Raw genomic sequence first — 55,835 nt, forward strand, 5'->3', positions numbered from 1 at the left:
GCCGGGGTGATCGAGCCGTACCTGCCGACGGCGCACTGGCTGGCGTGGATCGACCTCTACCGCGACCCGATCCTCTGGCCGTCCGTCCGTGAGGGCGCCGCGGTGCAGGCCGGGTACGTGCTGGTGGCGTTCGGGGCGGCGTGGGCGAACTTCGCGACGAAGGACGTCACGAGCTGATCGAGGGCGTCCGCGAGTCCGCGAGTTCGACGGCGCGAGTTCGCGGTTCGAACCTCGACTAAGCTCGGGGTCGTGGACGAGCTGACCGTCGGAGACCTGTCGGCACGCAGCGGCGTCGCGGTCTCGGCCCTGCACTTCTACGAGAAGAAGGGCCTTATCACGAGCCGCCGGACCAGCGGCAACCAGCGCCGCTACCGGCGCGACACGCTGCGGCGGGTGGCGCTGGTGCGCATCGGGCAGCGGGTGGGGATCCCGCTGGCGGAGATCGCCGCGGTGCTCGCGACACTGCCCGACGGCCGCACGCCCAACCGCCACGACTGGCAGGAGCTGTCGGCCCGCTGGCAGGAGCGACTCGACGACCGGATCCGGGATCTCCAGCACCTGCGCGACGACTTCGGCGACTGCATCGGATGCGGCTGCCTGTCGCTCGACCGCTGCCACCTCGCGAACCCGGCCGACGAGATGGGCAGCCAAGGCCCGGGGCCGCGCCGGCTGCTCCCCGCCACGCCCTGACGCCGTCCGTCAGCCCGCCGCGCGCAGCTCCGCGCAGTCGACGCCCGTCACCGCGGCGTCGAGCGGGTCGGGTGACAGGGCCCGCAGGACGACGCCCGTGACCGCGGGGTCGGTCGGGAGCGCGGAGTGCGTCACCCGCGCCCCGGGACACACCGCCTGGACCTGCACCTGCGTCGTCCCGTCCAACGCCGACGCGGCCCCGGGTGGGGTGACCGTCTCGTCGTCGGCCGTCCAGACCGACAGCCACGGCAGCGCCTCGCCGACCCGGTCCCGGGTCAGCTCGGTGATCTCCGCGCTCCCGGGCGCGAGCTGGCGGCAGGCTGCCGGGCACGCGTCCGGGGCGACGACCGTGGCCGTCGCGGCCAGCGACGTCCCGGCCAGCGGGGCTCCGAGGGTGACGACGCGCCGGGCCTTGTTCGCGCCGTCGTCCCGGGCGACCCAGAGCCCGGCCACCACACCCCCGGCCGAGTACCCCACGACGTCCACGGACGGTGCGCCCGTCGCCAACGCCGCGTCGACGGCGGCGTCGAGCACCGCGACCTGCGTGGACAGGTCGCCCGTGCCGTCGCCGACGAGCGTCAGCACGGTGGCGGACCGACCCGTGGCCTCGATCCGCGTCGCGAGCTGCTGCAGGCCGCTGCGCGACCCCCCGTACCCGGGGACGAGCAGCACCGGACCGGGACGGTCCTGCGCGGGGGGCGCGACGGGATCGGTCGCGGGAGCCGGCGCGGACAGGAGCCGCACTCCGACGACCCCCGCGCCGACCAGCAGCAACGCCACGACCACGGCGACCAACAGCCGCCGCCGCGGGCTCACGTCTCACCCCCGGACAACCCGCGAGTCGGCACGTTCGGGCGCGCGAGTCGGCACGTTCGACAGCGCGAGTCGCGCATCAGGCGGGCACCGGGGTGGGGTCTCCGGCGAGGAGCCGGTGCACGACACCGTCGGCAAGCAGGCGCCCGCGTGAGGTGAGGACGGCGCGCCCCTCGGTCAGGGCGACCGGGTCGAGGAGACCGTCCACCGCCGCCTGCTCCGCCGCGGCACGACCCGCGTCGTCGAGCAGCTCCACGGCCAGGCCGGACACCAGGCGGAGCCGCAACATCACCCGCTCCGTCGCCCGGTCGGACTCCGTCAGCTCCTCGCGGCCGGCCTCCGGCGACTCCCCCGCTTCGAGCATGGCCCCGTAGCGCGCCGGGTGCTTGACGTTCCACCAGCGGGCGCCGTCCAGGTGCGAGTGCGCCCCCGGGCCCAGCCCCCACCAGTCGCCGTCGAGCCAGTAGCCGAGGTTGTGCCGACACTGCGCCTCCGGCGACGCGGCCCAGTTCGACACCTCGTACCAGGGCATGCCCGCGGCCGTCAGCCGGTCGTCGATCAGCTCGTAGCGCGCCGCCGCCACGTCGTCGTCCGGAGCCGGCACCTCCCCGCGGGCCACCCGCCGCGCCAGGGCGGTGCCGTCCTCCACGATCAACGAGTAGGCCGAGACGTGGTCCACGCCGGCCGCCAACACGGCGTCCAGCGACGCCCTCAGGTCGTCGTCCGTCTCCCCCGGCGTGCTGTAGATCAGGTCGAGGTTGACGTGTTCGAGGCCCGCGGCTCGGGCCTCCCGCGCCGCCGCCACCGCCCGGCCCGGCGTGTGCCGGCGCTCCAGCAAGCGCAGAACGTGCGGGGCCGCCGACTGCATCCCCAGCGAGACCCGTGTGAAGCCGGACGCGGCCAGGCCCTCGAAGAACGACGGCGACGTCGACTCGGGGTTGCTCTCGGTCGTCACCTCGACGCCGGGCGTCAGCCCGAACGTCGACCGGACCTCGTCGAGCACTGTCGCCAGCCGCTCCGCCCCGAGCAGCGACGGCGTGCCACCGCCGACGAACACGGTGTCGACCGGGCGGGACCCGACGACGGACCGCGCCAGCTCCAGCTCGCGGCGCACCGCGTCCAGCCACCCGTCCGGGGACGCGCCGGAGCCCGCCAGCTCGGACGGCGTGTAGGTGTTGAAGTCGCAGTAGCCGCAGCGCGCAGCGCAGAACGGCACGTGGACATAGATCCCGAATGGGACCCGGTCGGTGGAGGGCGGCACGACATCCAGTGTGCCAACTCCGCGCGCGGGCTACGTGCCCTCGCCCCACAGACGGAAGTGCGCCTCCACACCGTGGAGGACGCGGGCGAGCCCGAACTCGAAACCGGCGTCGTCGTCACCCGGTCCCGGCGGGGGCGCGGCCAGCAGTGCGAGCATCAGCGGCAGTTCGGCCGACGGCCCGAGCGTTCGATCGCGGCGGGGTCGGGGGCGCGATCGGCGACGGGCACCGCGGCACCCCGGACGTAGCCGTTCACCAGCTGCAGGACCCAGCCTCGGTCGGCGGGGGCGATGTCGGCCTCGGCGATCACCCGCAGGGCGGTCTCGCCCCACGCGCATTCCTGCGGGCCCATCCGACGCGCGGTGGTGACCAGCGGGAGTGTCCACGGGTGGCGCCGGAAGAGCGTCCTGACCTGCCGCTGCACTATCCGCTGCTGGTCACCCACATCCTGTTCGGCTCGGTCGCTCTGGTCACCGCGTGCCTGCAGATCTGGCCCTGGCTGCGCCGCACCCATCCGGCCGTCCACCGCTGGTCCGGCCGGGCCTACCTGTTCGGTGGCGTGTTCCCCGGTGGGCTCGCGGTCCTCGCCGTCGCGCCGGTCAGCAGCACCGGCGCGGTCCCGTCCGTCGGCAATACCGCCCTCGCCGTCCTCTGGCTCATCACCGGCGTCGCCGGCTACCGGGCGGCCCGCCCACCGTTACGGGGACCACCGCCGCTGGATGCTCCGCAGCGTCGCGCTGACGTTCTCCATCGTGGTCAACCGGATGTTGCTCGTGGCCTACTTCCTGCTGTTCAGCCCGTTCCTCGGCGACGACCCGGCGGCACTGGTTGCCGCGCGGCGGCCGGGGCCTCGGTCTGGTCGAGCTGGGTCGTGAACCTCCTCGTCGTCGAGTGGTGGGTGCTGCGACCGCAGAGCCGGCGGTGCCACCGGGCCGTGTGAGTCCACTCCCAGGATCCGGTCGCCGATGGATCGCGGGCGTCCGAGGTGGCACTCTGGGGACATGTCTGCGCTGACCCTGCGTCTCGTGGCCCGCCGCCACGTGGACCTGCACCGGGTGAGCAGCGCTCTCTGTCGACACGGCCGCTAGTCCCGCGCCCGTACCCACCACGGCGCCGGGCGCTGCCGGATGCACCGGTTGCAGCGCACGGCCGCGATCCGGAGGCAGGCACATGCCCCCCAGCACGACCACACCCGGCCGAACGGCTGCGCCCAAGCGCAAGCGCGGCGAAGGCCAGTGGAAGCTCGGCCACCGCGAGCCGCTCAACCCGAACGAGCGCACCAAGAAGGACGACGACGGGCTGAACGTCCGCGCCCGGATCGAGAACGTCTACAGCAAGCGCGGGTTCGACTCGATCGACCCCGCCGACCTGCGCGGCCGGATGCGCTGGTGGGGCCTCTACACGCAGCGCCGCCCGGGGATCGACGGTGGACGCACCGCGGCGCTGGAGCCCGAGGAGCTCGACGACAGCTACTTCATGCTGCGTGTCCGGCTCGACGGCGGCGCGCTCACCACGGAGCAGCTTCGCGCCCTCGGTGAGATCAGCCAGACCTACGCGCGCGACACCGCGGACGTCACGGACCGGCAGAACATCCAGTACCACTGGATCGAGATCGAGAGCATGCCGGCGATCTGGCAGCGCCTCGAGAGCCTCGGGATGATCACCACGGAGGCGTGCGGCGACACGCCCCGCGTGATCCTCGGCTCTCCTGTGGCCGGGATCGCCGCGAACGAGGAGATCGATCCGCAGCCGGCGATCGACACGATCCTCGAGCGCTACATCGGCGACAAGGCGTTCTCGAACCTGCCCCGGAAGTTCAAGACGGCGATCTCGTGGCAGCAGGACGTCGCCCACGAGGTCAACGACATCTCCTTCATCGGCGCCGTGCACCCCGAGCACGGTCCGGGCTTCGACCTCTGGGTCGGCGGCGGGCTCTCGACGAACCCGAAGATCGCCCAGCGGCTCGGTGTCTGGGTGCCGCTCGACGAGGTCCCCGACGTCTGGGAAGGCGTCATCTCGATCTTCCGGGACTACGGCTACCGCCGGCTGCGGCACCGCGCGCGGATCAAGTTCCTCGTCGCGGACTGGGGGGTCGAGAAGTTCCGTCAGGTGCTGGAAGACGAGTACCTGCACCGCAAGCTGGTCGACGGGCCCGCCCCGGCGACCCCGGAGCGCCCGATCGACCACGTGGGCGTGCACAAGCAGCGCGACGGGCTCAACTACGTCGGCCTGGCCCCGGCGTCGGGCCGTGTCTCGGGCACCACCCTCGTCGCGCTGGCCGACGCCGTGGAGCGTGCCGGTTCCGGTCGGGTCCGGCTCACCCCGCAGCAGAAGATCGTCGTGCTCGACGTGCCGGACGGCAAGGTCGACGCGCTCAAGGCCGAGCTCAACACGATCGGCCTGCAGGCCGAACCGTCGGTGTGGCGGCGCTCGACCATGGCGTGCACGGGCATCGAGTTCTGCAAGCTCGCGATCGTCGAGACCAAGGAGCGCGCGATCCGGCTGGTCGAGGAGCTGGAGAAGCGCCTGGCCGACGTGCACCCCGACGTGCCGATCTCCATCCACCTCAACGGCTGCCCCAACGCCTGCGCCCGGACCCAGGTCGCGGACATCGGCCTCAAGGGCATGATCGTCACCGACGCCGAGGGCAACCAGGTCGAGGGCTTCCAGGTCCACCTGGGCGGCGGGCTGGGGCTCGACGCCGGTTTCGGCCGCAAGCTGCGCGGGCTCAAGGTCACCAGCGCCGAGCTGGGCGACTACGTCGACCGCCTCGTGCGGCGGTTCGTCGAGCAGCGGGAGCCGGACGAGCGGTTCGCGCAGTGGGTCGTCCGGGCCGCCGAAGACGATCTCAAATGATGGACCGCAGGGATCGGGCCGGGAATGTCTGAGCGCGCGGTGCCCTTCTACTGCCCGTACTGCGGCGAAGAGGATCTTCGGCCCGCGGAACAGACAGAACGGGTCCCGCACGGGGCCTGGTACTGCGCGTCCTGCCTGCGGACCTTCGCCGTGAAGATGATCGGGATCGGGATACCGGAGGTGAGCCGATGACTGGGTCGACCATGACTGACCTGCGTGCTGTGGCAGCGCAGGGAGCGGCGGACCTGGGCCCCGACGCCTCGGCCGAGCAGGTGCTCGCCTGGGGCGCCGAGACGTTCGGGCACCGGATGATCGTGGCGTCGAACATGCAGGACGCCGTGCTGGTCGACCTCGCGGCGAAGTCCCTGCCGGGTGTCGAGGTGCTGTTCCTGGAGACCGGCTACCACTTCCCCGAGACCATCGGGACGCGCGACGCGGTCGCCGCCATGTACGACATCAAGATTGTCAACGCGCTGCCGGAGCACACCGTCGCCGAGCAGGACACCCTGCTGGGCCGTGACCTGTTCGCGCGCGAACCGGACCGCTGCTGCTTCCTGCGCAAGGTCGTCCCGCTGCGGAACACGCTGGCGGGCTACGACGCGTGGGTCACCGGCGTCCGGCGGGTCGAGGCGCCCACCCGCGCGAACACCCCGCTGGTCACGTACGACGAGAAGCACGAGCTCGTCAAGCTCAACCCGCTCGCCGCGTGGAGCGACGAGGAGATGGACGCCTACATCGCCGAGCACCACGTGCTGGTGAACCCGCTGGTCGACGAGGGCTACCCGTCGATCGGCTGCCGCACCTGCACCGTCAAGCCGTTGCCAGGAGCAGACCCGCGCTCCGGCCGCTGGGCCGGGATCGCCAAGACAGAATGCGGCCTTCACGCATGACGCGCACGATCACGCCTCCGTCCCTCGACGCGCTCGACGTCCTGGAGAGCGAGTCGATCCACATCTTTCGCGAGGTCGCCGGCGAGTTCGACCGACCGGTGATCCTCTTCTCCGGCGGCAAGGACTCGACTCTGCTGGTGCACCTGGCCGTCAAGGCGTTCGCGCCGGCGCCGGTGCCCTTCCCGCTGCTGCACGTCGACACCGGGCACAACTACCAGGAGGTCATCGACTTCCGCGACCGGCTCGTCGAGCGCCTGGGCCTGCGGCTGGAGGTCGCGCACGTCCAGGAATGGATCGACGACGGCCGGCTGACCGAGCGCCCCGACGGCACCCGCAACCCGCTGCAGACCGTCCCACTGCTCGACTCGATCAACGAGCACCGGTTCGACGCGGTGTTCGGCGGCGGGCGGCGCGACGAGGAGCGCGCCCGGGCCAAGGAGCGGATCATCAGCCTGCGCGACGCGTTCGGTCGGTGGGACCCGCGCAAGCAGCGCCCGGAGCTGTGGAACCTCTACAACGGCCGGCACGCCCCGGGTGAGCACGTCCGCGTGTTCCCGATCTCCAACTGGACCGAGCTGGACGTCTGGCGCTACATCCAGCGCGAGAACATCGAACTGCCGTCGATCTACTACTCCCACGAGCGGCCGGTGTTCCGCCGCGACGGCATGTGGCTGGCCGAGGGTCCCTGGGGCGGCCCGCGGGGCGCCGAGCGGCTCGAGACGAAGACCGTGCGCTACCGGACCGTCGGCGACGGCTCCTGCACCGGCGCCGTCGAGTCGTCGGCGACGACCCTGGACGAGATCATCGCCGAGGTCACGGCGTCGCGGCTCACCGAGCGCGGGGCCACCCGCGCGGACGACCGGATGAGCGAGGCCGCGATGGAAGACCGCAAGCGGGAGGGCTACTTCTGATGAGCCCTGAGAGGATTTCTATGGCTACCACGGCCGCCGACGCGATCACCCCGCACGCCGACCCCGTCGCCGCCGAGCCGCGCCACGTGAAGGACCTCCTGCGCTTCGCCACGGCAGGCTCCGTGGACGACGGCAAGTCGACGCTGGTCGGGCGCCTGCTCTACGACACCAAGTCCGTGCTGGCCGACCAGATCGAGGCCGTGCAGCGGGCGTCGGTCGACAAGGGCCTGACGACCCCGGACCTGTCGCTGCTGGTCGACGGCCTGCGCGCCGAGCGCGAACAGGGCATCACGATCGACGTCGCCTACCGGTACTTCTCGACGCCGAAGCGCGAGTTCGTGCTGGCCGACACCCCGGGCCACGTGCAGTACACGCGCAACACCGTCACCGGCGCGTCGACCGCGGAGCTCGCCGTGCTGCTCGTCGACGCCCGCAACGGCATCGTCGAGCAGACCCGCCGGCACGCGGCCGTGCTCGCGTTGCTGCGCGTGCCGCGGCTGGTGCTCGCGATCAACAAGATCGACCTCGTCGGCTACGACGAGGAGACGCTGACCGCGATCGCGAAGGACTTCGCGGGACTGGCGCGGTCGCTGGGCTTCCCGGACGACGCCGTGGTCACGATTCCGGTATCGGCCCTGGTGGGCGACAACGTCGTCGACCGCAGCGAGCACACGCCCTGGTACGACGGCCCGACGCTGCTCGGACACCTGGAGTCGGTGCCCGTGGTCGTGCCGGAGGTGAACGCACCGTTCCGGATGCCCGTGCAGTACGTGATCCGGCCGCGCAGGAATTCGGCAGGGACGGACGAGCTCCACGACTACCGCGGCTACGCGGGTCAGGTCGCATCGGGCACCGTGTCGGCGGGCGACGAGGTGGTGGTCCTGCCGCAGGGCCTGCGGACCACGGTGGCGTCGGTCGAGACCGCGGACGGCCCGCTGGACGTGGCCGGCGCGGGCCGGAGCGTGACCGTCCTTCTCGCCGACGACATCGACATCTCCCGCGGGGACCTGCTGGCCGCGGCCGATGCCCCGTCACGGGTGACGGACGAGCTCGAGACGACCTTGTGCTGGCTGGCCGAGAAGCCGCTGCGCCCCGGCGCCCGGTTGCTGCTCAAGCACGGCACCCGGACCACACAGGTGATCGTCGGGGCGATCACGGAACGACTCGACCCCGACACCCTCACCTTCGTCGAGCCGCCGGCGCAGCTGCAGATCAACGACATCGCGCACGTCGGCGTGCGGACCGCGGACGCGCTACCCGTCGACGAGTACGCCGACGTCCGTGCGACGGGCAGCTTCCTGCTCATCGACCCGCCGACGGGCAACACGCTCGCCGCCGGGTTGATCGGCTACCCGCTGGCCGACGCCCTGGGATAACCCGCGAGTCGGCACGTTCAGCAGGCCGAGTTCGGACTTCGGACAGCCCGGAACGGGCCGGCCGAGTGCGGACTCGCGCTGACGAACGTGCCGACTCGCGGGCTCAGCGCAGCCAGTCGGCCAGATCCCAGCCCGTCAGCTCCGCCACCCGCGGCACGTCGTCGGCGAACCGCGGCAGCGCGGCCGCCCGTTCCGCCGCCGTCGCGCCGGACGTCCGCCCGTGCACGTCCGGCCGCACGTTGTGCCGCGGCACCTCGCTGATCAGGCCCGTCTCCACGCCGAGGAACCGGCACACCCGGTCCGCGGTCTCCCCCGGCGCGTCGCGCAGCTCGCGGTAGCGGATCACCAGCACCTGCTCACGCGGGAACAGCCCGTAGAGGTCGTCGAGCTGCTCGCCGTAGCGGCCCTGCGCGGCGTAGTGCCAGAAGTGCGCCCAGCCAGCCGCGATCCGGTCGGGCTCGCGGTCCAGGGCCGTCGCGAAGTCCGCCTCCGGCTCCAGGCCCGCACCGCGCAGGTGCGCCCAGTTCGAGTGCGCGCGTTCGGCGGGGTCGCGCAGCACCGCGATCAGCCGGGCGTCCGGCAGGAGCTTGCGGATCCGCGCCTGCGCGTCGCGGTCGTAGAGGTAGAACACCGTCGACTCGCCGCACAACGCCCCGGGCGGGGCCGCGGCGAACAGCGCCTCGTAGTCGTCGCGGTTCCAGACGTGCTCGCCCCAAGTCGGGAGGTCCCCCGGCCCGCCGCCCGACGAGGGCGGGGGTCCGTCGGTCAGGAAGAACTTCGGCTCCTTGGGCTCGGAGAGGAACAGTCCGGGGTGGCGGGCCAGCGCGGCGTGCAGTGCGGAGGTGCCGCACTTCGGGGCGCCCAGCAGGAGGAAGTCGGGCAGCCGACCCATCTACGACACCGCCACCGGGCGGCCGGCGAGCCCCTGCGCGGTGAGGAACTCGAGTAGCAGCGTCACCGACTCGTCGACGGGGTGCTCGTGCGCGGCGATGACGAGCTCGGGCTTCAGCGGTTCCTCGTACGGGTCGTCGACGCCGGTCAGGCCCGAGATCTCCCCGACGCGCTGGCGGGCGTAGAGGCCCTTGACGTCGCGCTCGGAGGCCACCTCGACCGGCGTGCTGACGTGCACCTCCAGATAGGCGGTGCCGTTGGCCTCGTGTGCGGCCCGGACCTGGCCACGCACGTCGCGGAACGGCGCGATCGCCGAGACGAGGACGAGGACGCCGTTGCGGGCCAGCAGCTCCGCGACCCAGCCGATCCGCCGGATGTTGATCGCCCGGTCGTCGCGGGAGTAGCCGCGGGCGGCGGCGAGGTGCGGCCGGACCGCGTCGCCGTCGAGCACCTCGACCCGCAGTCCGCGGGCGCGCAACTCGGGCTCGCAGCCGTGGGCGATCGTCGACTTGCCCGCGCTGGGCAGCCCGGTGAGCCAGACCGTCGCGCCGCGCTGGGTGGGCAAGAAAGCAGGATTCTCGTCGGACACCGGGACTCCCGGAGGGGTGTGGAGACGGGTGAGCAGGCCGGAGGGCGACCGCGCAGGCGGGACGTCGGCCCGTCCCGGACGCGGCCTAGCGACAGAACTGGTCGTAGGCGTGAGCGCGACGGCCCGGCCAGAACGGCTCGAGCAGCGTCCGGAACACGGAGGAATCCTCACCCGGTGTGGTGCGCCCACGCAATCGCACCGGGAACTGCGCGGGAGACCTGTGTCACCTGGGTGTTCACCCGGCCGAGACAGCGCTGGTGAGCAGGGGAGATACGGACGTCCGTACATTTCCCGTGGCCTCTCGCATCACGGACATCGTGTTGTCGCGCGTGTGCGACGCACCGCACGATGGTGCCGTGCATACGACGCTGCCTGCTGCAGCGCTCACCCCCACGGGTGAGCGTCGGCGCGCGTCGACCCGCAACGCGGCCGTCGACCTCGAGCGGTTCTGGCCGTCGCGTCGCGGACACGCGTTCGACGAGTTCTGTCGCTGACGTACCGCCCCGGCGGTGACGCGCTGACGCGTGCCCGCCGGACGGCGGCCAGGGACCTCCGCTCGCCCTCCCGAACACCCAAGGAACCACCATGCACCGCCCCTCCCTGCCCCGCCTCCGCTCGGCACTGGTCCTCGCGTTCGTCGCCGTGCTGGCGCTGTCGGCCTGCTCCCGGCGGGAAGACGCTCCCACGGCTCCTTCGGCGGGTGCGGGTGCCTCCGCCGCGGGCTCCCCCGCCGCAGAGCTGCGCCTCGGCTACTTCCCGAACATCACCCACGCTCCGGCGCTGATCGGGGTGACGAACGGCTACTTCCAGCAGGAGCTGGGCTCCACCAAGCTCACCACCCAGACCTTCAACGCCGGGCCCGAGGAGGTCTCGGCACTGCTGGGCGGTTCGCTGGACGCCGGCTTCATCGGATCCGGTCCGGCGATCAACGCCTTCGCCAAGAGCAACGGCGAAGCGGTCCGGCTGATCGCCGGGTCGACCTCCGGCGGCGCGCAGCTCGTGGTCGCTCCCGACATCACCTCTCCCGAACAGCTCAAGGGGAAGATCGTCGCGACGCCGCAGGCCGGCAACACGCAGGACATCGCGTTCAAGAAGTGGCTCACGGCGAACAACCTCACGAACGGCACTGGCCCCGATGCGGTGACCGTCCAGAACATCGACAACCCCCGCACGCTGGACCTGTTCAAGTCCGGCGAGGTCGCGGGGGGCTGGCTGCCCGAGCCCTGGAGCTCGCGGCTGGTCGACGCCGGCGCGAAGGTCCTCGTCGACGAGAAGTCCCTGTGGCCGGACGGCCAGTTCCCGACCACCGTGCTGATCGTCCGCACGGCGTTCCTCCAGGAGCACCCACAGACCGTCGAGGCACTGCTGCGTGCCGAGCAGAAGTCGATCGACTTCGCCTCCGGCCAGCCCGACCAGGCGAAGACCGTTACCAACGACGCGATCAAGCAGCTCACGAACTCCTCGCTGGCACCCGCGGTGCTCGACAGGGCCTTCACGGAGCTGTCATTCGGGAGCGACCCGCTCGCGGCGACCTTCCCCCAGCTGGCCAAGGACAGCGTCACGGCCGGGATCTCGGAGAAGGAGACGAACCTGGCCGGGTTCGTCGACGTGGCTCCGCTGAACAACGTGCTGACCGCCGCGGGCAAGCCGACGGTGGACGCCGCCGGACTCGACAAGGCTCAGGGATGACCCGATGACCTCGACCATCGAACGGACCGACGCCAACCGGACCGGGGCTCCCGCACTCACCCTGCGCGGCGTCGGCAAGACCTTCGGCGCCGGCTCGGGAGCCGTCACCGCCCTGCGCAACATCGACCTGCAGGTGCAGCCGGGCGAGTTCGTCTGCCTGCTGGGGGCCTCGGGCTGCGGCAAGTCGACCCTGCTCAACCTCGTGGCGGACCTGGACGCGCCCACCGTCGGCGAGCTGCAGGTCGGCACCGCACGTCCGTCCTTCATGTTCCAGGAGGCCGCGCTGCTTCCCTGGCTCACCGCGCGCCGCAACATCGAGCTGGCTCTGCAGCTCGCGGGGCAGGGCCGCCGCGAGCGCCGGATCCGCGCGGACGAGCTGCTCGCGCTCGTGCGGCTTGAGGGACAGGGCGACAAGCGGCCGCACGAGCTGTCGGGCGGCATGCGCCAGCGCGTGTCGCTGGCCCGGGCTCTCGCCGCCACGACAGCCGTCGGGGAGGCCGAGGGCCGTCCCGGGATGCTGCTCATGGACGAACCGTTCGCGGCTCTTGACGCCATCACCCGCGACGTCCTGCAGACCGAGCTGCTGCGGGTGTGGCAGGCCACCGGTACCACCATCCTGTTCGTCACCCACGACGTCCGGGAGGCGATCCGGCTGGCCCAGCGGGTGGTGCTGCTGTCGTCGCGGCCGGGCACGGTCGTCCGCGAGTGGCGGGTCGGAGACGGCCCGATGGAGCTGCACACCGACCTTCACACAGAGATCACCGGACGACTCCGACAGGTCATCACCAGCCATGCCGCCTGAGCCGACACCTCTGCACACCGGACGAGGCACCGACGAGAACCTCCTGACGAGCCCGGCCGCGACGGCAGTGCTGGAGGACGCCGCAGCGGCCGTGGCCGGTCTGGACGCGCTCGACACCCCGACGACGACCACCCGTCCCTGGTGGAGGCGGGCCGTTTCGACCGGCTTGCCGCCGCTGGTCGCACTGGTCGTGTTCCTGCTGGCGTGGCAGGCCGTCTGGGCATCGGCGATCACCGACGAGTACAAGTTGCCGGCTCCGATCGACGTGTGGCACGCCTTCGCCAAGACCGTGGCGGACGGGAGCGTCTGGTCGATCCTCTGGACCTCGGTCAGCCGCGCGTTCATCGGTTTCGCCGTGGCGCTCATCATCGCGACGCCGCTGGGCCTGCTGGTCGCGAAGGTCCGCGTGGTTCGCGCCGCGATCGGGCCGCTGCTGTCCGGCCTGCAGAGCCTGCCGTCCGTGGCCTGGGTCCCGGCCGCGGTGCTGTGGTTCGGCCTGACCGACGCCACGATCTACTTCGTCGTGCTCGCGGGCTCGATCCCGTCGATCGCGAACGGACTGGTTGCCGGTATCGACCAGATCCCGCCGATCCTGCCGCGGGTCGGCCAGGTCCTCGGCGCACGCGGCCTTTCCGCCGCCCGGCACATCCTGTTGCCCGCTGCACTGCCCGGTTACCTCGCGGGCTGTAAGCAGGGCTGGGCGTTCTCGTGGCGTTCACTGATGGCTGCCGAGATCATCGCCGCCGGTCCACTCCTGGGCTTCGGCCTCGGTGCCTTCCTCAAGGAGGGCAGCGACTTCAACGACATGCCGGCGGTGATCGCCGCCATCTTCCTGATCCTGGTCGTCGGCATCGGCATCGAGCTTCTCGTGTTCCGGCCGGTCGAGCGGCGGGTGCTCCGTGCACGCGGGCTGGCGCTCACCACCTGAGCGGGGCCGCGGCCCCGCACAGCCCGGACGGTCCGGACATTCTCCGGGCCGCCCGGCTCGTGGGAGCACCGTTGATTCGGGGCGCCTGAGCGCCCACGATGGAGTCGTGCACCCGACCCCGCTCCGTGACGGCGCCTTCGCCTTCGGTGCTCGTCGGGGTACGCGGTTCGACCTCGAGCAGTTCTGGCCCTCGCGCCGCTTTGACGCCTACGACGAGTTCTGTCGCTGATCCCTGCCGGTCGCCCCGTGCCGTGACGCCCTGAGTGCGTCGTGCGCGGGGGCGGCCCTGCCGTCCCCCGGCCTTCCCCGTCCTCGCCCGGACGGGTCTTCAGCGAACGGAACACATCGCCATGAGCGAACCGACCCCCGTTTCCCCCTCCCCGGCCGACCCGCCGGACTCCGCCGTCACCGCCGCTCGCCGTCTTGCGCTCAACGAGGACTGGGCGGCGACAGTCGTCGGCCTGCTCCTGCTGGCGCTCGTCCTGACGGGCCTGCTGCCCGGCTGGCTGGTGCCGTGATGAGCGAGGACATCGACACCCGACACACCGAGACCCGGTCGCCTGCCCGCCTCGCCCTGGCAGGCGTGGCCGTCGTCGTGGCTCTCGCCGTGAAGACGACCCAGAACGCGCTGCTCGGCGTCGTCGCGGTCGCGCTGACGGCCTACTTCGCGGTCCGCGTCGAGCGCTCGGCGACGTCGCCCCGGCCGTCGGCGAAGCTGCTCTGGGAGCGGTTCCCGAAGTTCGTGCTGGGCTTCCTCGTCACGTCGGTCGTGGGCACCCTCTACGTGACGGCGGTGGGCGCCGCTGCGGCGAAGCCCGTGATCGCGACCGTGAACGACCTGCGGACGTTGTTCCTCATCCTGGCTTTCGTCTCGATCGGGCTGGAGTTCCGCGTCGCGCCGCTGTGCGAGGCGGGCTCGCGGCCGGTCGGGGTGTTCGCCGGAGCGACGGTCGTCAACCTGCTCGTCGGCCTCCTGCTGGCGACGCTGCTGTTCAGCGGCTTCCCTGCTGCCTGAGAACCAGGCGGAGCGGTCCACCCCCGCTCCGTCCGGCACCGCCACCGGTGATCGATGTCGGGCGGCCGCGATCCGGCCGTCCCGATCCCACCCGAAGAGGAGCACACCATGACCCGTCCGCTTCCCGCCCCCACCCGCGACAACCTCCGCCGCTCGATCGCCGACGAGCTGCTCGAGGCACTCGACAAGCTCGTCATGCGGCACCGCGCGCTGGCGCTGCACGACGAGCACATCGAGCTGCACGCGGAGTTGATCGCCGCGGAGGTCGCCCACCAGCTGGCGATGGCGCGCAGCGCGCTGCACCGGCACCCGTCACTGCGCCGCGCAGGCTAGGACACGAGCCCCTCCCCCCGGGCCCGGATCGCCTGGCCAACCCGGCCGCGGTCCGGGCCCGCTCTCGTCGTCGGACGGGGAACGCTTTGATCACGAGATCACCCGGCCCGGTCCGAGGATGAGAGGCTCCGCCGTCGACGGACGGCCGTGCGTGCCGCCATGGGGAGTGACCGTGCGTACCGCTGTTCTGATCGCTGCAGCCACTCTCGTCCTCGGTGTCACCGGATGCGGCAGCTCCCCGGCCGCGGTCCAGCCCGCCGCTCCCCCGCCCGCACCCACCGCCTCGGGGGCGGAGCCCGACGAGAGCGGCTGCCCGCTCAGCGCCGAAGCCCTCTCCTCCGCTACCGGGATGACCTGGGCGCTGCGCACGACCGAACCCGACCACGAGCTGGAGACCCTGCCCGGCGTCAAGGCCGACGTGTGCGTCCTCACCAGCGACGACCGACCGCAGCAAGGCGGCGACCCGCTGGTCCTGCGCGTGGACACAGCGGAGGGTGCCGACGCGGAGAAGGTGCGGACCGAGTTCGAGGCGTCGTGCAGCCGCAACGGGGGCACGGCGACCGACTCCTCCGTGGCGACGGGCGCGCGCGTCTGCACGAGCCAGTTCCTGCCCGAAGCACTCCTCGGCGACAACGACCGGGTGGTGGAGGTGTACTACGTCGCCGCCGACCAAGAGACCGCGAAGGAGTTGGAAGGATCGTTCGACAAGGTCCTGGCGGCGGTGCAGTAGCCGGTCAGGCGGCCGACGAGGCCCGCGCCGCGACGGGCAGGCTGCGCAGCACGGCCCGCGCCACGGCGTCGTTGTAGCGCAGGCTCTGCGCGTTCGTCCCCGGCCGGGTGAACGCCCCTGCCACGCGCACGTTGGTGTGCGGACCGATCGCGAACCGCCTCGCGTGCACCCGGCCGGCCGCGTCGACGAGCGCGCCGTCCGCCGGGCGGACGCGGATCTCCCCCGTGTTGCGCACGACGGTGCCGTCGTCGTCGACGAGGACCTCCTCCGACGCCGCACCGCTGCACATCAAGCCGGCGAGCAACGGGTCCGTCGTCCGCGAGGCACTGGGTGCCTGCAGCCGGGCGTCGACCATGACCGTCGCCGTCACGGACTCACCGGGCACCGCAGCGCTCCCCGCCCGGAACCGGTCGCCGTCGACCTCGGTCCACATCCCGGGCCCCAGGAACTGCACGAACCCGGCACGGGACAGCGCCAGCAGCTGCCGAACCCGGAACCCCGGCGGCCCGCTCGCGACCGCGTTGAAGAATCCCTGCCACCACCCGATGTCGCGGGCTTTGGAGCGGGCGGTCAGCGCACCGTCGGTGACCAGTGGCGTGACCTGGGCGTACACCGACAGCATCGCGACGAACGCGCCGAGGTGCGGGGTGTGCGCCGGGTCGACGTGCTGGCGCAGGTCCTCCTCGATGTGCGCCCGCACCAGTGGCTGCAACGCCTCGAGCGAGCCGGCGCCCACGCCGGCGAGCGGGCGGTCCAGCGCGGCGAAGTCGATGTGGTCACGCGGGTCGGGCACCGCTTCGTCCAGCAGCGCCGCAAGCTCGGGCGAGCCCCAGTCGGCGGCCGCGTACCGCGCGGTGAAGGTGTCGGCGTCGAGGACGACGCGATCGGGGTGTCCGTGCAGCAGCTCGTGGTACCAGCCCCAGGCGATCTCCTTCGCCATCAACGGCCACACCTCGGCGCGCAGGTCCACTCCGCCCCGCTGCACCAGGGGATCGACGGCCTCCGGACCGAGGAAACGAGGGAGCTGCGGGCGGCCGCCGCGCAGCGCGTACTCGGTCTTGGCGTGGTAGAGCGAACCCCGCGGCGACCCCACGTGCAGAACCGGCTCCCGGCCGGACGGCACGTACCGCAGCTCGCGCCCACCCCGCTCGGGGTCCAGCTCGAACCGGCCGCCACGGCCCTCGAACAGCAGCACGACCAGGTCGACGAACGCCAGTCCGGTCCCGCGCACGATCACCGGCTCGCCGGGCTCGATGACCGACAGGTCGCTGTCGGTGGTCTGCTCCGGCGGGAGGTAGCGCAGCCCGGCCGCCGCTGCCTGTGCGGCGAGGTCGAGCTCGGCGTCGGTCGGGGTGGCGTCGAGGTGTCCGGAGGCGAGGACGACGGCATCCACCCGCAGCGTGGTATCACCGTCGAGGTGGACGAGCTGGGCGCGGCCGTCGTCCGAGAGCCCCGTGGCGCGGCACTCGTGAACCTGCACGCGGACCCCGTCCGGCAGCTCCGCCTGCACGTGGCGCAGCACCCAGCCCAGGTAGGCGCTCTGCAGGCGCCGGCTGGGGAACGTCCCCGCGGTGAGGGCGTCCAGCTCGGCTGCGAGCTCGGGCCCGAGGTCGTCGGCACTCTCCCCGGCGAGGCGGCCCTCGCGGAGGTCCTGGGCCCAGTCCCACATCGACGGCCCGGTGACGATCGGTCCGTCGCAGCGCACCGACTCGTCGGTGAACATCGTGACGTCCGCGGCCATCGAGTTCATCGCGAGCAGTGGCGACTGGGCGTGCCGCCAGATGCGCCCGGCGCCCGCCGGGTAGGGATCGATGAGGTGAACGTCGAGCGCGGCACCGAAGCCGACCTGCGGCAACAGCTCGGGCACGCTCGCGGCGATCCGTTCCAGCAGCCCGGCCCCACGCGGGCCCGCGCCGACGATGGCGATCGCGGCGCGGTCGACGGTCATGACTCCCTCTCGGCCCTCCGGCGTGTCTCCAGTGGGTAACGCCGGCTCGGACGGCTGGATTCCGCTCCGCCGGCCTCGTGTGGCATCCGAGGCAGCCGTCACAGCGCGGCGCGACCGGCTCCGGCCGAGGGTCGTCGGCCGAGGTCAAACGCCCCGGGCCGCGAAAAGGTGCGCTACATGTGCCCGGCAAATCGGCTGAAGTCGACGTCCTGTTTGTCGCTGTCGCCGTCGGTGATGTCCGGTTCGTGACCGTGCCGTGATCACTCTCCGATTACGCCGCTGATCCGAGAGAGTGACCCACTGCGCTGTCGGAATGAAGCAACGAAAACCGTGAAACGAATCGGCGCCGTGAGCGAAATACAAGGCATGCGACACCAAAGCCGGTGCCGCACAACGACAAGCGGAGGATGACCATGGCCCGCTGCAAGACCGAGAAGCGCCGCGAGAACTGCCACGAGCCGCGCAAGTCGAAGTGCGACCGCCGTCGCGAGCATCACGGCGAGGACAAGGGCAAGAAGTGCCGTTCGAAGGGACCCTGGCGCGGCCACGGTGGCGGCGGCGGCCACCACCACCACCACCAGCCCTGAGCTAGTTCGCGAGAAGCCCCGCCCGTCACGCACGGGCGGGGCTTCTCGCAGGTAGAGAGGCAACACAAGCATGAACGCGATCACGGGTACCTCTCGGGACGCTCCGGAGTACGACGGGAGCGACGAGGACGAGAACCTCGTGGAGCTCGCGCCAACCGTGCCGCTTCGCGCCATCTTCCGTCGCTTCTGGCCCCACACCCGCGATTTCCGCGGGCGCATGGTATTGAGCCTGCTGCTCACGGGCGCCGTTCCGGCCATCAGTACGGCAAGCATCTATTTGTACAAAGTCCTCGTCGACGACGTGCTGACTCCGCACGATTTCCGACTGTTCCCGATGATCGCCGCGCTCTATCTCGCCCTCACCCTCGCCGAGGGCGTGGTGAGCTGGATCGATGAGTTCCTCACCGCATGGGTCGGTGAGCGTTTCGTACTCAATTTGCGGGTCGAGCTGTTCGCCCACCTGCAACGACTCTCGCTCGGCTTCTTCGAACGCCGCCAGCTCGGCGACATCATGTCCCGCCTCGGCGGCGACGTGAGCGAGATCGAGACGCTGGTCCTGACCGGCGTCAACATGGCCCTGACCTACGCCTTCCAGATCCTGCTGTTCACCGGGATGCTGTTCTACCTGGACTGGCGGCTGGCGCTCGCCGCGTTCGTCGCAGCCCCTGGATTCCTGCTCATCGCGCGCGTGCTGTCGCGACGCATCCAGACGTCCGCCCGCGAACTGCGGCGCCGCTCCGGCTCGATCAGTGCTGTCGCCGAGGAGAGCCTGAGCAACCTGGCGCTCGTCCAGGCCTACGACCGCCAGACCGACGAGACCGCCCGGTACCGGCGCGAGAACCAGGGCGCCTTCTCGGCGCAGATGATCGCCACCCGGCTGGAGGCGCTGTTCGGACCACTCAGCAACGTCGTCGAGGTCGTCGGCGTGCTCCTGGTGATGGGTCTGGCCGTATGGGAGCTGGCCAATGGCCGCGTCACCCTCGGCGAACTCCTGGTCTTCGTCGCCTACCTCAGTCAGCTGTACGGGCCGGTCGCCGGGTTCGGCGGCCTGTGGAACGAGATGTCGTCGGCGAAGGCCGGCGCCGAGCGGATCATCGAAATGCTCGACCAGGAACCGGCCGTCGTCGACCGCGCCGACCCCACGCCGCTGCACCGTGCTGCCGGCACACTCGCCCTGCAGCAGGTCACGTTCACCTACCCCGAGACCGAGCGGCCCGCGCTGAGCGGGATCGACCTGCGGATCACCCCCGGCGAGAAGATCGCCGTGGTCGGGGCCAGCGGGGCGGGCAAGACGACGCTCACCAAGCTGCTGCTGCGCTTCTACGACCCCGACCAGGGGCGCATCACCCTCGACGGACACGACATCCGCGACGTCAGCCTGTCCGATCTCCGTCGCAACGTCGCCGCCGTGCTGCAGGAGACCCTCGTCTTCGACGGCACGATCGCCGACAACATCCGCTGGGGACGGCCCGAGGCCACGGACCACGAGATCGAGCAGGCCGCCCGCGCCGCGGACGTCCACCGGTTCGTCCAGGACCTCCCCGACGGGTACGCCACACGGGTCGGGCAGCGGGGTCGCCTGCTGTCGGGCGGCCAGCGGCAGCGGCTGGCGATCGCGCGGGCGATGATCCGCGACGCCCCGGTGCTGCTCCTGGACGAGCCGACCACGGGCCTCGACGCCGAGTCGAGTGAACGCGTCCTCGCCCCGCTGCGCCGGCTGATGGACGGCCGGACGACGTTGATGATCTCTCACAACCTGCTGACGGTGACCGACGCCGACCGGATCGTCTTCCTCGAGGACGGCCGGATCACCGCCGTCGGCACCCATGACGAGCTGCTGGCCCGCAGCACCGGCTACGCTCGGCTCTACCGGCTGCACCATCCCGACGCTGCGGCGCCGCAGACGGACACCACCGGCCCGCGCTCCATGGGCCGTCATCACGGGCCCGTCCTCGCGGCGCCCGATCCCCGGCCTTCTCCGGCGCCGAGATCCGAAGCCATGCCGCGGCACCGGGCGGACACACCGCAACCCGCGGCGCCCGTCGCTCATCCCGCCCACGCGGCCGCCGCCCCGGCCACCGCGCCCGAGACGTCCGCCAACTGGTTCGATCCGGACCCGCCGACCCTCCGGATCCGCCTGCCCCTCGTCGGCCCCGGACCGCGGAAAGGGCCACGGCGCCACTCCGCGACACCGCACCCGTTCCCGGTGCAGGCCACCCGTTCCGCCGAGTCGGGACGGCACGCGGCGGTGGCCCGCGACGTCGCCGACGACGCCGTGCCGCAGCCGGTGTTCCGGCCGTGATCGCCGCGACCGTCGCCCGGCGGCTGTACCGACGACCCTGCGGCGACGATCGCGGCGATCACCTGCCCGGAGCAGCGCGAACGCGGTTCGACCGGGCGCGGCATCGCCGAGGCGCCCGTAGGCTGGATGCGTGGTGCTCTCGCCCGTGCGGCCCGGGGTGGACGCGATCGACGCCGCCCTCGACGTCCTCGCCGACCGTCCGCTCGTCGCCCTGACCGGCGCCGGCCTGTCGACCGACTCCGGCATCCCGGACTACCGGGGGCCGTCGTCGCCCCCGCGCAAGCCGATGACCTACACCGAGTTCGTCTCCGGGCCGGCCGCACAACGCCGCTACTGGGCGCGCAGCCACGTCGGCTGGGCCCGCATGGCCCGCGCCCTGCCCAACCGTGGCCACCGGGCGCTCGCCTCCCTGGAGGCCGCCGAGGTGCTGCGCGGCGTGATCACACAGAACGTCGACGGTCTGCACCGCGCCGCCGGCAGCGACGCCGTGATCGACCTGCACGGCCGCATCGCGGACGTCGTCTGCCTCGGCTGCCGCCGGATCAGCGCCCGCGACGAGCTGCAACAGCGGCTGAGCGAGCTCAACCCCGGCTTCATCGAGGCCGCCGGTGCCCAGGTGGAGACGGCACCGGACGGCGACGCCGTGCTCACCGAGGTCGCGAACTTCCGGCTCGCGGAGTGCACGGGTTGTGGCGGTGTGCTGAAGCCGGACGTCGTGTTCTTCGGGGAGAACGTGCCGCGCGACCGCGTGGCTCAGGCGTTCGCGCTGGTCGACTCGCTCGCGGACGACGACGGCGCACTGCTCGTCGCCGGTAGCTCGCTCACCGTGCTCTCCGGGCTGCGGTTCGTCCGGCACGCGCACCGGCTCGGTGTCCCCGTCGTCATCGTCAACCGGGGCACGACGCGCGGCGACGACCTCGCGGCGGCGCTGGTCGACGCCGGCTGTTCGGAGACTCTCGCCGCGTTGGCGAACACCGTGGCGTGACGTCGGCCGAACCCGACACGATGGACGACGTGGACACGTCGCCGTCCGGGCAGCCCCCCGAGAAGCGAATCGGCGATCGCGAGCGCCGAGAGGTGGATGCCCACCTGCGGCAGGCCCACGACGACGGCGTGCTGACTTTCGGCGAGTACGACGAGCGGGTGGCGGCGTGCTGGGCGGCGCGGACGCGCAGCGAACTGGACGCGCTCACGCGCGATCTGCCCGACCCCCGTCCCGAGGGCGAGCCGGCGCCGCCCGCGGTGCGCGAGTCGCGCACCTCGGGGCGGAAGAGCTCCGTGGGCCGTGCGGTAGGCGTGACCCTGGTCGCCGTCGCGCTGCTCACCGGCGGCCGGGTGGTCGCCGCCGACGACGCCACCGCGATCTTCAGCAGCCGGGTGGTGCAGGCGACGCCGCAGAACCCGGACATCGAGGTGGGCGTGGCCTTCGGCAGCGTCGAGGTCGTGGTGCCCGACGACGCGCGGGTCACGACCGACGGCACGCTGCTGTTCGGGAGCACGGACTGCGATGCAGCCTGCGACGGTACCGGCACGCGCGACGTCGTCGTGGACGCGCGGGGCGCGTTCGGCAGCGTCGACATCGTCCGGCAGAGCGAGCGCAACCAGGACCGCGACAGTGGTCGCGACGGGGACGACGACGACTGACCCGAGCCGCCCGTCCGGTCAGGGTCGATGGGCGCGGGAGCGGTGCCGGGACGGGCGGCGCCGCGCGCCCAGCAGGACGACGGCGTCGACGGCGCGGTCGAGCAACCCCGCCACCCCCCAGCACAGCGGCAACACGACCAGCACCGCGAGCACGACCTGGAACGGGAACGCCAGCTGCGTCACCCACAGCTCGACGGCGTCCCAGCTGTTCGCGACCTCCCGCAGCACGAGTCACATCGTAGAGCCGTCGTGGTGCGGCGAGGTTCGCTGCATGTTCGCCGTCTACGCCGCCGAGCCGAACCCCGACGCCCCCTGGACGCCCTCGTCGTCGGGGAGCGTCCCGATCCCGAGGTGCCCGACGGCTCGGTCGCCGTCCGCGTCGAGGCCGCCAGCCTGAACATGCACGACCTGTGGACGTTGCGCGGGGTCGGCATCAAGCGCGAGCAGTTCCCGATGATCCTGGGCTGCGACGGGGCGCCCGACAGGGCTCACCGCCGCCCAGGCCGCGGTGATGGGCACCGCGTGGCTGACGGCCTACCGCATGCTCTTCGTCAAGTACGGTCTGCGGCCGGGGCAGACCATGTTCGTCCAGGGTGCGTCAGGCGGCGTGTCGACCGCGCTGATCCAGCTCGGGCGCGCCGCCGGCCTGCAGGTGTGGGTGACAGGACGCACAGAGGAGAAGCGGGCGCTCGCGAGCAAGCTCGGTGCGCACGCCACCTATCCCAGCGGGGAGCGGCTGCCGGAGCGCGTGGACGCTGTGTTCGAAACCGTGGGCGACGCGACGTGGGCGCACTCGATGCGCGCGTTGAAGCCGGGCGGCGTGATCGTCGTCTCGGGCGCCACGAGCGGGCCTGACCCCGGTGCCGACCTGCAGCGACTGTTCTTCCTCCAGCTGCAGGTCATCGGCGCGACGATGGGCACGCGGGCCGAGCTGACCAACCTCCTGACCTTCGTCACGAACGCCGGGATCGCCCCGCAGATCGGGCTGGAACTGCCCCTCGAACAGGCCGAGGAAGGTTTCCGGGCCCTCGCGGCGGGAGAAACCGGCGGAAAGATAGTGTTCACGCACTGAGACCATCACCACCCGTTCGCTCACCCACCCCACATTCGGGTGCGGCGTTTCAGGGCATCAGCAAGTACAGTCGGTCACCGTGTCTGAGCCATCTAGTCGAACGGCGTCGGGGTCGGTCTACGTCCCGACGCCGAGAGTGACGGGCCTGGTCGAGCTTCTCGACCGGGTGGACCGTGCAGTGGCCGCCGCGTTGGTACCGGTGACGGCCGCTGAAGGTGTCAGCCGAGATGGCTGGCGCGTACTGCTGATGCTCGCCAGAGGCGGCGGACGCAGCATGGGCGAGATCGCCTCGCACACCGCGCTACCGGCGCCGACCGCCACGCGGGTCGTCGACAAGCTCGTCGATTCGGGCTTCGCATCGCGCCGGACCGACCCGGTGGACCGGCGTCGCGTACTCGTACACCTGGCCGCGAATGGCCGGGCCGTGATCGAGCGCGTGTGCGGGCGGGTCGAGCGCAAGATCGGCGCCGCCCTCGGCTCCGCGCACACCCCCGAGCGGGCCCAGCTCGCCGAACTCCTCGAGGCGTTGGCCCGGCGCCCCTCCGGCTCCGCCTGATCTCCCCCTCCCCCGAGACTCCCCGAGCTCCCCGGCTCCCGACCTCAGCCTTCGACCTCTCCGTGTGTCGACCCCTCAGCGGCCCGCTGCTGCCAGCACCGTGTCGAGCCACTCGCGTCCCCGCGGACCGAGGTGCTCCCGTGCCTGTGCGATCCGGGGCACCAGCTCGCGATGTCCGGCGGTCGCGGCCAGAAGATCCGCCACCGTGACCCCGTGCTCCGGGCGGTCCAGCACCGTCACCGGGTCGCCGGCCGACACCGCGGCCGGCTGCTCCACGGCGAGGTAGGCCCCGGGCCGTCCGGCGGCGAAGAACCGCTTGATCAGGTCCGGCACGTCGAGGAAGCCCGAGAACACCCGGCACGGTGTCCGCGGTCCCGTCACCCGCAGCACCGCGTCGCCGACCTGCCACCGCTCGCCGACCACGGCGTGCGAACAGTCGATCCCGGCCAGCGTGAGGTTCTCCCCCAGGTTGCCCGGCTTGATCCGGCGCGGGGCGGCCGCCTCGTGCGGAGCGCGGGGTGGACGCGTCGTGGCCGGATCGGTCTCTGTCCGCTGGAGCTCCGCGGTCCAGAAGTCGAGGTCCTCGACGGCGTAGGCGTAGACAGCCTGCTCCGGGCCGCCGTGGTTCTTCGTGTCGCAGATCGTGTCGCCGTCGACGCCGCCGATCTCCAGGCGCACCGGGTGGTAGGCGGGCCGCTTGTCGATGCCGGAGCGGCCGCTCTTGACGCGAGTGAAGGGGTCGGTGCGGACCACCGCCAGGTTGACCGACACGACCCTGCCCGACTCCATGGGCCCATGCTGCCCGTCAGCACCCGCCGGGCGCACGCGGGTTCAGCCCGGTCTCAGCCCGTCGAGTAGGCGGGCCGGGACGATCGTGACCTGGAACGGACTGGTGGCGACGAACTCTTCGTCGCCCTCCACGTGCGCGATCTGCCGGTAGCAGCCCTCGTCGTCGAGCTCGAACACGGTGAGCGAGCCCGGCTCCTGCGGGTCGAGGATCCAGTACGACGCGACCCCGATCCGCTCGTAGTGCGCCTTCTTGAGGTTGAGGTCCTTGAGACGTGTGCTGGGCGACAGCACCTCGACGGCAAGCAGTGGAGCGACGGGCAGGTTCTTGCTGCGCCGGTTCAAGTCGGCGAACCGCGCGACGAGCACGTCGGGTTGAACCTCGCTGTCGGTCCCCGTCCGCACCGCGAACGGTGCCGTCAGGACTCGCACGCCCGGCGGGAAGCGCAGGCGCAGTTGGAAGAACAGCTCCGCGCCCATCTCCTGGTGCGGCCAGTCGGGCGCCGGGCTCACCAGCAGCATCCCGTCGATGAGCTCGTACCGGTTGCCGTCATCCGGCATGCCCTCGAGGTCGTCGACCGTGAAGGGGCGCCCGTGCGGGATGACGCTCGTCATGACACTCATGGTCCCTCCTCCGTTGCACGCGGTACAGACGGAGGAGGAGCCGTCGCGGTTCCCTACTTCTTCTTCTCGCCCGACGAGTCGGTGGACAGCGCCGCGACGAAGGCTTCCTGCGGGACCTCGACCCGCCCGATGGTCTTCATCCGCTTCTTGCCCTCCTTCTGCTTCTCCAGCAGCTTGCGCTTGCGCGTGATGTCGCCGCCGTAGCACTTCGCGAGCACGTCCTTGCGGATCGCACGGATGTTCTCGCGCGCGATGATCCGCGACCCGATCGCGGCCTGGATCGGCACCTCGAACTGCTGGCGCGGGATCAGCTCGCGCAGCTTGGTGGCCATCGTCGTGCCGTAGGAGAACGCCGCGTCCTTGTGCCGGATCGCGGAGAACGCGTCGACGGGCTCGCCCTGCAGCAGGATGTCGACCTTCACCAGGTCCGACTCCTGCTCCCCCGCCTCCTCGTAGTCCAGCGACGCGTACCCGCGGGTGCGCGACTTCAGGGCGTCGAAGAAGTCAAAGATGATCTCGGCGAGCGGCATCGTGTAGCGCAGCTCGACACGGGTCTCGGACAGGTAGTCCATGCCGCCGAGCTGCCCGCGGCGGCTCTGGCACAGCTCCATGATCGCGCCGATGAACTCCGACGGCGCCAGGATCGTCACCTTGACGACCGGCTCGAAGATCTGGGCGACCTTGCCCGACGGCCAGTCCGACGGGTTGGTGACGGTCAGCTCCTTCGCCCCATCCTTGTCCTGGCTGTCGAGCACGACCCGGTAGACGACGTTCGGCGCCGTCGAGATGAGGTCGAGCCCCGCCTCCCGCTCGAGGCGGTCGCGGGTGATCTCCAGGTGCAACAGGCCGAGGAAGCCGCAGCGGAACCCGAAGCCGAGCGCAGCGGACGTCTCCGGCTCGTAGGTGAGCGCGGCGTCGTTGAGCTGCAGCTTGTCGAGCGCCTCGCGCAGGTCCGGGTACTCCGAGCCGTCGACGGGATAGAGGCCCGAGTAGACCATCGGCCGCGGCTCCCGGTAGCCGGTGAGCGGCTCGGTGGCGCCGTGGCGCTGGCTCGTGATCGTGTCGCCGACCTTGGACTGGCGGACGTCCTTCACCCCGGTGATGAGGTAGCCGACCTCACCCACCCCCAGGCCCCGCGACGGCTTGGGCTCCGGCGAGACGATGCCCACCTCGAGCAGCTCGTGCGTGGTCCCCGTGGACATCATCTTGATCCGCTCGCGGGGCGTGATCCGCCCGTCGACGACGCGGATGTAGGTGACGACGCCGCGGTAGGTGTCGTAGACCGAGTCGAAGATCATCGCCCGGGCCGGCGCGTCGGCGTCGCCGACGGGAGCCGGGACGCGGAGCACGACCTCGTCGAGCAGCTCCTTGACGCCGACGCCGGTCTTCGCGCTGACCCGCAGCACGTCGCCCGGGTCGCAGCCGATGACGTGCGCGATCTCCGCGGCGTAGCGGTCGGGGTCCGCGGCAGGCAGGTCGATCTTGTTGAGGACCGGGATGATCGTCAGGTCCTTCTCGAGCGCCAGGTAGAGGTTCGCCAGCGTCTGCGCCTCGATGCCCTGCGCGGCGTCGACCAGCAGCACCGCACCCTCGCACGCCTCCAGCGCGCGGCTCACCTCGTAGGTGAAGTCGACGTGCCCGGGGGTGTCGATGAGGTGCAGGACGATCTCCTCGCTGGAGCCGTCCTCCCGGGTGACCTTCCACGGCAGCCGGACGTTCTGCGCCTTGATCGTGATCCCGCGCTCGCGCTCGATGTCCATGCGGTCGAGGTACTGAGCGCGCATGTCGCGCGCCTCGACGACGCCGGTGAGCTGCAGCATGCGGTCGGCCAGCGTCGACTTGCCGTGGTCGATGTGGGCGATGATGCAGAAGTTCCGGATCCGCGCCGGCGGGGTGAAGGTCTTGTCGGCGAACGACGTCACGTAGGTGGTTCCATTCAGGTCGGGACACCTCCATCGTCCCACGACCGCCGCGCCGCTCCGATCACAGCCAGGCGAGCGACCACCTGCCCTCGACGGGGACGGCCGCGTCGATGATCCGTTTCCTCGATCGGTGGATCGGGCACTCGAACGAGGGAGGTGCGGATCACATGACGCAGACGGAGCCGGTCGCCGGCGGCGACGCAGATTCGGCAGGCGGCACGAGCTGGACGGGCCGCACGGTGCGCGGTCGCGACGGCAGCAAGCTGGGCAGGCTGGTCGAGGTGCTCCCGGGCGACGGAGCCTCGCCAGGAGGATGGGGCGTCGTGAAGTCCACGTTCGGCGGGCGACGGATGGTCCCGCTGGACGGCGCCGCCGCCGACGGCGATCGCGGTCTCACTGTGGCCGCCGACAGGGCGAGCGTGCGCACGGCCCCGACCTTGGCCGCGGGCACCGCCGAGCCGGCCGCCACCGGTGCCCTGCAGCAGCACTACACGGGCCGCGGTGTCCTCGCCGACGCCCGCGCGCTGCAGCACGAGCGCTACGGCGGCAGCAAGCTCGGGTCGGCGTTCTTCGGCTGGCTCGTCGCCGTCGGCCTCACCGTTCTGCTCGGCGTGCTCGCCGGAGCCGTGGCCGCGGCGATCGGCGCGGACCCCACCACCGGCACCGTCGTCACGGTGGCAGTCCTGATCGTCGCCTACTACGCGGGCGGGTACGTCGCGGGCCGCCTGGCGCGCTTCGACGGCGCCCGCAACGGCTTCCTCTCGTGGGTCGTCGGTGTGGTCGCCACGATCGTCCTGACCGTGGTCGCCGCGTTCGTGGGCGCGCAGTACGACGTGCTGACCCGCGTCTCGCTGCCGGCCCTGCCTGCGAGTTTCGCGGACGTGACCGTCACCGGGATGATCCTCGTCGCCGTCGCGGTGCTCGGCACGCTGCTGGCCGCGGTGCTCGGCGGCAAGGCCGGCGAGAGCTTCCACCGCCGCGTGGACCGGGCCGCCGCCGACGCCCTCTGACACACTCCCGCCACCGCACGGCCCCGGCCCGACGGCCGGGGCCGTGCGTGTTCTACAGGTCCGCCGGCCCCTCCAACGGAGCCATCCCGAGCTGCCGGGCGACCTCGGCCATGACGTCCTGCACCGCGACGGTGTCCGCGAGCGGCATGGTGGCGCTCTCCGGGCGGCCGGCCCGCACGCACTCGGTGACCTCGATCAACTCGTGGAAGTAGCCACCACCGGTCGCCGGGAGCGTGATCTCCTGCGGGTCGTGGCCATGGCGGTGCAGCACGATCGTGTCCGGGTGGTGGAAGCGCGGGAGCACGTCGATCCAGCCGTCGGTGCCGAAGACGCGGGCCTGCCCGGGGGTCGCACACCGCAGGGTGGCGGTCAGCGCGGCGGTGCGTCCGCCGTCGAAGCCGAGCAGGACGGTCTCCTCGACGTCGATCCCGCGCGGCAGCAGCGTGCCGTACGCGGTGACGGCGGTCGGGTTGCCCAGCACCATCTGCGCGAACGAGATCGGGTAGACGGTCAGGTCGAACAGCGCGCCACCGCCGAGCTCCGGGGCGACGAACCGATCGTCCGGGTCGAGCGGGTTGCGGACCCCGAGGTCGACCTGCAGCGTCCGCACCTCACCGACTGCTCCGTCGGCGATCAGCTCGCGCATCCGCACGATCGCCGGTTGGAAGCGCGTCCACATCGCCTCCATCGCGAACACGCCGTTCTCCGACGCGAGCGCGGCGATCTCGCGGGTCGCCTCTGGCGTCACCGTGAACGCCTTCTCGACCAGCACCGCCTTCCCGGCGCGGAGCGCGGCGAGGGCCACGGCGCGGTGCTGGGGATGCGGCGTCGCGATGTAGAGGACGTCGACGTCCGGGTCGTCGACGATCGCGCGGTAGGAGTCGTGGGTGCGGGGGATGTCGTGGCGGGAGGCGAAGGCCGCGGCGCGGTCCGCCGACCGGGAGGCGACCGCCACCCCGGTCGCGCCCTCGACCAGCGGGAGGTCGCGCACCACCTTGTCCGCGATCCGTCCTGGCCCGACGATCCCCCAGCGCACCGTGTCCATGCGGTGATCCTGGCCGATGACGTCACCCCGCCGCGAGACGGACCGCCAGCGTCACGACCAGTACCGCCACCACCACGAGGAACACCCGCCGGACGAAGGCCGACCCGCGCTCGACGGCCAGCCGGGCGCCGACCACCGCCCCGGCCAGGTTCGCGACGGCCAGCACGGCGCCGAGCCCGAGCAGCACGACGCCGGCGGGCAGGAAGAAGACCAGGGCGCCGAGGTTCGTGGCGGTGTTGACCACCTTCGCCGTCGCCGAAGCCTGCAGGAAGGCGAACCCGACCAGCCCCACCAGCAGGAACACGAGGAACGAGCCCGTGCCCGGGCCCGCCAGGCCGTCGTAGAACCCGATCGCCGCTCCCCCGATGCCCATGACCACGCCCTGCGTGCGGCGCGGGAAGCGCGGGGCGTGCACGGCACCGAGCTCCGGGCGCCGCCACGTGTAGAGCCCGACGCCGACCAACGCGACCAGCACGACGACGGTCAGCACCCGTGACGGCAGTGCCGCGGCGAGCAGCGCCCCACCGATCGCGCCGACGAACGCCGCGACGGCCATGGGCGCGACGTGGCGGCGGTCGATCGGCACCCGGCGGGCGAACGTCACCGCTGCCGACGCCGTGCCGACGACGCTCGCCAGCTTGTTCGTCGCGACGGAGAAGATCGCCTCACCCCCGGGCAGCACGATCAGCAGCGCCGAGAGCTGCACCAACCCGCCCCCGCCGACGATCGCGTCGACCGCGCCCGCGAGCAGCGACGCGACGCAGAGCGCCAGCAGCGCGAGCACGGTGACCCCGCCGAAGCCGGGCCACGTCAGCGGGGTGGTCAAGGTGTCGATCACGTGGGAGCACCCTACGGGCCCTGGTGGTCGAGGAAGACGAGCGCGCGACTCAGGCCAGCCGGGTCATGTCCACCGAGACGTCGAGGGCCGAGGCGGTGCCGCCAGAGTAGACGCCCTTGATCGGCGGGACGTCCGCGTAGTCACGCCCGCTGGCCACCCACACGTGCCGCTGGCCGATCTCGATGAGGTTCGTGGGGTCGTAGCCCCACCAGCCCCCGGTCCAGGCCTCGACCCAGGCGTGGCTCTCCCCCGTCACCGTCTGCCGGACCTCGACATCCTTCCTCGGCAGGAGGTAGCCCGAGACGTACCGCGCCGGAATGCCCGCCTCGCGCAGCAGGAGCAGGGTCAGGTGCACGTAGTCCTGGCACACCCCCTTGCCCGCCTCCCACGCCTCCAGGGCCGAGGTGTGCACGCCGGTGGAGCCGGGCTGGTAGGTGAGGTGGTCGTGCACCCAGCGGCAGGCGGAGTGCACCGCGCTGACGGGCGTCGGTTCCTTGCGGAGCACCCGCGCGACCTTCGTCAGCTCCTTGTCCCGGCGACGTAGCCGGTGAACTCCAGCATCTCGGTGTGCCGGTCGCGCACGTCGTCGCCGCGCAGGTCGTCCCACGTCGCACTCTCCACCGGCGGCTGCGGGTCGCCCGTCTCGATCACCGAGGTCGCGATGACGGCCAGCTCCTTGTGCGGGGCGTGCAGGTCGAACGCGGTGACCGCGGTGCCCCAGTAGTCGGAGTACCGGTAGAGCCGCGTGGCCGGAGTGGTCTCCACGCGGCTGACGATGACGTTCTGCCGGGCGTCGGTGCGGGGGGTCAGCCGGACCTCGTTGTAGGACTGGTGCACCGGGGCGTCGTAGCGGTAGCCCGTCGAGTGCACGACTCGGATGCGCCAGCCCATGTCAGCTCACCTCCGGAGCGGTCCACGCGACCCACGGGGCGGCGTGGAAGTACTGCAGCGACACGGCCTCGCCGACGTCGCGGATGGTCTCCTGCAGGCCCTTGAGCTGGGCAGGCAGGTCGTCGAGCAGCTCGTCGGGGCGCAGGAACTCCAGCTCGCTGCGGGCGCGCCCGAGCAGGCGCAGCGCCTCGGCCTTCGCCCCGATCCGCACCGTCGGCCGGTTGTCCAGCTCGATCAGGCACGTCTCGGCCTGCCGCAGCGCGTGGAACACCGAGCGCGGGAACAGCCGATCCATCAGCAGGAACTGGACGACCCGCGCCGCGTCGAGCGCGCCGCGGTAGGTGCGCAGGTAGGTGTCCTGGGCGCCGGCGGAGCGGAGCACGGTCAGCCAGCCCGGCGACGACATCCGGTCCGACACCCGCGACATGAGCAGCCGCACGATCATGTCGACCCGCTCGACGGAGCGTCCGAGCAGGTAGAACCGCCAGGTGTCGTCGCGGCTCATTGTCGAGGCTGCCATGCCCGAGAACATCGCCGCGCGGTCCTCCACGTAGGAGAAGAACGCGTGCGGGCCCACCCAGCGGGCGTACTGCTGGCGCTCGGGCAGGGCGTTCCACGTGGCGTTGAGGCACTCCCACATCTCGGCGGACACCACCTCGCGGGCGCCGCGGGCGTTCTCCCGCGCTCGCGAGACCGACGACACGATGGAACCCGGCTCGGTCTCGGAGTAACCGACGAGCTCGGTGACCGACCAGGCGTCGAGCGGGCTGTCGGGCACCGCGTCGCAGCCGAGCACGCCGAGCAGCGTGCGGGCCGCGCGGTCCGTGTCAACGGTCGCGTCCTCGAGCAGCTGGTGCACCGAGACGTCGAGGATGCGGGCCGTGTCGTCGGCGCGCTCGACGTAGCGCCCGATCCAGTACAGCGACTCGGCGTTGCGGGCGAGCATCAGATCATCCCTCTCGCAGGTGTGGTCACTGCTGCTGCTGTTGCTGCTGGCTGGTGGTCAGCTCAGGACCCATCTCGGCGGCGGGCGAGTTGGCGGGCGCGACCGCGGCCAGCCCTTTCTCCCCCAGCTCGCGGTCGGCCTCGGGCGCCCGGCCCGCGGCGAGCACCCACGTGTCCTTGCTGCCGCCGCCCTGGCTGGAGTTGACGACCAGGCTCCCCTCGGGCAGCGCGACGCGGGTCAGGCCGCCCGGCAGCACGAAGACGTTGTCGCCGTCGTTGACCGCGAACGGGCGCAGGTCGACGTGCCGCGGCACGAGCCTGTCGTCGACCTTCGTCGGCACCGTCGACAGCTGCACCACCGGCTGGGCGATCCAGCCGCGCGGATCGTCCCTGATCGCCTTGCGCGCCTTCTGCAGCTGGCGCGCGCTGGAGTTCGGCCCGAAGAGGATGCCGTAGCCGCCCGAGCCCTCCACGGGCTTGAGCACCAGCTCCTCGAGCTGGTCCAGCACGTACGTGCGCTCGTCGTCGAGCCAGCACCGGAACGTGTCGACGTTCGGCAGGCTCGGCTTCTCCCCGAGGTAGTAGGCGATCATGTCGGGCACGTAGGTGTAGACGAGCTTGTCGTCGCCGACGCCGTTGCCCACGGCGTTCGCGATCACCACGTTGCCCGCGCGGGCCGCGTTGATCATGCCGGCGACGCCGAGGACCGAGTCGGGGTTGAACTGCAGCGGATCGAGGAACTCGTCGTCGATCCGCCGGTAGATCACGTCCACCCGCTGGTCGCCCTGGGTGGTGCGCATGTAGACGAGGTTGTCGCGGCAGAACAGGTCGCGGCCCTCGACCAGCTCGACGCCCATCTGCCGGGCGAGCAGCGAGTGCTCGAAGTAGGCCGAGTTGAAGACGCCGGGGGTGAGCACGACGACGGTGGGGTCGGCCTCGTTCGGCGCCGCCGCGGCGCGCAGGGCCCGCAGCAGGTGCGTGCCGTAGTCGCCGACCGTCCGCACCCGCTGGCGGGTGAACAGGTCGGGGAAGACGCGCGCCATCGTGCGACGGTTCTCCATCACGTACGACACGCCCGACGGGTTGCGGAGGTTGTCCTCCAGGACCCGGAAGACCCCCTGCTCGTCCCGGACGAGGTCGATCCCCGCGACGTGGATGCGCACGCCGTTGGGCGGGACGAGCCCGGCCGCGGCCCGGTGGAAGTGCTCGCAGCTGGTGATCAGGCGGCGGGGCAGCACGCCGTCGCGGACGATCTCGGCGTCGCCGTAGATGTCGGAGAGAAACATCTCCAGCGCCTGGACGCGCTGCACGATGCCCCGCTGCAGCTTCGACCACTCCGCAGCGCTGATCACCCTGGGCACGATGTCGAGCGGGATCGGCCGTTCCTGGCCCGAGAGCGAGAACGTGATGCCCTGGTCGACGTAGGCGCGGTCCAACGCCTCGGAGCGCACCTTGAGGTCGGCCACCGCCGTGGGCGCGATCGCCTCGTGGAGGGCCCGGTACGGCGCGCGGACGCTGCCGTCGGGGGAGAACATCTCGTCCCAGGCGCCGGCGTGGGGCCGGTCCGGGGCGAGATAGTTGTCGAACAACGGCGGCGTGGCCGCGCCAATCTCCTCCGGCCCGTTCTCCTCCGACTCGGCTGCTCCGGGATCGTCGGCTCGGACGGGGTCCTGCGCGGCGCGGCTCACGGCGGTCATCTTCCCCAGCCGAGCTGAAGGTGACCAGCACTGGAGGCTACATGCGGGTTACACACTCGCCCGGTGCGAGCGCCGCGGCCGCCGCTGATAGCATTGATGGCCGAGAGCCCGGCCGGTCAGCACATCCTGCCGCCGGTGCCTACAGAGACAGATCATCGAGCAGTTCAGCGGCAGGAAGAACTCGAGGCATTCGCGTGGCCAACATCAAGTCCCAGATCAAGCGGGTCAAGACGAACGAGAAGCGCCGGCAGCGCAACAAGTCGGTCCGCTCGTCCGTCCGCACCGCCGTCCGTCGATTCCGCGAGGCCGTCGAGGCCGGCGACACCGAGAAGGCCACCGAGCTGCAGCGCGCCGCCGCCAAGGCCCTCGACAAGGCGGCCGGCAAGGGCGTGATCCACAAGAACCAGGCCGCGAACCGCAAGTCGGCGATGGCCAAGCGGGTCACCACCGCCGCCTGACGCACCGCTCTTCCGACGGCGTCGCTCGCTGCGAGCGGCGCCGTTTCGGCGTGTCCGCCGCGGCCTTCAGCGACGGTCCTCCCGCGCCGCGCACATGCGCAGCACCGCCCGCTCGAGCGCGTAGCCGACGTCCGGCGCCGCGCCCTTGACGTCGGCGTTGACCTGCGAGGCCACCGCGGTCGCCACCGCGATCGCGTCCGGGTGCCAGCCACGGACCTGCGACTGGGCCTTGCGGATCTTCCACGGCGGCATCCCGAGCACGCCGGCGAGCCGGTTCGGGTCGCCGCGTCCGGCGGCCCCGACCTTGGCCAGGGTGCGGACGGCGTCGGCCAGCGCGTCCGCGACCAGCACCGGCGGGACGCCGAGCACGAGTGCCCAACGGAGTGCCTCGAGCGCTCCCAAGCGGTCGCCGGCCACGACCTTGTCCGCCACCGCGAAGCCGGTCGCCTCGGCGCGGCCGCGGTGGTAGCGCCGCACGGCGTCCGCGTCGACACTGCCGCCGGTGTCCGCGACGAGCTGCCCCGCGGCCGCGGCGAGCTCACGCAGGTCGGTCCCCACGGCCTCGATCAGCACGCCGACCGCCTCGGGTGTGATCTTCCCGCGCGCCCGGCGCACCTCGCCACGGACGAAATCGCCCCGCTCGTCCGCCCGGAGCTTCTCGCAGCGCGCGATCTGGGCTCCGGCCTTGCGCAGCGCGTCCGCGAGCGCCTTGTTCCGGGCACCACCGGCGTGCAGGACCACCACGGTGACGCCCTCGCCCGGGGCCGTCGCGTGGTCGAGGATCGCTGTGGAGGCGTCCTTCCCCGCCTCGTGGGCACCCTCCAGCACGATGACGCGTGCCTCGGCGAACAGCGACGGGCTCAGCGCAGCGGCGAGGTCCGCCGGCGTGATCTCGGGGGCCCGGAACCGGCGGAGCTCCACGTCCGGGTCCACCGAGCGTGCGGCGTCGACAACGGCCTTCACCGCGCGCTCGACCAGCAGTTCCTCGTCGCCCAGCACGAGGTGCAGCGACGCGGGAGCTGGTGGAGTGGCCATCCTCGCCATCGTCGCGCACCTCGCTGTCGGGACGTGACCCGCCTCCCAGATCACCGGCGACCGCCGCCCGTGACTGGAAGCGGTGGACCGCGTGCCGTAACGTCGTGGTCATCCAGGCGCCTTCGCGCGCCCGGACCACAACCGAATATGGCTCATCCAGAGGGGCAGAGGGAACGGCCCGTTGAAGCCCCGGCAACCGGCGTCGCGCGACCATCACGCGCAGACGAACACGGTGCCAATTCCGACCCGCGCGCGCGGGGAAGATGAGGAGATCTCTGATGACGTTGACTGCCGCCTCCACGACGGCCACCTCCTTCAACCTGGGCTCGGCTCGTGCTCTGTCCTGTCGCGAGTGCGGGCACGAGATCCCGCTCGCCCCGGAGTTCGCCTGTCCCCAGTGCTTCGGGCCGCTCGAGGTCGCCTACGACTTCCCCGAGATCACCCGCGCCTCGATCGAGGCCGGCCCGAAGTCGATCTGGCGCTACCGGCAGCTGCTGCCCGTGCCCACCGACGTCACCCGCCACCCGAACACCGAGCCGGGACTGACGCGCCTGATCAAGGCGGACCGGCTGGCCGCGGCACTGGGCGTGCGGTCGCTCTGGGTGAAGGACGACACGGGCAACCCGACGCACTCGTTCAAGGACCGGGTCGTCGCCGTCGCCCTGGCCGCCGCCCGTGAGCTGGGCTTCTCCGTGCTCGCCTGCCCGTCGACCGGCAACCTGGCCAACGCGGTTGCCGCGGCCGCGGCCCGCGCGGGCTGGGACTCCGTCGTGCTCATCCCCTCGTCGCTGGAGCAGGCCAAGATCCTCACGACGGCCGTGTACGGCGGCACGCTGCTCGCCGTCGAGGGCAACTACGACGACGTCAACCGGCTGGCCACGGAGCTGGCGGCCGAGCACGAGGACTGGGCGTTCGTCAACGTCAACGTGCGGCCCTACTACGCGGAGGGCTCCAAGACCCTGGGTTACGAGGTCGCGGAGCAGCTCGGCTGGCGGCTGCCCGGCCAGGTCGTGGTCCCGGTCGCGTCGGGCTCGCAGCTGACCAAGGTGGACAAGGGCTTCCAGGAGCTGGGCAAGCTCGGGCTGGTGGAGCCGACGCCGTACCGGGTGTTCGGGGCGCAGGCGACAGGGTGCTCGCCGGTCTCCAAGGCGTTCGCCGACGGCCTCGACGTGGTGCAGCCCGTGCGGCCGGACACGATCGCCCGCTCGCTGGCCATCGGCAACCCGGCCGACGGGCCCTACGTGCTCGACGCCGTGCGCCGCACCGGCGGCGCGGTGGCCGACGTCTCCGACGAGGAGGTCGTCGAGGGCATCCGGCTGCTGGCGCGGACCGAGGGCGTGTTCGCCGAGACGGCGGGCGGCGTGACGGTCGCGACCGCGAAGAAGCTGGTCGAGACCGGGCAGCTCGACCCGGACGCCGAGACCGTGCTGCTGATCACCGGCGACGGGCTGAAGACCCTCGACGCCGTCTCGGGCCGGGTCGGCCCCACGGCGACGGTGCCGGCGAGCAGCAAGGCCGTGCGCGAGGCCCTGGCGGCGCGGCACGGCTGACCGCCCTCGACGCCGGTCGCGGACCACCCGGCGGCGCGGCGCGGGCAGCGGGTCGCCTCTGGCGACAACGCTCGACCCGCGCCCGTCGCCGGTTCCGCCGGTCACCGCCACGTCACCCGACCGGTCCGTGCGGTGCACGGTGGCACCGTCGTGGTGCAGGCGTTCGAGCAGTGCCGCGTCCGGATGGTGGTAGTCGTTGCCCGCCCCGACGCTGACCAGTACGGCGCGCGGTGCGACGGCCGCGAGGAACTCCGGTGAGCTGTAGCGGCTGCCGTGGTGGGGCATCTTCAGGACGTCCGCCTGCAGCGCCACGCCCGCCGCCAGCAGTTGCGCCTGGGCGGCGACCTCGACGTCGCCGGTCAGGAGCACGGTGCCGGCCCGGGTCGTCGCGCGGAGCACCGTCGAGCCGTCGTTGACCTGCGTGCCGTCGTCCGGGTCGACGTGCTCGGCCGGATGCTGCGGGCCCAGCACGTCCAGCGCGAGCGCTGGCCACACGAGCCGGGTGCCCGGCTGCACCTCGACCATCCGGGTGCCCGCCGCGGCCGCCTGCCGCCGCACCCGCTCCAGCGCCCACCGTGGCTCGCGGACGGGACCGACGGCGATCGCGCCGACCGACCGGCCGCGCAGCGCCCCGGCGAGCCCGCCGACATGGTCCGCGTGCAGGTGGCTGACCAGCACCATCGCCAGCGCCGTCACCCCCAGCCGGTCCAGGCAGGCGTCCACCGGCCCGTCGTCGGGCCCGGCGTCGACGAGCACCGCCCGCCCCGGCTCCCCGACCGCCAGGACCAGCGCGTCGCCCTGACCGACATCGCACGCCACCACGGCCCAGTTCGACGGGGGCCAGCCCAGGCGCACCACGCGGGTGGGTACCAGCACCAGCAACAGCCCGACGACCAGGGCGAGAAGCAGCGGACGGATCCGCCGGGAGCGGCAGAGCAGCACGATGGCGAGCACGGACACGGCGAGCAGCACGGCTCCGCCGGCTCCGTCCGGCCACGAGACGACACCTCCGGGCACGGCGGCTGCCCGGTCCGCGACGGCGACGAGCCAGCCCACCGCCGGGCCGGCCAGCCACGCACAGCCCTGTGCCGCAGGCATCGACACCGGTGACAGCACCGCCGCCAGTACGCCCAGCACGGTCGCCGGCGCCACCGCGGGTGCCGCGAGCAGGTTCGCCGCCACGGTCACCAGACCGACACCGCCGCTGAGTCCCGCGATCAGTGGAGCGGTCACGAGGCATGCGGCTGCGGGCACGGCGATCGCCTCCGCGGCGCCGGGTGGCACCCCGCGCCGTCGAAGCCGGACCACCCAGCCCGGCACGATCAGGACGAGCGCCGCGGTGGCCAGCACCGACAGGCCGAACCCGGGGTCGGCGGCCAGTGCGGGATCACCGATCAGCAGGACGAGCACGGCCGCGGCGAGTGCGGGTACGGCCGATCGTCGGCGGCCGAGCGCGAGGGCCAGTAGCACCACGCCGCCCATCGCCGCGGCCCGCAGGACGCTCGGTGACGGGCGGGCGAGCACGACGAAGCCGAGCAACGCCGCCGCGGTGAGGGCCGCCGCAAGCCGTGGGTCGGCGCGGAGCAGCTGCAGCAACGCCAGCACGGCACCGGCGACGATCGCGAGATTGCTGCCCGACACGGCGGTCAGATGGGTCAGACCGGCGGTACGGAAGTCGTCGCGCACCTCCGTCGGCAGGTCGCGGACGTCGCCGACCGCGAGACCCGGCAACAGCCCGGCACCCGCCTCGGGCAGGACCGCCGCGGCGCTGCGCAGCCCGTCGCGCAACGTGCCCGCACCGTTCTGCCACCACGGCGCCTGGCTGACTGCGCGCGGGCCGCCGCGCACCCGGAGGACCGCGACCGTGAGGTCGTCGCGCGTGGCGGGAGCGAGCAGGCCGTCGGCGGTGACCGGCTGCCCGGGCAACAGGGTGGACCACTCCTCGGCAGGAGCGATCAGCAGAACCCGGCCGCCGCCGCTCCACCGCCCGCTTCCGGTCTCCGCGGCTCGCATCGTGGCCGGGACCAGCACCTGTGTCGCGCCGGGCCGGCCGCCGGCGTTCGACGGACGCAGCTCGCGCGGGTCGTCGCGGACGACGACGTCCAGGGTGGCCGCAGCGCCGCGGTCGGCCGCCGCGCGGAGCGGGTGCTCCTGCAGCGCCACCGCATGTGCGGTGACGACCATTCCCGCCGCCAGCGCACAGCCTGCCGCCGCGACGACCACTGCCCGACGGCTGCGGAGCCCGGCCAGCAGGACGCCCGCAGCCACACCGGCTGCGACGACGCCACCCACGGGACCGGTGTGCAGGCCGACCAGCATCACGGCCCAGGCTGCGACGGCACCGGGTGCGAGCCTCAGGTCGGCCGGTCGGGCCTCGTCCGCCGCCGGGTCGCTCCCCGAGGGCGCGGCCGCACTCCTCTGCGAGGGGTTCACACCCGCACCAGCCCGCGGAGCTGTCCGAACCGCCGCTCGCCGATGCCCTCGACCTCGCGGAGCTGGTCGACCGTCGCGAACCGTCCGTTGCGGGTGCGCCATTCGACGATCCGCTGAGCGGTCACGGGGCCGACCCCGGGCAGGCCGTCGAGTTGCTCCACGCCGGCCGAGTTCAGGTCGAGCGGACCCGAGGGGCTTCCGCCCTCCCCGCCAGACACCGGCGCCTGCGCGGCGTCCGGGGCGGGCGGTACCCCGACCGCCACCTGCTCGCCGTCGCTCACCTTCCGCGCGAGGTTCACACCGCTCAGATCGGCCCCGGAAAGCGCTCCGCCTGCGGCATCGAGCACGTCCGCCACCCGCGACCCGGGCGGGACACGCACGAGCCCCGGGCGCCTGACCTTTCCCGCCACCGCGACGACAAGGGTCTCGGCGACCGCTGCGGTGCTCACGGGCGCCGCGGCCGCAGCCGTGGTCGTCACGAGCGTCGGCAGCTCCGGCACCGGTTCCACCCGCGGCGCCTCCCGCCAGACCCCGACCGCCGCCACCACGGCGGCGACCACTCCCACCAGCACCACCGCGAGGGCTCCAGGCCGCCCGGGGTCGATCCGCGCGGTTCTCCAGGAACCCGGCAGCCACCGGTCGGCCACTGCGGCGAGCCGGCCGGCGCTGTGGGACGGAGTTGGAGGCACGGGATCCGGGGGCCGAGAAATCGGGCCGAGGGAGATCGGGCGCAGGGGAATCGGCACTGTCGGTGCGTCGTCACCGGACGGCCGAGGATCCAGCACCGCGGCCAGTCGCCCAGCTCCGGAGGTCGGGGTTCGGCGGGCCATGTCGACAACGCTAGGGCGGCAGTCGGGCTGTCAGGGCAGGCTCGTCGGATCGGTGGACACCCGGAGCCCGGTGGGGACAACGCTGCCCGGAGCCCGCGCGGAGAGGCGAACGTGTCGGCCGCTCCTGTTACCGTCGCGCGCCTTCCCTGCGCGGCACCACCACGATCCCCAGGAGGCCGGTGCCCGCGTGCGCACCGATCACGGCGCCGACCTCGGACACCAGCAGCCGCGCCACCCGCGGCAGCCGCTCCCGCAGTCGTTCGGCAAGCTCCTCGGCCCGCTCCGCCGCCCCGAGGTGGTGCACGGCGATGTCGGCAGGTGTGTCGCCGGCCGCACGCACCGCCAGCTCCACCATCCGCTGGGCCGCCCGCGCCGTGGTCCGCACCTTCTCCAGCGGCACGATCCGCCCCTGTGCCACGTGCAGCAGCGGCTTCACCGCCAGCGCACTGCCGACGAACGCGGCGGCCGCGCCGATCCGCCCGCCCCGGCGCAGCCGGTCGAGGGTGTCGACGCAGAAGAACACGCGGCAGCGGGCGGCGACGTCCGCGGCGGCCGACTCCACGGCCTCCGCGTCGGCTCCCTCCGCGGCGGTGTCGGCGGCCGCGAGCACCGCGTACCCGAGGCCCATCGCGGTCGCCCGGGAGTCGACCACCCGGACCCGGTCCGGTCCGACCTCCTGCGCGGCGAGCCGGGCCGCCTCCCACGTCCCCGACAGCTCCCGCGACAGGTGCACCGAGACCACTCCCGTGGCTCCGCCGGCGAGCGCGGCCCGGTACGTCGTGGCGAAATCGGCGGGCGCCGGGCGGGAGGTCTGCACCACCAGGTGCCGGTCGGCGAGCGCTGCCGAGACGGCCGCGGCGTCGATGTCGACGCCCTCGCGGCCCACCCGCGAGCCGAGCCGCACCTCGAGCGGGACGACCCTGATCCCCCGCCCGTCGGCGAGGCCGAGGGGCAGGTACGCGGTCGAGTCGGTCACGACGGCCACGGGCACGCGCCGACAGTATGCGTATCAGAAGGATGACGTCGGGTGTCAGGCCCCGATGTTGTAGCCCGCCAGCCGCCAGCGGGGATGGTCGTCCCGCCGCGCCAGCACCGCCCACCGGCAGTTGCCCAGCCCCCCGAACGACGGCCAGGCCGACGGCGGCAGGTCCAGCAGACCCGTCACCAGCCCGGCGATGAGGCCTCCGTGCGCGACGAGCAGCACGGTCTCGGACACTCCGTCGGAGTCGGCGAACTCGGCATCCAACTCGTCGACGAGTGGGCGGGACCGCGCCACCACGTCGATGCGCGACTCGCCCTCCGGCGGTGCCCAGGCGGGGTCCGACCGCCACGTCGCGATCGCGCCCGGGTAGTCGCGTTCGATCTCGGCGACCGTGTGCCCCTGCCAGAGTCCGAGATGGGTCTCCCGCAGACGGGGGTCGAACTTCACCGGCAGCCCGCAGGCCGCCCCGACGACCTCGGCGGTGTCGACCGCGCGGCGCAGGTCCGAACTGACCAGACGGTCCGGCGCGAGCGACGCCAGTACCGGCGCCGCTTCGGCGGCCTGCTCGTGACCGGCGTCGGTCAGGTGCGAGTCGATGTGGCCCTGCATGCGGCCGTCGACGTTGAAGTCGGTCTGGCCGTGCCGCAGCAGGATGAGCCGGCGCAACGTCATGCGCCCTCGTCGTCCGCCGCCGAGACCCGGGCCTCGGCGAACTCCACGCGAGGGCAGTCCTTCCACAGGCGCTCCAGGCCGTAGAACCCGCGCTCCTCGGTGTGCTGGACGTGCACGACCACGTCGACGAAGTCGAGCAGCACCCAGCGGCCCTCTCGGGCGCCTTCGCGGCGCACCGGCTTCACGCCGTGCTCGCGCAGCTTCTCCTCGACGGCGTCCACGATCGCGTCGACCTGCCGCTCGTTCGGCGCCGACGCGATCACAAAGCAGTCGGTGATCACCAGCTGCTCCGAGACGTCGAGCACGACGATGTTGTGCGCCTTCTTGTCGGCGGCCGCCGCCACGGCCACTCGGGCCGTCTCCAACGCCTGCTCGGTTGCGGTCACCGATTTCCCTCCACCTGTTGTGAACACCTCCAGTGTCCCAGGCCGGTCCCGCAGGTCCGACGTCAGGCGGTGCCGGGGGCGAGGCCGGGCGGGACGTTCTTGCGCAGACGCCCCAGCGCCCGGTGCTGGGCGACGCGGACCGCGCCCGGACTGGCACCGACGATCTCCGCGGTCTCCTCCGCCGACAGCCCCACGACGATGCGCAGCACGAGGATCTCGCGCTGTTTCTCGGGCAGTTCCTCGAGCAGGGCACGCAACTGCGTCGACAGCTCCCCGTGCAGCGCCCGCTGCTCGGGGCCCGCGCCGACCTCGGCCGTTTCCGGGACGTCCGCGACGGGGTCGCTGCGGCCGCGGCTGACGGCCCGGTGCGCGTCGATAACCTTGTGCGACGCGATCCCGTAGACGAACGCCAGGAACGGCTTGCCCTGGACGCGGTAGGTGGGCAGGGCGGTGAGGACGGCCAGGCACACCTCCTGCGCGACGTCGTCCGCGGAGAGGAACGACCGGTCGACGGTCCCGAGCTTGCCGCGGCAGTACCGGGCGACGAGCGGCCGGATCACCTCGAGCAGCCGCGCGACGGCATCGCGGTCGCCGGCCTGGGCGGCCGTGACCAGCTCGTCCGGCACGTGCGCACCCGGACGGCGTCCGGTGGTCGGCCCCGGCTCCGGCGCCGACGGCACCGCGGTCGGGCGTCCTGAGTCGGCTGCGGCGACGAGCGCGAGCCCGGCGTCGACGTCCATCTCCCCCGCGATGCCGGCCACCAGGTCGTCGTACGCCTCCTGGACCTGGCGTCCGTCGAGGTGGTTCCGCAGGGCGGCGGCGCCGGCGTCCGCCGCGGTCTGCACGTCGGCGACCGCGATCTGCAGCACCAGCGCGATGTCTTCCGGAGGCAGGTCGTCCAGGGTCGCTACGAGCACGTGGCCCTGCCCGTCGGGCAGCCTTGCGAGGCCGGTCAGGACGGCGTCGTGCCGGGTCGGCTCGGCGATGTGCAGCGGGACCGGCGCCCCGGCCGCGGGGCGGGACCGCCGGATCGCCCGGACGACCAGAAGGCGCGCGTACGTGCGCGGGGCACCGGGCAGATCCGCCCAGCGGCGCCACAACGTGACCATCGTCTCGTGCGCGAGCGCGGCCGCCCGGTCGCCCGCGGCGCCGAGCGCCATGGCGAAGGCCGCCAATCGCGGCGCGTCGGCCCGGTAGAGCTCCCCGAACTCGCTCCACCCCGACGCCGGCCCCCCCGGCAGCGCGCTCACCCCCATGCGGACTTCACCAGCTCAGCAGTGACGACCTCACGACGCCGACGCGTTCGGCAACGTCCCCCCGAGGTCGGTGTCGAGATCATCTTCACCCTTCGATCCACGGCCCACGCCGCCATGAAGAGCACGGCGTCGCCGCCGCGGACACACCGAGTTCCCCGCGTCCCCCGCGGAAGCTCGCTGCCACCCCTCATCGTTGCGCAACAGTCGACGCCGGTCGCCCCGGTTTTCCTCTCCACGCAGGTGTGGCTACCACCACCCTGCGACGCCCCTCGCCCCCGATCGTGGCCCCTCCCCCTCACGGTCTGCACACACCCTGCCGCATCACGGCCTCGCCCGACGACCGGGGTAGCGCAGATTGGGGATGGACAATCTCATGACGACAACCCGGCGTGTCGCCGGTGTCATTGTCCGAGCACACGGAGTGACCGCGGAACGGGTCCGCTCGGTGGTCACTGTGCCGTGATCAGGGCTTCCGGTACAGGTTGCGCTTGGTGATGTACTGCACGACGCCGTCCGGCACGAGGTACCAGACCGGCCGTCCGGCCGCGACCCTCGTGCGGCACTCGGTCGACGAGATCGCCATCGCCGGCACCTCCACGAGGGTGGCCGAACCGTCGGGCAGGTGGTCGTCACCGAGTTCGTAGCCGGGCCGGGTCACCCCGACGAAGTGGGCGTAGCTGAACACGCGGGCGGCGTCGCGCCACGACAGGATCTGCGACAGCGCGTCCGCACCGGTGATGAAGAACAGTTCGGCGTCGGGCATCGCGTCGTGCAGGTCGGACAACGTGTCGACGGTGTAGGTCGGCCCTTTGCGGTCGATGTCGACGCGACTGACCGAGAACCGCGGGTTCGACGCCGTGGCGATCACGGTCATCAGGTAGCGGTCCTCCGGTCGACTGACCTCGCGCTCGACCTTCTGCCACGGCTGTCCCGTCGGCACGAACAGCACCTCGTCCAAGGCGAACCGGTCGGCGACCTCACTGGCCGCGACCAGGTGCCCGTGGTGGATCGGGTCGAAGGTCCCGCCCATGATGCCGATCTTGCGCTGCACGGCCCGCAGCCTAACCGGAACGACCGGCCGGAATCCGCTGATCGGACGACCTACCCGAGGTGCGGAGCGGTCAGGCGGTGCGCCAGCGCCCGGTCCAGGCGTCCACGCCGGTCAGGAACGCCCACTCGAGGTGGTCGACGCAGGCCGCGACCACGAGCCCCCGCTCGTCCTCGACCACCACGTCCGACGCCCGGTGACACCGGTTGCACAGCTGGGGCGGGCGTCGGGGGTGGGGTACTCGGCCGGGCGCGTCACTCATACCTGAGAAGTAGCCGGTACATGCACAGGTCATGCAGGTCTTCCCGCCCGAGCGCCGAACTGTCGGGGGCTGGGGTCACGATGGAGGGGTGACGACGACCGAGCTGCCCGACACCGCTCTCCGCGAGCGCGCCGAGGAGGTGTTGCGCACCCTCGCAGGGCCCCGCGCCCGGCTGCGCGACGACCAGTGGACCGCGATCCACGCCCTCGTCGTGCAACGGCGACGTGCGCTGGTCGTGCAGCGCACCGGATGGGGCAAGTCGGCGGTGTACTTCGTGGCCACCGCCCTGCTGCGGGCGTCGGGTGCGGGTCCCACGGTCATCGTCTCGCCGCTGCTCGCGCTGATGCGCAACCAGATCGACGCCGCCGGACGCGCCGGGGTGCAGGCGGTCACGGTCAACTCGGCGAACACCGGCGACTGGGAGGCCACCTACGCCGCCATCGACGCGGGCGAGGTGGACGTCCTCCTGGTCAGCCCGGAGCGGTTGAACAACCCCGACTTCCGGGACCGGGTGCTCCCCCGGCTCACGGCGAGTGCAGGCCTGCTGGTGGTGGACGAGGCGCACTGCGTCTCCGACTGGGGGCACGACTTCCGGCCCGACTACCGCCGGCTCCGCGCGTTGATCAGCGAGCTGCCGCCCGGCATCCCGGTGCTGGCCACCACGGCGACGGCGAACGACCGCGTGGTCCGCGACGTCACCGAGCAGCTCGGGCTCGCTTCGGGAACGCCGCTGGTGCTGCGCGGCTCGCTGGACAGGGAGAGTCTGCGGCTGTCCGTGGTGCGCCTGCCGACGCCGGCGCAGCGGCTGGGGTGGCTCGCCGCACACCTGGCCGAGCTGCCCGGCGCCGGGATCGTCTACACGCTCACGATCGCCGCGGCGGAAGAGGTCGCCGAGTTCCTGCGCGAGCGGGGCTTCCCCGTCGCGTCCTACACCGGCCGGACGGAGCCCGAGCAGCGGCTGGCGGCGGAGGCGGACCTGCTCGCGAACCGGGTCAAGGCCCTGGTGGCCACGAGCGCGCTGGGCATGGGGTTCGACAAGCCGGACCTCGGGTTCGTGGTGCACCTGGGTGCCCCGTCGTCGCCCGTCGCCTACTACCAGCAGATCGGCCGGGCCGGGCGCGCCGTCGAGCGGGCGGAGGTGGTGCTCCTGCCGGGCGCGGAGGACCGCGACATCTGGGCCTACTTCGCCTCGCTGGCCTTCCCACCCGAGCCACTCGTGCGGCGGACGCTGGAGGTGCTCTCGGAGCGCCAGTTGTCGACGGCGGCGATCGAGACCCGGGTCGACCTGTCGCGCACGCGTCTGGAGATGCTGCTGAAGGTCCTCGACAGCGACGGCGCCGTGAAGCGGGTGAAGGGCGGCTGGGTCTCGACGGGGCAGCCGTGGGTCTACGACGCGGAGCGGCACCGGCGGATCGCCACCGCCCGCGAGGCCGAGCAGCGGGCGATGCTCGCCTACCTCGACACCTCGGAGTGCCGGCTGGTGTACCTCCGCCGGCAGCTCGACGACGAGAACGCGGAGCCGTGCGGGCGCTGCGACACCTGCACGGGCACGGTCTGGTCCCCGTCCGTCGATCCCGAGGCGCAGGCCGCGGCCCAGGAGCGGATCAGCCGGCCCGGGGTGCCGGTGCCGCCGCGCAAGCAGTGGCCGTCCGGCATGGCCGAGTTGGCCGTGCCCGCATCGGGCCGGATAGCGGCGGGTGAGCTCGCCGACGAGGGCCGGGTGATCGGGCGGCTGTCGGACATCGGCTGGGGGACGCGGCTGCGCGAGCTCGTCACCGGCGACGACGTTCCGGTGCCACCGGATGTCCTCGACGCCTGCGTGAAGGTGCTCGCCGGGTGGTCGTGGGCGACGCGGCCGGTGGGGGTGGTCGGGATCGGGTCGCGCACGCGGCCGCACCAGCTCGCGCACCTGGCCCGGCGGATCGCCGAGATCGGACGGCTTCCGCTGCTGGGTGTCGCCGAGCCGGTCGGACCCCGGCCCGAGCCGTCGGCGAACTCGGCGCAGCGGCTCGCGGGGGTGTGGGACGGCTTCGCGATTCCCGATCTCGCCGACGTCGGCGGGCCGGTGCTGCTGGTCGACGACGTGATCGACAGCGGCTGGACGGCCACCGTCGTCGCCCGCCTGCTCCGGCGGGCCGGTGCCCCCGCCGTGCTGCCGTTCGCGCTCGCCCTGGCCGCGTAGGACCGTAAGGTTCACGTCGTGCCTGCCGACCTCGTCATGAAGGCCATGAACGTGGTCCACCGCGCGCTGATCCGGGTCGCGCCCCGCCGGTTCGGCCACGAGGCGCTCGGCATGCCGGTGCTGGAGCTCACCACGACCGGCAGGCTCAGCGGCCGGCCCCGGTCGGTGATGCTCACCTCGCCGGTCCGCGACGGCGACGCGATCGTCGTCGTCGCCTCCCGCGGCGGCGACGACCGGCACCCCGACTGGTTGCTCAACCTCCGGGCCGAGCCGAACGTCGAGGTGGCCCTGCGCAACGGTCCCCGGCGCCCCATGACCGCCCACGTCGCCGGCGCGGCCGAGCGCGAGCGGCTGTGGAAGGAGATCACCGCGTTGCATCCGCGCTACGCCGCCTACCAGCGCCGCACCTCGCGGGAGATCCCGGTGGTGCTCCTGCGCCTGGCTGGCAGCTAGAGCCTGTGTGAGACCGGGGCCGCCACTCAGCCGTAACGGCGCGATCAGCTCCACCGCGAGCCAGCTGATCGTCCAGGGCCGAACGGGGCTCGACGAGGTCGGATACCCACCGCCCGATCAGCTCGACAGCGAGCCCGTTGATCGTGCGGGACAGAATCGGCCCGATCAGCCCCGGTAGCATCCGCACGATCAGCTCGGGGACCGGCGGCAGGTGGCGGGCCGGTTGGCCGGCCACGATGCGCGCGCCATGGTCACCCGCTAAGTGTGCTCACGGTCATCGCAAGCCTGGTGATTGCCGTCTGAGGATCTACACGGCTGGATCGACGACTCGGAGCGTCCGCAACCGCCGATCACGGAGCCCTCGACACACGTAGCGGGCGATCACGCCGTCCTGACCAGCCATCGAGAGGGATCACACCGCCCGGCGTCTCATTCGCCGGTCGCTCTTAATCCGGCGACAGGTGCACGAGCACCCGGCAGTGCTCCTGCTCGACGACGGCCCGCGCCCCCGCCGGCGGCACCTCGACCCCCCGCGGGACGACGGTCAGCCGCAGGTCCTCCGGTATCGGCCTGCCGGCATTGACCCATGCCACCGCCGCGGCGAGCAGCCGCTCGGTCAGGGCGTCGCCCGCCGGGCCGAAGGCCCGCACCCGCACCGGCCAGGGTCCGCGAGTACCGAGGTCGGCGACCGGGTCGAGGACGACGACGGCGAGGCCGGGGCCCGCCGACGCGTCGGCGGCGAGCCCGATACCGGCCCCGCGCCCCCGCACCGGCATCAGCTCGGCGGGGAGTCCGTCGGGGTCGGGGTCGTCCGGATCGACCGGCCCGGCCAGGAACCGGCACGCTCCCGGCTCCGTCAGCGCCAGCCACATCCCGAGGCCGTCCCACAGGTCCGCAGCGCTCAAGGGCTCCGGCAGGTGCCGCGCGGGTCCGGGCGCGGCCAGTGCCGCCCGGACGAGCTCGGGCCGGACGACGCCGCCGGCGGGCAACACGGAGACGCCACCGCCGACCGGCACGCCCGTTTCCGAGGTTGCGCCGACACCCCGCAGCCGGACGAACGCACACCGGTGGACCGAGGCGCTGCGCAACGCGCCGTCCGCCCCGAGGTCCAGGGCGACGGACAGCTGCGTGCCCCGGAGTGCCAGCGGCAGCAGCAGCCTGCCGCGGGGCGCGAGCTGCGCGATCCATTCCGGGCGGACCTCGCCACTGCCGACCGTGAGGATGATCCGGTCGTACGGCGCCCCGGCCGGGTGGCCGAGCGCACCGTCGCCGCACACCAGCTCGACGTCGTGCACCCCGGAGGCCGCGAGGTGGCGCGCGGCGCCGTCGACGAGCTCCTCGTCGATGTCGACGGCGATCACGTGCCCCTGTGGACCGACGATCCGCGCCATGAGCGCGGCGTTGTAGCCGGTGCCTGCGCCGACCTCGAGAACGCGGTGGCCCGGGCGCAGGTCGAGCTGCGCGAGCATGATCGCCATCATCGACGGCTGGGAGGCCGAGCTCGTCGTGACGCCGTCGACGGCCTGCACCGCCACGGCCTCGTCGGCATAGGCGCGGGCAAGTGGTACTCCGGGCAGGAACAGGTGCCGCGGCACCGTCCGGAACGCCTCCTCGACGGCCGCGCTGCCCAGCCGCCCGCTGTCGTGCAGCCCGTCGACGAGCCGCGCGCGGGCCCGATCGGCCGCACCCATGCGCCGAGTCTGGAGGCCCGACCGGCGTCCCGCCACTTCTCTATGGGATGTGCACGGGAACGAGGTCGTCGGCGTGGACGACCTCGCGGCGCTGCGCTGCGGGCAGCTCGTGGCTGCTGCGGCCGATCAGCTCCGGCAGCTCCGTGGCGTCGAAGCCGACCACCCCACGGGCGACCACGGTGCCGTCGGGATCGACGAGATCCACGACGTCGCCCGCCACGAAGTCACCGGAGACACCACGGATCCCGGCGGCGAGCAGCGACCGGCGCCGGTGCAGCACCGCCGTGGTCGCGCCCCGGTCGAGGTCCAGGCGCCCGTGCACGTCCGCGGCGTGGCGCAGCCAGAACTTGCGTGCCGACATCCGCCGTCCGGACGGCCGGAACGCCGTGCCGATCTTCGGCCCGTCGCCGGCGGTGTCGAGCGCGGCCGCGACGTCCGCGGCCGCGGCGAGCAGCACGGGGATGCCGGCAGCGGACGCCATGGCCGCAGCGGTGATCTTGGTGGCCATTCCTCCGGTGCCCAGAGCAGCCGCACCGGGGCGGGCGATCGTGACGGCGGCCAGGTCGGCGGGCTCCTCGACCTCGGCCACCAGCCGGGAGCCGGGTCGTCGCGGATCGCCGTCGTAGAGCCCGTCGACGTCGGACAGCAGCACGAGCCCGTCGGCGCCGACGATGTGGGCGACCAGTGCCGCGAGCCGGTCGTTGTCGCCGACCCGGATCTCGTCCGTGGCCACGGTGTCGTTCTCGTTCACGACGGGCAGCACGTCCAGCCCGAGCAGCCGCTCCAGGGTGCGCTGGGCGTTGCGGTAGTGGGCGCGCCGGATCATGTCGTCCGCGGTGAGCAGCACCTGCCCGATCAGCTGGCCGTGCCGGGCGAACGACGCGCCGTAGGTCTGGGCGAGCTGCAACTGCCCCACGGCCGCTGCCGCCTGCTGTGTGGCGAGGTCGCGCGGACGCCGGGCCAACCCGAGCGGGGCGAGTCCGGCCGCGATCGCGCCGGAGGACACCAGCACGACCTGCGAGCCGGTCGCCCGCCGTGCGGCGAGCGCGTCGACGAGGGCGTCGAGCCGCTGCGGGTCCAGCCCGCCTGTGAGGCTGGTCAGCGACGACGAGCCGACCTTGACGACGACCCGGCGCGCGGCCCCCAGCTGCGCCCGGGCGTTCACCGGCGCCGCCACGGTCAGATCACTCCTCGTCCTCGGCAGCGCCGGTGAGCAGCTCCTCGTCCGTCCGATGCCGCCGCCGGTCGATGCGGGCCGCCAGCCGGTCCGACGCCGACGCGCGGCTGGTCTGGTCCAGCCGCCGGTCCGTACCGCGACCGGACAGCATCACCGCGACCCCCGCGGGCGTCGACGGCTCCCAGTCGAAGGTGACGTCGCCGATCGTCACCGGACAGCCCGGCGTCGCCCCCGCCCCCGCCAGGGCCTCCTCGACCCCGAGCCGGGCCAGCCGGTCGCCGAGGTAGCCCACGGCCTCGTCGTTCTCGAAGTTCGTCTGCCGGATCCAGCGCTCCGGGCGCCCACCCCGCACGATGAACCCACCCGGCAACTCCGGGTCCGCCTCGACGGTGAACCCGGCGTCGTCGACGGCGGTGGGCCGCAGCACCACCCGCGTCGGCTCGACGAACGGCTGTGCCGCCCGGTGTTCGCGCACCTGCTCCGCCATCGCGAACGTCAGCTCACGCAGCCCCTGCCGGGTCGCGGTGGAGATCTCGTACACGGGCCAGCCGAACCGCTCCACCAGCTCGGCACGCACCATGTCGGCGAGCTCGCGGGCGTCCGGGACGTCCAGCTTGTTCAGCGCGACCAGGCGCGGCCGGTCGGCCAGCAGGCCGCCGAGTGCCGGCGTGTAGCGGGCGAGCTCGTCCTCGAGGGCTTGCACGTCCGCGACGGGATCCCGGCCCGGCTCGAACGTCGCGCAGTCGACGACGTGCACGAGCACCGAGCACCGCTCGATGTGCCGGAGGAAGTCGAGCCCCAGGCCACGGCCCTCCGACGCCCCCGGGATCAGCCCCGGCACGTCGGCGACGGTGAAGACCTCCTCCCCCGCGGTCACCACGCCGAGCTGCGGGACGAGCGTCGTGAAGGGGTAGTCGGCGATCTTCGGACGCGCCGCGGACAGCGCCGCGACCAGCGACGACTTGCCCGCCGACGGGAACCCGACCAGGCCGACGTCAGCGATCGAGCGGAGCTCGAGCACGAGGTCGCAGGTGCTGCCCGGCTCGCCGAGCAGTGCGAAACCGGGGGCCTTGCGTGCCGCGGAGGCGAGAGCGGCGTTGCCGAGACCGCCGCGCCCGCCCTCGGCCGCGACGTAGCGCGTGCCGGGGCCGACGAGGTCGGCGAGGATCTTCCCCTCCGGGCTCAGGACGACCGTGCCGTCCGGGACAGCCAGCTCGAGGTCGTCCGCGTTTGCGCCGGCCTTGAACCCACCCTGGCCCTGCTTGCCGTTACGGGCCGTGGCGTGCGGGCGGTGGTGGAAGTCGAGCAGCGTGTGCACGCCCGGGTCGACGACGAGGACGACCGAGCCGCCCCGGCCCCCGTTGCCGCCGTCCGGGCCACCGAGGGGTTTGAACTTCTCGCGGTGCACCGAGGCACACCCGTTGCCGCCCGCGCCCGCAGTGGCGTGCACGACGACGCGGTCGACGAACTTCGCCATCTTCTTCTCTCCACGAATGCGAACGGCGGGCTCACCCCGGATGGGGCGGCCCGCCGTTCGATCTCAGGTGTGACGGACCCCGGCGTCGAGCGCCGAGGCCCTGCTAGCAGGCCTCAGACCTGCGCCGGGACGATGTTGACGACCTTGCGGCCCTTCGTATACCCGAACTCGACAGAGCCCTCGACGAGGGCGAACAGCGTGTCGTCGCCACCACGGCCGACACCCTGCCCCGGGTGGAACTTCGTACCGCGCTGGCGGACCAGGATCTCGCCGGCGTTCACGACCTGGCCGCCGAACCGCTTGACGCCCAGCCGCTGCGCGTTCGAGTCGCGCCCGTTGCGGGAGCTCGACGCACCCTTTTTGTGAGCCATCGTCCGGTCTCCTACTTCGCGATCTTGGTGACCTGGACCTTCGTCAGCGGCTGACGGTGCCCCTGACGCTTGTGGTACCCGGTCTTGTTCTTGAACTTGTGGATGCGGATCTTCGGACCCTTGGTGTGCTCGACGACCTTCGCCGACACCGTCGCCGCGGCCAGCGCGTCCGCACCGGTGGTGAGGTCGTCGCCGTCGACCAGCAGCAACGGGACGAGCGAGACCACGTCACCCGGCTCGCCGACGATCTTCTCGACGGTGACCACGTCGTCGACGGCCACCTTGTACTGCTTGCCGCCAGTCTTGACGATCGCGTACATGGACGCACTGCTCCAAAGCTCAGGGGACGTGGTGAGGTCCCGTCGTGGGTGGCCTGGTCGTCACGGCCTCGTGCCGCAGCTCCCCGGTCAAATCATCGGAGCGCGGCGCAGGACTCCAGGGTACGGAACGGATTTCACGAGGGTCAAACCGGGTCGCCCGCCGCCTCTGCGGCGGGCGGACCGGCAGGCCGCGACGCCGTGCGCCGGGCCCTGCGCGGCCGCGCCACCGGCTCCGCAGCCGTCGGTGCGGGGTCCGTCGGTGCCGGAGCGTCCGGTTCCGGGGTCGTCGGCGCCTGCAGCGCCGGAGTCGGGGTGCTTTCGCCGGTCTCCTCGACCGGACGCACCGTCGGCACGGTGACGACCGCGACCGCGGGCGCGTCGCCTGTGGTCGCCGCCGGTGCCCCACCGGTGCGTGTCACGCGCCCGCGACGCCGCCGACCCACCGGCTCGGACGGTGCGGCGACCGCGGGCTCGGCGGCGACGGCGACACCGTTCGTGCCGTTCTCCGAGACCACCGCGGACGTGGTGTCCGTGGTGTCCGTGGTGCCCACGGTGTCCGTGGTGTCCGCGCCGACCTGGCCGTTCGGCGCCGAGTGCCGATTGCGCTCGGCGGCGAGCGCCTGCTCGACGACCATCTCCTCGATGTCGTCACGCACGCTCTCCACCGTCGCGGGCGCCACTGCCCCGGACGACATCGGCGCCGTCGACACCGGCTCGACCGGCGCCGGCGCTCCGACGTCCAGGCCCGCCTCGTCGCGGTCCGGGGCCACGGCCTCCGGCTCGTCCGGGACGGCCACGGCAGGCACGGTCGGTGTCGACAGGTCGGGAACTAGCGCCGCAGGAAGGCGCCTGGTCCGGTCGCCGTTCCCCTCGTCGCGCCGTCCGCGGCCGCGGCTCCGCCGGCTTCCCGGGTCGCCGTTGCCGTTGCGGTCGCCGTTGCCACTCCCGTTGCGGTCGCCGCCGCGGTCGCGCCCGTTCGACTCCACCGCCGGCTCGGTCGTGATGATCACGCCCCGCCCGCGGCAGTGCTCGCACGGTGTCGAGAAGTGCTCCAGGAGGCCGCCGCCGACCCGCTTGCGGGTCATCTGCACGAGGCCCAGTGACGTCACCTCGGCCACCTGGTGGCGCGTCCGGTCGCGGGCCAGGCACTCGGTCAGCCGCCGCAGCACGAGGTCGCGGTTCGCCTCGAGCACCATGTCGATGAAGTCGATCACGATGATGCCGCCGATGTCGCGCAGCCGCAGCTGGCGCACGATCTCCTCGGCCGCCTCGAGGTTGTTGCGGGTGACGGTCTCCTCGAGGTTGCCCCCGGAGCCGGTGTACTTGCCCGTGTTGACGTCGATGACCGTCATCGCCTCGGTGCGGTCGATCACCAACGTCCCGCCTGAGGGCAACCAGACCTTCCGGTCCAGGGCCTTCAGCAGCTGCTCGTCGATCCGGTACTCCTCGAAGACGTCACGCGGCCCGATGTGGCGGTGCAGCCGCGGCTTGAGTTCGGACGCCACGTGCCCGACGTAGTTCGAGACCGTCTCCCACGCGTCGTCGCCCGCGACGATCAGCCGGGAGAAGTCTTCGTTGAACTGGTCGCGCACGACCTTGACCAGCATGTCGGGCTCCTCGTAGAGGAGCACCGGCGCCTTCGGCTTCCGGGGGCCGGTCTTCTCGGCCTTCTCCTTGACGACCTCCCACTGCGCCTGCAGCCGGCGGACGTCGCGCTCGAGCGCCTCCTGCGTCACGCCCTCCGAGGCCGTACGGATGATCACGCCCGCCTCGCTCGGGACGATCTCGCGCAGCAGGTCCTTCAGGCGCTTGCGCTCGACGTCCGGCAGCTTGCGGCTGATCCCGGCGGCCCCACCGGACGGGACGTACACCAGGAACCGCCCGGCAAGACTGAGCTGGGTGGTCAGGCGGGCGCCCTTGTGCCCCACGGGGTCCTTCGTGACCTGCACGAGCACGCTGTCGCCGCTGGACAGCGCCTGCTCGATGCGCCGGGCCCGGCCACCGAGGCCGGCGGCGTCCCAGTCGACCTCGCCGGCGTAGAGCACGGCGTTGCGGCCGCGTCCGATGTCGACGAAGGCGGCCTCCATGCTGGGCAGCACGTTCTGCACGCGACCCAGGTAGATGTTGCCGACCAGCGAGTTCGGAGCCGACCCCGAGCCGTTCACCCCGTCGGTGACGAAGTGCTCGACGAGCACGCCGTCTTCGAGCACACCGATCTCCACGCGGTCGCCGCGCTCGCGGACCACCATCGACCGCTCGACCGCTTCGCGACGCGCGAGGAACTCCGCCTCGCTGAGGATCGGCACGCGGCGCCGACCGGCGTCGCGGCCGTCGCGACGGCGCTGCCGCTTGGCCTCCAGCCGCGTCGAGCCTCGGACGCTCTGCACGCCGTCGCCCTCGGTGTCGTCGGCCCGCTCGCGCGGCGCGCGCACCTTGACCACGGTGTTCGGCGGATCGACTTCGTCGTCGGCTCCGGCGTCGTCGCCCGACCCGCGACGACGACGGCGGCGCCGACGACGGCGGGACGTGCCCGCCTCGTCGTCCGCGGCGTCGTCGGTCTCGTCGGCGTCTTCCGCCGCCTCGTCCGATTCGGTCTCGTTCTCGTCGTTCTCGTCGTTCTCGTCGGTCTCGTCCTCGTCGGTGGCGGTGTCCGACTCGGTGTCGTCGCCCTCACCGCCGCGCCCACGACCCCGGCCACGACGGCCACGACGGCGCTTGCGACGGGCGGCACCGTCGCCGGACTCGTCGTCGGCGCGGTCGTCGGATCGGTCGTCGGATTCGGCGACGTCGTCCACGGTCTCTGCGGGCTCGTCCGGCGCGGTGTCGACCGGCTCGGAGGCGGTGGCCTCCTCGGCTGCGGGCTCGGCCCGGCCACGGCGGCGGGTGCGGCGGGCCGGCTCGGCCTCGGCGGCCTCGGCGGCCTCGTCCACGGCGACCGCAGGCGCGCCGCGACGGCGGGTCCGCCGGGTCGGCTCCTCTGCGGCGCCCTCGTCCACAGCGGGCTCGGCCGCGGCGCGACGGCCGGGACGCACCGGCGGCTGGAAGACGGGCGCGGGTGGCGCGAACAGCGGCGCCAGGGCCGCGACGGCGGGCTCGTCGTCCGGAGCGGACGTCTCGGCCGCCGTGGACGGCCGCGGATCGGCAGCCGGGAACTCGACGGGTGGGAAGTCGTCGAGCGGGGTCTCCCGCACCGGCGGTTGCGCCGCAGGGGCTCCGGACGGGCCGGACCCGGGCGTTGCGACCTCCGGTACCAGCGCGACAGCGACCTGCTCAGCCGTCTTGCGGTCGACGCTCGACTGGACGCTTCGGGTGGCGAACCCCAGCTCCAGCAGCGCGGCCATCACCTCCCGGCTGGAACGACCGAGGAGCTTCGCCAAGGCGTGCACCCGCAACTTCTCGGGCAGATCGTCGAGGCCGGATAGGGTGACCGGCCCGCCGGTGGAACCGGCGGGCGAATCGCTGTTCGTCATGCAACTCCTCCGCCCCCGGGCGCCTCGCCAGAGGCGGCCACGCAGGGGCCCGTGCGTTTCTCCCCGAGCGGTGCGCCGGGGAGCAATCCTGTGCCGCTGGTGTCCCGGCGCGAGCGTGCCGGTCGGGACGGGCAGTGCGCGGC

General features: G+C 72.7%; 57 protein-coding genes, 3 pseudogenes and 1 riboswitch (1 of these 61 cut by a window edge). Of the genes and pseudogenes, 29 read left to right on the forward strand and 31 right to left on the reverse strand.

What is annotated here, in order from left to right; translation table 11 throughout:
* Positions 1-177: the 3' end of an ABC transporter permease gene (locus RM445_RS18440; protein ID WP_311557853.1), read on the forward strand. The gene continues 654 nt to the left of window position 1, outside the view; 177 of the gene's 831 nt are visible here — the last part of the coding sequence; its start codon lies beyond the left edge, outside the window; it ends in the stop codon at positions 175-177.
* 72 nt (positions 178-249) lie between these two features.
* Positions 250-690: a redox-sensitive transcriptional activator SoxR gene (gene soxR, locus RM445_RS18445; RefSeq protein ID WP_311557855.1), complete on the forward strand. Its 441-nt coding sequence runs from the start codon at positions 250-252 to the stop codon at positions 688-690.
* Positions 691-699: 9 nt separating this feature from the next.
* Here the strand turns inward: soxR and RM445_RS18450 are convergent, their stop codons facing one another.
* The 4 genes from RM445_RS18450 to RM445_RS18460 all read right to left on the reverse strand — a co-directional run bounded on the left by RM445_RS18450 (position 700) and on the right by RM445_RS18460 (position 3,207).
* Entirely contained in the window at positions 700-1,506 is an 807-nt protein-coding gene (locus RM445_RS18450; RefSeq protein WP_311557856.1) for an esterase/lipase family protein, read from the reverse strand.
* A 76-nt stretch (positions 1,507-1,582) separates the two neighbouring features.
* Entirely contained in the window at positions 1,583-2,764 is a 1,182-nt protein-coding gene (gene hemW / locus RM445_RS18455; RefSeq protein WP_311557857.1) for a radical SAM family heme chaperone HemW, read from the reverse strand.
* Between the two features lie 30 nt (positions 2,765-2,794).
* Complete coding sequence (locus tag RM445_RS32410) at positions 2,795-2,920, reverse strand: hypothetical protein (protein ID WP_397469355.1); 126 nt, start codon at positions 2,918-2,920, stop codon at positions 2,795-2,797.
* Positions 2,920-3,207 (reverse strand): TetR/AcrR family transcriptional regulator C-terminal domain-containing protein, encoded by a 288-nt coding sequence (locus RM445_RS18460; protein ID WP_397469356.1) that lies wholly within the window; start codon positions 3,205-3,207, stop codon positions 2,920-2,922. The genes RM445_RS32410 and RM445_RS18460 overlap by 1 nt, the downstream gene beginning before the upstream one ends.
* Between RM445_RS18460 and RM445_RS18465 the strand changes: the two genes are divergently transcribed.
* From RM445_RS18465 to RM445_RS18490, 7 genes are all read left to right on the forward strand, one after another.
* Positions 3,151-3,702 (forward strand): DUF2306 domain-containing protein, encoded by a 552-nt coding sequence (locus RM445_RS18465; protein WP_311557858.1) that lies wholly within the window; start codon positions 3,151-3,153, stop codon positions 3,700-3,702. The two genes, RM445_RS18460 and RM445_RS18465, sit on opposite strands and share 57 nt — an antisense overlap.
* Positions 3,703-3,763: 61 nt before the next feature.
* Complete coding sequence (locus tag RM445_RS32415; RefSeq protein WP_397469361.1) at positions 3,764-3,850, forward strand: putative leader peptide; 87 nt, start codon at positions 3,764-3,766, stop codon at positions 3,848-3,850.
* Between the two features lie 82 nt (positions 3,851-3,932).
* Positions 3,933-5,618, forward strand: a complete 1,686-nt coding sequence (locus tag RM445_RS18470; protein ID WP_311557859.1) for a nitrite/sulfite reductase — start codon at positions 3,933-3,935, stop codon at positions 5,616-5,618.
* Between the two features lie 24 nt (positions 5,619-5,642).
* Complete coding sequence (locus tag RM445_RS18475) at positions 5,643-5,810, forward strand: Insertion element protein (RefSeq protein ID WP_311557860.1); 168 nt, start codon at positions 5,643-5,645, stop codon at positions 5,808-5,810.
* Positions 5,807-6,508 (forward strand): phosphoadenylyl-sulfate reductase, encoded by a 702-nt coding sequence (locus tag RM445_RS18480; protein WP_311557861.1) that lies wholly within the window; start codon positions 5,807-5,809, stop codon positions 6,506-6,508. Before RM445_RS18475 ends, RM445_RS18480 begins: the two co-directional genes overlap by 4 nt.
* The gene (gene cysD / locus RM445_RS18485) at positions 6,505-7,419 is read left to right on the forward strand and encodes a sulfate adenylyltransferase subunit CysD (RefSeq protein ID WP_311557863.1); all 915 of its coding nucleotides are present in this window, start codon (positions 6,505-6,507) and stop codon (positions 7,417-7,419) included. Before RM445_RS18480 ends, cysD begins: the two co-directional genes overlap by 4 nt.
* 86 nt (positions 7,420-7,505) lie before the next feature.
* A complete protein-coding gene (locus RM445_RS18490) occupies positions 7,506-8,795 on the forward strand; it encodes a sulfate adenylyltransferase subunit 1 (protein WP_311558049.1) in 1,290 nt (429 codons plus the stop codon).
* Between the two features lie 103 nt (positions 8,796-8,898).
* Here the strand turns inward: RM445_RS18490 and RM445_RS18495 are convergent, their stop codons facing one another.
* On the reverse strand, positions 8,899-9,687 hold the full coding sequence (locus RM445_RS18495) for a sulfotransferase family protein (protein WP_311557865.1): 789 nt from the start codon (positions 9,685-9,687) through the stop codon (positions 8,899-8,901).
* On the reverse strand, positions 9,688-10,251 hold the full coding sequence (gene cysC / locus RM445_RS18500; RefSeq protein WP_311557867.1) for an adenylyl-sulfate kinase: 564 nt from the start codon (positions 10,249-10,251) through the stop codon (positions 9,688-9,690). It abuts the gene before it with no gap.
* 380 nt (positions 10,252-10,631) lie between these two features.
* Here cysC and RM445_RS18505 point away from each other — a divergent pair, with 380 nt between their 5' ends.
* The 9 genes from RM445_RS18505 (at position 10,632) to RM445_RS18545 (ending at position 15,772) form a co-directional block, all read left to right on the forward strand.
* Positions 10,632-10,769 carry a hypothetical protein gene (locus RM445_RS18505; protein ID WP_311557868.1) on the forward strand — a complete coding sequence of 46 codons (138 nt, stop codon included), beginning with the start codon at positions 10,632-10,634 and terminating at the stop codon, positions 10,767-10,769.
* 91 nt (positions 10,770-10,860) lie between these two features.
* Positions 10,861-11,964, forward strand: coding sequence for an ABC transporter substrate-binding protein (locus RM445_RS18510; RefSeq protein WP_311557870.1), 1,104 nt, complete (start codon positions 10,861-10,863; stop codon positions 11,962-11,964).
* A gap of 4 nt (positions 11,965-11,968) precedes the next feature.
* Positions 11,969-12,766, forward strand: a complete 798-nt coding sequence (locus tag RM445_RS18515; RefSeq protein WP_311557872.1) for an ABC transporter ATP-binding protein — start codon at positions 11,969-11,971, stop codon at positions 12,764-12,766.
* Complete coding sequence (locus RM445_RS18520) at positions 12,756-13,694, forward strand: ABC transporter permease (RefSeq protein WP_311557874.1); 939 nt, start codon at positions 12,756-12,758, stop codon at positions 13,692-13,694. Before RM445_RS18515 ends, RM445_RS18520 begins: the two co-directional genes overlap by 11 nt.
* A 106-nt stretch (positions 13,695-13,800) precedes the next feature.
* Entirely contained in the window at positions 13,801-13,923 is a 123-nt protein-coding gene (locus RM445_RS18525; RefSeq protein WP_311557876.1) for a hypothetical protein, read from the forward strand.
* A gap of 121 nt (positions 13,924-14,044) precedes the next feature.
* Positions 14,045-14,212, forward strand: a complete 168-nt coding sequence (locus RM445_RS18530) for a hypothetical protein (protein WP_311557878.1) — start codon at positions 14,045-14,047, stop codon at positions 14,210-14,212.
* Entirely contained in the window at positions 14,212-14,709 is a 498-nt protein-coding gene (locus tag RM445_RS18535) for a putative sulfate exporter family transporter (RefSeq protein ID WP_311557880.1), read from the forward strand. Before RM445_RS18530 ends, RM445_RS18535 begins: the two co-directional genes overlap by 1 nt.
* A gap of 108 nt (positions 14,710-14,817) precedes the next feature.
* Positions 14,818-15,042, forward strand: coding sequence for a hypothetical protein (locus tag RM445_RS18540; RefSeq protein WP_311557882.1), 225 nt, complete (start codon positions 14,818-14,820; stop codon positions 15,040-15,042).
* A gap of 172 nt (positions 15,043-15,214) precedes the next feature.
* Positions 15,215-15,772: a hypothetical protein gene (locus RM445_RS18545; protein WP_311557883.1), complete on the forward strand. Its 558-nt coding sequence runs from the start codon at positions 15,215-15,217 to the stop codon at positions 15,770-15,772.
* Positions 15,773-15,776: 4 nt separating this feature from the next.
* On the opposite strand, the gene RM445_RS18550 is transcribed toward RM445_RS18545, so the two are convergent.
* Complete coding sequence (locus RM445_RS18550; protein ID WP_311557884.1) at positions 15,777-17,720, reverse strand: FAD/NAD(P)-binding protein; 1,944 nt, start codon at positions 17,718-17,720, stop codon at positions 15,777-15,779.
* Positions 17,721-18,133: 413 nt separating this feature from the next.
* Here RM445_RS18550 and RM445_RS18555 point away from each other — a divergent pair, with 413 nt between their 5' ends.
* The 4 genes from RM445_RS18555 (at position 18,134) to RM445_RS18570 (ending at position 22,253) form a co-directional block, all read left to right on the forward strand.
* Positions 18,134-18,307 carry a hypothetical protein gene (locus RM445_RS18555; protein ID WP_311557885.1) on the forward strand — a complete coding sequence of 58 codons (174 nt, stop codon included), beginning with the start codon at positions 18,134-18,136 and terminating at the stop codon, positions 18,305-18,307.
* 70 nt (positions 18,308-18,377) lie between these two features.
* Positions 18,378-20,609 carry an ABC transporter ATP-binding protein gene (locus RM445_RS18560; RefSeq protein ID WP_311557887.1) on the forward strand — a complete coding sequence of 744 codons (2,232 nt, stop codon included), beginning with the start codon at positions 18,378-18,380 and terminating at the stop codon, positions 20,607-20,609.
* A gap of 130 nt (positions 20,610-20,739) precedes the next feature.
* A complete protein-coding gene (locus RM445_RS18565; RefSeq protein ID WP_397469357.1) occupies positions 20,740-21,594 on the forward strand; it encodes an NAD-dependent protein deacetylase in 855 nt (284 codons plus the stop codon).
* A complete protein-coding gene (locus RM445_RS18570) occupies positions 21,591-22,253 on the forward strand; it encodes a DUF1707 SHOCT-like domain-containing protein (protein WP_311557889.1) in 663 nt (220 codons plus the stop codon). Before RM445_RS18565 ends, RM445_RS18570 begins: the two co-directional genes overlap by 4 nt.
* Before the next feature lie 18 nt (positions 22,254-22,271).
* On the opposite strand, the gene RM445_RS18575 is transcribed toward RM445_RS18570, so the two are convergent.
* Positions 22,272-22,481, reverse strand: coding sequence for a hypothetical protein (locus RM445_RS18575; protein ID WP_311557890.1), 210 nt, complete (start codon positions 22,479-22,481; stop codon positions 22,272-22,274).
* A gap of 43 nt (positions 22,482-22,524) precedes the next feature.
* On the opposite strand from RM445_RS18575, the pseudogene RM445_RS18580 reads away from it, so the two are divergent.
* Positions 22,525-23,325 (forward strand): annotated as a pseudogene (locus tag RM445_RS18580) (quinone oxidoreductase family protein).
* 199 nt (positions 23,326-23,524) lie between these two features.
* The gene (locus RM445_RS18585; RefSeq protein WP_311558051.1) at positions 23,525-23,881 is read left to right on the forward strand and encodes a MarR family winged helix-turn-helix transcriptional regulator; all 357 of its coding nucleotides are present in this window, start codon (positions 23,525-23,527) and stop codon (positions 23,879-23,881) included.
* A gap of 75 nt (positions 23,882-23,956) precedes the next feature.
* Here RM445_RS18585 and RM445_RS18590 read toward each other — a convergent pair whose 3' ends face one another.
* From RM445_RS18590 to lepA, 3 genes are read right to left on the reverse strand one after another with little or no spacing between them, the layout of a single operon-like run.
* Complete coding sequence (locus RM445_RS18590) at positions 23,957-24,670, reverse strand: MOSC domain-containing protein (protein WP_311557891.1); 714 nt, start codon at positions 24,668-24,670, stop codon at positions 23,957-23,959.
* Positions 24,671-24,712: 42 nt separating this feature from the next.
* On the reverse strand, positions 24,713-25,291 hold the full coding sequence (locus RM445_RS18595; RefSeq protein ID WP_311557893.1) for a Uma2 family endonuclease: 579 nt from the start codon (positions 25,289-25,291) through the stop codon (positions 24,713-24,715).
* A 53-nt stretch (positions 25,292-25,344) separates the two neighbouring features.
* Positions 25,345-27,213, reverse strand: coding sequence for a translation elongation factor 4 (gene lepA / locus RM445_RS18600; RefSeq protein ID WP_311557895.1), 1,869 nt, complete (start codon positions 27,211-27,213; stop codon positions 25,345-25,347).
* Positions 27,214-27,380: 167 nt separating this feature from the next.
* Between lepA and RM445_RS18605 the strand changes: the two genes are divergently transcribed.
* Complete coding sequence (locus RM445_RS18605; protein WP_311557897.1) at positions 27,381-28,223, forward strand: hypothetical protein; 843 nt, start codon at positions 27,381-27,383, stop codon at positions 28,221-28,223.
* A 52-nt stretch (positions 28,224-28,275) separates the two neighbouring features.
* Here RM445_RS18605 and RM445_RS18610 read toward each other — a convergent pair whose 3' ends face one another.
* The 6 genes and pseudogenes from RM445_RS18610 to RM445_RS18635 form a co-directional block, all read right to left on the reverse strand.
* Complete coding sequence (locus RM445_RS18610) at positions 28,276-29,268, reverse strand: Gfo/Idh/MocA family protein (protein WP_311557898.1); 993 nt, start codon at positions 29,266-29,268, stop codon at positions 28,276-28,278.
* A 22-nt stretch (positions 29,269-29,290) separates the two neighbouring features.
* Positions 29,291-30,106, reverse strand: coding sequence for a TSUP family transporter (locus tag RM445_RS18615; protein WP_311557900.1), 816 nt, complete (start codon positions 30,104-30,106; stop codon positions 29,291-29,293).
* A gap of 49 nt (positions 30,107-30,155) precedes the next feature.
* Positions 30,156-30,611, reverse strand: coding sequence for a transglutaminase-like domain-containing protein (locus RM445_RS18620; RefSeq protein WP_311557901.1), 456 nt, complete (start codon positions 30,609-30,611; stop codon positions 30,156-30,158).
* 14 nt (positions 30,612-30,625) lie between these two features.
* Complete coding sequence (locus RM445_RS18625) at positions 30,626-30,997, reverse strand: transglutaminase N-terminal domain-containing protein (RefSeq protein WP_311557903.1); 372 nt, start codon at positions 30,995-30,997, stop codon at positions 30,626-30,628.
* Between the two features lies 1 nt (position 30,998).
* The gene (locus RM445_RS18630; RefSeq protein WP_311557904.1) at positions 30,999-31,943 is read right to left on the reverse strand and encodes an alpha-E domain-containing protein; all 945 of its coding nucleotides are present in this window, start codon (positions 31,941-31,943) and stop codon (positions 30,999-31,001) included.
* 25 nt (positions 31,944-31,968) lie between these two features.
* Positions 31,969-33,593 (reverse strand): annotated as a pseudogene (locus RM445_RS18635) (circularly permuted type 2 ATP-grasp protein).
* 240 nt (positions 33,594-33,833) lie between these two features.
* On the opposite strand from RM445_RS18635, the gene rpsT reads away from it, so the two are divergent.
* Positions 33,834-34,097 carry a 30S ribosomal protein S20 gene (gene rpsT, locus RM445_RS18640; protein WP_311557905.1) on the forward strand — a complete coding sequence of 88 codons (264 nt, stop codon included), beginning with the start codon at positions 33,834-33,836 and terminating at the stop codon, positions 34,095-34,097.
* Between the two features lie 66 nt (positions 34,098-34,163).
* Here the strand turns inward: rpsT and holA are convergent, their stop codons facing one another.
* Entirely contained in the window at positions 34,164-35,141 is a 978-nt protein-coding gene (holA, locus tag RM445_RS18645; RefSeq protein ID WP_311557907.1) for a DNA polymerase III subunit delta, read from the reverse strand.
* A gap of 140 nt (positions 35,142-35,281) precedes the next feature.
* A riboswitch (SAM riboswitch) is annotated at positions 35,282-35,402 on the forward strand.
* Positions 35,403-35,410: 8 nt separating this feature from the next.
* On the opposite strand from holA, the gene thrC reads away from it, so the two are divergent.
* The gene (thrC, locus tag RM445_RS18650) at positions 35,411-36,682 is read left to right on the forward strand and encodes a threonine synthase (protein WP_311557909.1); all 1,272 of its coding nucleotides are present in this window, start codon (positions 35,411-35,413) and stop codon (positions 36,680-36,682) included.
* Positions 36,683-36,997: 315 nt separating this feature from the next.
* On the opposite strand, the pseudogene RM445_RS18655 reads toward thrC, so the two are convergent.
* The 7 genes and pseudogenes from RM445_RS18655 to nadD all read right to left on the reverse strand — a co-directional run.
* A pseudogene (locus RM445_RS18655) lies at positions 36,998-39,217 on the reverse strand (ComEC/Rec2 family competence protein); the annotation flags it as partial.
* Positions 39,112-39,945 (reverse strand): ComEA family DNA-binding protein, encoded by an 834-nt coding sequence (locus RM445_RS18660; protein WP_311557911.1) that lies wholly within the window; start codon positions 39,943-39,945, stop codon positions 39,112-39,114. The gene RM445_RS18660 and the pseudogene RM445_RS18655, both read right to left, overlap by 106 nt.
* A 127-nt stretch (positions 39,946-40,072) precedes the next feature.
* A complete protein-coding gene (locus RM445_RS18665; protein WP_311557913.1) occupies positions 40,073-40,936 on the reverse strand; it encodes a DegV family protein in 864 nt (287 codons plus the stop codon).
* 39 nt (positions 40,937-40,975) lie between these two features.
* Complete coding sequence (locus tag RM445_RS18670; protein WP_311557914.1) at positions 40,976-41,599, reverse strand: histidine phosphatase family protein; 624 nt, start codon at positions 41,597-41,599, stop codon at positions 40,976-40,978.
* Positions 41,596-41,985, reverse strand: coding sequence for a ribosome silencing factor (gene rsfS, locus RM445_RS18675; RefSeq protein WP_311557915.1), 390 nt, complete (start codon positions 41,983-41,985; stop codon positions 41,596-41,598). The genes RM445_RS18670 and rsfS overlap by 4 nt, the downstream gene beginning before the upstream one ends.
* 62 nt (positions 41,986-42,047) lie before the next feature.
* Complete coding sequence (shbA, locus tag RM445_RS18680) at positions 42,048-43,241, reverse strand: RNA polymerase sigma factor ShbA (protein WP_311557917.1); 1,194 nt, start codon at positions 43,239-43,241, stop codon at positions 42,048-42,050.
* 463 nt (positions 43,242-43,704) lie between these two features.
* Positions 43,705-44,292 carry a nicotinate-nucleotide adenylyltransferase gene (gene nadD / locus RM445_RS18685; protein WP_311557919.1) on the reverse strand — a complete coding sequence of 196 codons (588 nt, stop codon included), beginning with the start codon at positions 44,290-44,292 and terminating at the stop codon, positions 43,705-43,707.
* A 362-nt stretch (positions 44,293-44,654) separates the two neighbouring features.
* Here nadD and RM445_RS18690 point away from each other — a divergent pair, with 362 nt between their 5' ends.
* Together RM445_RS18690 and RM445_RS18695 are read left to right on the forward strand one after the other, a co-directional pair.
* Positions 44,655-46,733, forward strand: a complete 2,079-nt coding sequence (locus RM445_RS18690; RefSeq protein ID WP_449619187.1) for a RecQ family ATP-dependent DNA helicase — start codon at positions 44,655-44,657, stop codon at positions 46,731-46,733.
* Between the two features lie 18 nt (positions 46,734-46,751).
* Positions 46,752-47,186 (forward strand): nitroreductase/quinone reductase family protein, encoded by a 435-nt coding sequence (locus RM445_RS18695; RefSeq protein WP_311557923.1) that lies wholly within the window; start codon positions 46,752-46,754, stop codon positions 47,184-47,186.
* A gap of 446 nt (positions 47,187-47,632) precedes the next feature.
* On the opposite strand, the gene RM445_RS18700 is transcribed toward RM445_RS18695, so the two are convergent.
* From RM445_RS18700 to RM445_RS18725, 6 genes are all read right to left on the reverse strand, one after another.
* Entirely contained in the window at positions 47,633-48,877 is a 1,245-nt protein-coding gene (locus RM445_RS18700) for a methyltransferase domain-containing protein (RefSeq protein ID WP_311557925.1), read from the reverse strand.
* 40 nt (positions 48,878-48,917) lie between these two features.
* Positions 48,918-50,060, reverse strand: coding sequence for a glutamate 5-kinase (proB, locus tag RM445_RS18705; RefSeq protein ID WP_311558052.1), 1,143 nt, complete (start codon positions 50,058-50,060; stop codon positions 48,918-48,920).
* Position 50,061: 1 nt separating this feature from the next.
* A complete protein-coding gene (gene obgE / locus RM445_RS18710) occupies positions 50,062-51,531 on the reverse strand; it encodes a GTPase ObgE (protein ID WP_311557926.1) in 1,470 nt (489 codons plus the stop codon).
* A 113-nt stretch (positions 51,532-51,644) separates the two neighbouring features.
* The gene (gene rpmA, locus RM445_RS18715) at positions 51,645-51,902 is read right to left on the reverse strand and encodes a 50S ribosomal protein L27 (protein WP_311557928.1); all 258 of its coding nucleotides are present in this window, start codon (positions 51,900-51,902) and stop codon (positions 51,645-51,647) included.
* A gap of 11 nt (positions 51,903-51,913) precedes the next feature.
* Positions 51,914-52,222: a 50S ribosomal protein L21 gene (rplU, locus tag RM445_RS18720; protein ID WP_311557930.1), complete on the reverse strand. Its 309-nt coding sequence runs from the start codon at positions 52,220-52,222 to the stop codon at positions 51,914-51,916.
* A 143-nt stretch (positions 52,223-52,365) separates the two neighbouring features.
* Entirely contained in the window at positions 52,366-55,692 is a 3,327-nt protein-coding gene (locus RM445_RS18725; RefSeq protein WP_311557932.1) for a translation initiation factor IF-2 N-terminal domain-containing protein, read from the reverse strand.
* Positions 55,693-55,835 lie beyond the last annotated feature (143 nt).

Source organism: Pseudonocardia charpentierae (genome assembly GCF_031845345.1).
GTDB lineage: Bacteria > Actinomycetota > Actinomycetes > Mycobacteriales > Pseudonocardiaceae > Pseudonocardia > Pseudonocardia charpentierae.

What these genes read in the sequence shown, in the direction of transcription:
- RM445_RS32410 (WP_397469355.1), bottom strand. Translation starts at nt 2,920, where the DNA reads ATGCTCGCACTGCTGGCCGCGCCCCCGCCGGGACCGGGTGACGACGAC.
- RM445_RS32415 (WP_397469361.1), top strand. Translation starts at nt 3,764, where the DNA reads ATGTCTGCGCTGACCCTGCGTCTCGTGGCCCGCCGCCACGTGGACCTG.
- RM445_RS18470 (WP_311557859.1), top strand. Translation starts at nt 3,933, where the DNA reads ATGCCCCCCAGCACGACCACACCCGGCCGAACGGCTGCGCCCAAGCGC.
- RM445_RS18475 (WP_311557860.1), top strand. Translation starts at nt 5,643, where the DNA reads ATGTCTGAGCGCGCGGTGCCCTTCTACTGCCCGTACTGCGGCGAAGAG.
- RM445_RS18480 (WP_311557861.1), top strand. Translation starts at nt 5,807, where the DNA reads ATGACTGGGTCGACCATGACTGACCTGCGTGCTGTGGCAGCGCAGGGA.
- cysD (WP_311557863.1), top strand. Translation starts at nt 6,505, where the DNA reads ATGACGCGCACGATCACGCCTCCGTCCCTCGACGCGCTCGACGTCCTG.
- RM445_RS18495 (WP_311557865.1), bottom strand. Translation starts at nt 9,687, where the DNA reads ATGGGTCGGCTGCCCGACTTCCTCCTGCTGGGCGCCCCGAAGTGCGGC.
- RM445_RS18510 (WP_311557870.1), top strand. Translation starts at nt 10,861, where the DNA reads ATGCACCGCCCCTCCCTGCCCCGCCTCCGCTCGGCACTGGTCCTCGCG.
- RM445_RS18515 (WP_311557872.1), top strand. Translation starts at nt 11,969, where the DNA reads ATGACCTCGACCATCGAACGGACCGACGCCAACCGGACCGGGGCTCCC.
- RM445_RS18520 (WP_311557874.1), top strand. Translation starts at nt 12,756, where the DNA reads ATGCCGCCTGAGCCGACACCTCTGCACACCGGACGAGGCACCGACGAG.
- RM445_RS18530 (WP_311557878.1), top strand. Translation starts at nt 14,045, where the DNA reads ATGAGCGAACCGACCCCCGTTTCCCCCTCCCCGGCCGACCCGCCGGAC.
- RM445_RS18535 (WP_311557880.1), top strand. Translation starts at nt 14,212, where the DNA reads ATGAGCGAGGACATCGACACCCGACACACCGAGACCCGGTCGCCTGCC.
- RM445_RS18540 (WP_311557882.1), top strand. Translation starts at nt 14,818, where the DNA reads ATGACCCGTCCGCTTCCCGCCCCCACCCGCGACAACCTCCGCCGCTCG.
- RM445_RS18550 (WP_311557884.1), bottom strand. Translation starts at nt 17,720, where the DNA reads ATGACCGTCGACCGCGCCGCGATCGCCATCGTCGGCGCGGGCCCGCGT.
- RM445_RS18555 (WP_311557885.1), top strand. Translation starts at nt 18,134, where the DNA reads ATGGCCCGCTGCAAGACCGAGAAGCGCCGCGAGAACTGCCACGAGCCG.
- RM445_RS18560 (WP_311557887.1), top strand. Translation starts at nt 18,378, where the DNA reads ATGAACGCGATCACGGGTACCTCTCGGGACGCTCCGGAGTACGACGGG.
- RM445_RS18590 (WP_311557891.1), bottom strand. Translation starts at nt 24,670, where the DNA reads ATGGAGTCGGGCAGGGTCGTGTCGGTCAACCTGGCGGTGGTCCGCACC.
- RM445_RS18595 (WP_311557893.1), bottom strand. Translation starts at nt 25,291, where the DNA reads ATGAGTGTCATGACGAGCGTCATCCCGCACGGGCGCCCCTTCACGGTC.
- RM445_RS18605 (WP_311557897.1), top strand. Translation starts at nt 27,381, where the DNA reads ATGACGCAGACGGAGCCGGTCGCCGGCGGCGACGCAGATTCGGCAGGC.
- RM445_RS18610 (WP_311557898.1), bottom strand. Translation starts at nt 29,268, where the DNA reads ATGGACACGGTGCGCTGGGGGATCGTCGGGCCAGGACGGATCGCGGAC.
- RM445_RS18625 (WP_311557903.1), bottom strand. Translation starts at nt 30,997, where the DNA reads ATGGGCTGGCGCATCCGAGTCGTGCACTCGACGGGCTACCGCTACGAC.
- RM445_RS18630 (WP_311557904.1), bottom strand. Translation starts at nt 31,943, where the DNA reads ATGCTCGCCCGCAACGCCGAGTCGCTGTACTGGATCGGGCGCTACGTC.
- holA (WP_311557907.1), bottom strand. Translation starts at nt 35,141, where the DNA reads ATGGCGAGGATGGCCACTCCACCAGCTCCCGCGTCGCTGCACCTCGTG.
- thrC (WP_311557909.1), top strand. Translation starts at nt 35,411, where the DNA reads ATGACGTTGACTGCCGCCTCCACGACGGCCACCTCCTTCAACCTGGGC.
- RM445_RS18660 (WP_311557911.1), bottom strand. Translation starts at nt 39,945, where the DNA reads ATGGCCCGCCGAACCCCGACCTCCGGAGCTGGGCGACTGGCCGCGGTG.
- RM445_RS18670 (WP_311557914.1), bottom strand. Translation starts at nt 41,599, where the DNA reads ATGACGTTGCGCCGGCTCATCCTGCTGCGGCACGGCCAGACCGACTTC.
- shbA (WP_311557917.1), bottom strand. Translation starts at nt 43,241, where the DNA reads ATGGGGGTGAGCGCGCTGCCGGGGGGGCCGGCGTCGGGGTGGAGCGAG.
- RM445_RS18700 (WP_311557925.1), bottom strand. Translation starts at nt 48,877, where the DNA reads ATGGGTGCGGCCGATCGGGCCCGCGCGCGGCTCGTCGACGGGCTGCAC.
- obgE (WP_311557926.1), bottom strand. Translation starts at nt 51,531, where the DNA reads ATGGCGAAGTTCGTCGACCGCGTCGTCGTGCACGCCACTGCGGGCGCG.
- rpmA (WP_311557928.1), bottom strand. Translation starts at nt 51,902, where the DNA reads ATGGCTCACAAAAAGGGTGCGTCGAGCTCCCGCAACGGGCGCGACTCG.
- rplU (WP_311557930.1), bottom strand. Translation starts at nt 52,222, where the DNA reads ATGTACGCGATCGTCAAGACTGGCGGCAAGCAGTACAAGGTGGCCGTC.
- RM445_RS18725 (WP_311557932.1), bottom strand. Translation starts at nt 55,692, where the DNA reads ATGACGAACAGCGATTCGCCCGCCGGTTCCACCGGCGGGCCGGTCACC.